The sequence below is a fragment of the Arenimonas soli genome, assembly GCF_014643775.1.
GTDB lineage: Bacteria > Pseudomonadota > Gammaproteobacteria > Xanthomonadales > Xanthomonadaceae > Arenimonas > Arenimonas soli.
Genome location: NZ_BMKC01000002.1, coordinates 168368 through 226038, shown reverse-complemented (window position 1 = coordinate 226038; position 57671 = coordinate 168368). Strand labels below are relative to the sequence as shown.

At 68.8% G+C, this 57671-nt stretch carries 50 protein-coding genes (2 of these 50 running past the window's edge); 35 read left to right on the top strand and 15 right to left on the bottom strand.

Annotation, left to right across the window (positions count from 1 at the left end; translation table 11 throughout):
• From oleC to IEX13_RS09110, 10 genes are all read left to right on the top strand, one after another.
• A protein-coding gene (gene oleC / locus IEX13_RS09155; protein ID WP_188663428.1) for an olefin beta-lactone synthetase crosses the window boundary here: on the top strand, positions 1-568 show its 3' portion. 1103 nt of this gene lie to the left of the window's left edge; 568 of the gene's 1671 nt are visible here — the last part of the coding sequence; the start codon falls outside the window, past its left edge; it ends in the stop codon at positions 566-568.
• The gene (gene oleD / locus IEX13_RS09150) at positions 565-1563 is read left to right on the top strand and encodes a 2-alkyl-3-oxoalkanoate reductase (protein ID WP_188663989.1); all 999 of its coding nucleotides are present in this window, start codon (positions 565-567) and stop codon (positions 1561-1563) included. The genes oleC and oleD overlap by 4 nt, the downstream gene beginning before the upstream one ends.
• Positions 1564-1659: 96 nt before the next feature.
• Positions 1660-1815: a DUF1328 domain-containing protein gene (locus tag IEX13_RS09145; RefSeq protein WP_188663426.1), complete on the top strand. Its 156-nt coding sequence runs from the start codon at positions 1660-1662 to the stop codon at positions 1813-1815.
• A gap of 60 nt (positions 1816-1875) precedes the next feature.
• Positions 1876-2514 carry a ubiquinone biosynthesis accessory factor UbiJ gene (locus tag IEX13_RS09140; RefSeq protein WP_188663424.1) on the top strand — a complete coding sequence of 213 codons (639 nt, stop codon included), beginning with the start codon at positions 1876-1878 and terminating at the stop codon, positions 2512-2514.
• Positions 2511-4181: a ubiquinone biosynthesis regulatory protein kinase UbiB gene (gene ubiB / locus IEX13_RS09135; RefSeq protein ID WP_188663422.1), complete on the top strand. Its 1671-nt coding sequence runs from the start codon at positions 2511-2513 to the stop codon at positions 4179-4181. The genes IEX13_RS09140 and ubiB overlap by 4 nt, the downstream gene beginning before the upstream one ends.
• A 57-nt stretch (positions 4182-4238) precedes the next feature.
• Entirely contained in the window at positions 4239-4943 is a 705-nt protein-coding gene (locus IEX13_RS09130) for a pseudouridine synthase (RefSeq protein WP_188663420.1), read from the top strand.
• Between the two features lie 76 nt (positions 4944-5019).
• Positions 5020-5742 (top strand): tetratricopeptide repeat protein, encoded by a 723-nt coding sequence (locus IEX13_RS09125; RefSeq protein ID WP_188663418.1) that lies wholly within the window; start codon positions 5020-5022, stop codon positions 5740-5742.
• An 85-nt stretch (positions 5743-5827) separates the two neighbouring features.
• Positions 5828-6550, top strand: coding sequence for an SEL1-like repeat protein (locus IEX13_RS09120; protein ID WP_188663417.1), 723 nt, complete (start codon positions 5828-5830; stop codon positions 6548-6550).
• Between the two features lie 53 nt (positions 6551-6603).
• Entirely contained in the window at positions 6604-7299 is a 696-nt protein-coding gene (locus tag IEX13_RS09115; protein WP_188663416.1) for a sel1 repeat family protein, read from the top strand.
• Positions 7300-7366: 67 nt separating this feature from the next.
• Positions 7367-7999, top strand: coding sequence for a thymidine kinase (locus tag IEX13_RS09110; RefSeq protein ID WP_188663415.1), 633 nt, complete (start codon positions 7367-7369; stop codon positions 7997-7999).
• Here the strand turns inward: IEX13_RS09110 and IEX13_RS09105 are convergent, their stop codons facing one another.
• The 3 genes from IEX13_RS09105 to mutM are packed head-to-tail and all read right to left on the bottom strand — an operon-like array spanning position 8000 to position 12242.
• On the bottom strand, positions 8000-10795 hold the full coding sequence (locus IEX13_RS09105; protein ID WP_188663414.1) for a protein kinase domain-containing protein: 2796 nt from the start codon (positions 10793-10795) through the stop codon (positions 8000-8002).
• A gap of 16 nt (positions 10796-10811) precedes the next feature.
• Positions 10812-11375 carry an ECF-type sigma factor gene (locus IEX13_RS09100; RefSeq protein WP_188663413.1) on the bottom strand — a complete coding sequence of 188 codons (564 nt, stop codon included), beginning with the start codon at positions 11373-11375 and terminating at the stop codon, positions 10812-10814.
• A 54-nt stretch (positions 11376-11429) separates the two neighbouring features.
• A complete protein-coding gene (gene mutM, locus IEX13_RS09095) occupies positions 11430-12242 on the bottom strand; it encodes a bifunctional DNA-formamidopyrimidine glycosylase/DNA-(apurinic or apyrimidinic site) lyase (protein ID WP_188663412.1) in 813 nt (270 codons plus the stop codon).
• Positions 12243-12316: 74 nt separating this feature from the next.
• On the opposite strand from mutM, the gene IEX13_RS09090 reads away from it, so the two are divergent.
• The 5 genes from IEX13_RS09090 (at position 12317) to IEX13_RS09070 (ending at position 20190) form a co-directional block, all read left to right on the top strand.
• Positions 12317-15730: a mechanosensitive ion channel domain-containing protein gene (locus IEX13_RS09090; protein WP_188663411.1), complete on the top strand. Its 3414-nt coding sequence runs from the start codon at positions 12317-12319 to the stop codon at positions 15728-15730.
• Positions 15731-15874: 144 nt separating this feature from the next.
• Positions 15875-17059, top strand: a complete 1185-nt coding sequence (locus IEX13_RS09085; protein ID WP_188663409.1) for a DesA family fatty acid desaturase — start codon at positions 15875-15877, stop codon at positions 17057-17059.
• A gap of 109 nt (positions 17060-17168) precedes the next feature.
• Complete coding sequence (locus IEX13_RS09080; RefSeq protein ID WP_188663407.1) at positions 17169-17456, top strand: MoaD/ThiS family protein; 288 nt, start codon at positions 17169-17171, stop codon at positions 17454-17456.
• A 1-nt stretch (position 17457) separates the two neighbouring features.
• On the top strand, positions 17458-18558 hold the full coding sequence (locus IEX13_RS09075) for a WD40/YVTN/BNR-like repeat-containing protein (RefSeq protein WP_188663405.1): 1101 nt from the start codon (positions 17458-17460) through the stop codon (positions 18556-18558).
• Between the two features lie 87 nt (positions 18559-18645).
• Positions 18646-20190 carry an SDR family NAD(P)-dependent oxidoreductase gene (locus tag IEX13_RS09070; RefSeq protein WP_188663403.1) on the top strand — a complete coding sequence of 515 codons (1545 nt, stop codon included), beginning with the start codon at positions 18646-18648 and terminating at the stop codon, positions 20188-20190.
• 508 nt (positions 20191-20698) lie between these two features.
• On the opposite strand, the gene IEX13_RS09065 is transcribed toward IEX13_RS09070, so the two are convergent.
• The 4 genes from IEX13_RS09065 to IEX13_RS09050 all read right to left on the bottom strand — a co-directional run bounded on the left by IEX13_RS09065 (position 20699) and on the right by IEX13_RS09050 (position 24496).
• A complete protein-coding gene (locus tag IEX13_RS09065) occupies positions 20699-20998 on the bottom strand; it encodes a hypothetical protein (RefSeq protein ID WP_188663401.1) in 300 nt (99 codons plus the stop codon).
• A gap of 109 nt (positions 20999-21107) precedes the next feature.
• Positions 21108-22877, bottom strand: a complete 1770-nt coding sequence (locus IEX13_RS09060) for a sodium:solute symporter family protein (protein WP_188663399.1) — start codon at positions 22875-22877, stop codon at positions 21108-21110.
• A 3-nt stretch (positions 22878-22880) separates the two neighbouring features.
• Entirely contained in the window at positions 22881-23150 is a 270-nt protein-coding gene (locus IEX13_RS09055; RefSeq protein WP_188663397.1) for a DUF4212 domain-containing protein, read from the bottom strand.
• 23 nt (positions 23151-23173) lie between these two features.
• Positions 23174-24496, bottom strand: a complete 1323-nt coding sequence (locus IEX13_RS09050; RefSeq protein WP_188663395.1) for a DcaP family trimeric outer membrane transporter — start codon at positions 24494-24496, stop codon at positions 23174-23176.
• Between the two features lie 207 nt (positions 24497-24703).
• On the opposite strand from IEX13_RS09050, the gene acs reads away from it, so the two are divergent.
• The 4 genes from acs (at position 24704) to IEX13_RS09030 (ending at position 28996) form a co-directional block, all read left to right on the top strand.
• Positions 24704-26665 (top strand): acetate--CoA ligase, encoded by a 1962-nt coding sequence (gene acs / locus IEX13_RS09045; protein WP_188663393.1) that lies wholly within the window; start codon positions 24704-24706, stop codon positions 26663-26665.
• Positions 26666-26667: 2 nt separating this feature from the next.
• Positions 26668-27336: a response regulator transcription factor gene (locus IEX13_RS09040; protein WP_188663391.1), complete on the top strand. Its 669-nt coding sequence runs from the start codon at positions 26668-26670 to the stop codon at positions 27334-27336.
• Between the two features lie 104 nt (positions 27337-27440).
• Complete coding sequence (locus IEX13_RS09035; RefSeq protein ID WP_188663389.1) at positions 27441-28322, top strand: CPBP family intramembrane glutamic endopeptidase; 882 nt, start codon at positions 27441-27443, stop codon at positions 28320-28322.
• 143 nt (positions 28323-28465) lie between these two features.
• Positions 28466-28996, top strand: a complete 531-nt coding sequence (locus IEX13_RS09030; RefSeq protein WP_188663387.1) for a riboflavin biosynthesis protein RibA — start codon at positions 28466-28468, stop codon at positions 28994-28996.
• A gap of 16 nt (positions 28997-29012) precedes the next feature.
• Here IEX13_RS09030 and IEX13_RS09025 read toward each other — a convergent pair whose 3' ends face one another.
• Positions 29013-33335, bottom strand: coding sequence for an FG-GAP-like repeat-containing protein (locus IEX13_RS09025; RefSeq protein ID WP_188663385.1), 4323 nt, complete (start codon positions 33333-33335; stop codon positions 29013-29015).
• A gap of 172 nt (positions 33336-33507) precedes the next feature.
• Between IEX13_RS09025 and IEX13_RS09020 the strand changes: the two genes are divergently transcribed.
• The 3 genes from IEX13_RS09020 to IEX13_RS09010 all read left to right on the top strand — a co-directional run bounded on the left by IEX13_RS09020 (position 33508) and on the right by IEX13_RS09010 (position 35965).
• A complete protein-coding gene (locus tag IEX13_RS09020; protein WP_188663383.1) occupies positions 33508-34134 on the top strand; it encodes a trimeric intracellular cation channel family protein in 627 nt (208 codons plus the stop codon).
• 140 nt (positions 34135-34274) lie between these two features.
• Positions 34275-35471, top strand: coding sequence for a S1 family peptidase (locus IEX13_RS09015; RefSeq protein ID WP_188663381.1), 1197 nt, complete (start codon positions 34275-34277; stop codon positions 35469-35471).
• Between the two features lie 110 nt (positions 35472-35581).
• Positions 35582-35965 carry a DUF302 domain-containing protein gene (locus tag IEX13_RS09010; protein ID WP_188663379.1) on the top strand — a complete coding sequence of 128 codons (384 nt, stop codon included), beginning with the start codon at positions 35582-35584 and terminating at the stop codon, positions 35963-35965.
• Between the two features lie 31 nt (positions 35966-35996).
• Here IEX13_RS09010 and IEX13_RS09005 read toward each other — a convergent pair whose 3' ends face one another.
• Complete coding sequence (locus tag IEX13_RS09005; RefSeq protein WP_188663377.1) at positions 35997-36656, bottom strand: glutathione S-transferase family protein; 660 nt, start codon at positions 36654-36656, stop codon at positions 35997-35999.
• A gap of 159 nt (positions 36657-36815) precedes the next feature.
• On the opposite strand from IEX13_RS09005, the gene IEX13_RS09000 reads away from it, so the two are divergent.
• Both IEX13_RS09000 and IEX13_RS08995 read left to right on the top strand, forming a co-directional pair.
• A complete protein-coding gene (locus IEX13_RS09000) occupies positions 36816-38420 on the top strand; it encodes a DUF4034 domain-containing protein (RefSeq protein ID WP_188663374.1) in 1605 nt (534 codons plus the stop codon).
• Positions 38417-39163, top strand: a complete 747-nt coding sequence (locus tag IEX13_RS08995) for a hypothetical protein (protein WP_188663373.1) — start codon at positions 38417-38419, stop codon at positions 39161-39163. The genes IEX13_RS09000 and IEX13_RS08995 overlap by 4 nt, the downstream gene beginning before the upstream one ends.
• Positions 39164-39282: 119 nt before the next feature.
• Here the strand turns inward: IEX13_RS08995 and IEX13_RS08990 are convergent, their stop codons facing one another.
• Positions 39283-42738, bottom strand: a complete 3456-nt coding sequence (locus IEX13_RS08990) for a hybrid sensor histidine kinase/response regulator (RefSeq protein WP_188663371.1) — start codon at positions 42736-42738, stop codon at positions 39283-39285.
• Between the two features lie 116 nt (positions 42739-42854).
• Here IEX13_RS08990 and IEX13_RS08985 point away from each other — a divergent pair, with 116 nt between their 5' ends.
• The 3 genes from IEX13_RS08985 (at position 42855) to IEX13_RS08975 (ending at position 47195) form a co-directional block, all read left to right on the top strand.
• Positions 42855-44693 (top strand): HEAT repeat domain-containing protein, encoded by a 1839-nt coding sequence (locus IEX13_RS08985; protein ID WP_188663368.1) that lies wholly within the window; start codon positions 42855-42857, stop codon positions 44691-44693.
• 66 nt (positions 44694-44759) lie between these two features.
• The gene (locus tag IEX13_RS08980) at positions 44760-46586 is read left to right on the top strand and encodes a DUF294 nucleotidyltransferase-like domain-containing protein (protein WP_188663367.1); all 1827 of its coding nucleotides are present in this window, start codon (positions 44760-44762) and stop codon (positions 46584-46586) included.
• Between the two features lie 3 nt (positions 46587-46589).
• Positions 46590-47195, top strand: coding sequence for an exonuclease domain-containing protein (locus IEX13_RS08975; RefSeq protein ID WP_188663365.1), 606 nt, complete (start codon positions 46590-46592; stop codon positions 47193-47195).
• 3 nt (positions 47196-47198) lie between these two features.
• Here the strand turns inward: IEX13_RS08975 and IEX13_RS08970 are convergent, their stop codons facing one another.
• The gene (locus IEX13_RS08970; RefSeq protein ID WP_188663363.1) at positions 47199-47657 is read right to left on the bottom strand and encodes a hemerythrin domain-containing protein; all 459 of its coding nucleotides are present in this window, start codon (positions 47655-47657) and stop codon (positions 47199-47201) included.
• Between the two features lie 110 nt (positions 47658-47767).
• Here IEX13_RS08970 and IEX13_RS08965 point away from each other — a divergent pair, with 110 nt between their 5' ends.
• The 6 genes from IEX13_RS08965 (at position 47768) to IEX13_RS08940 (ending at position 54032) form a co-directional block, all read left to right on the top strand.
• A complete protein-coding gene (locus IEX13_RS08965) occupies positions 47768-48250 on the top strand; it encodes an SRPBCC family protein (protein WP_188663361.1) in 483 nt (160 codons plus the stop codon).
• Positions 48250-49098: a sterol desaturase family protein gene (locus tag IEX13_RS08960; RefSeq protein WP_188663359.1), complete on the top strand. Its 849-nt coding sequence runs from the start codon at positions 48250-48252 to the stop codon at positions 49096-49098. Before IEX13_RS08965 ends, IEX13_RS08960 begins: the two co-directional genes overlap by 1 nt.
• Before the next feature lie 80 nt (positions 49099-49178).
• Entirely contained in the window at positions 49179-50009 is an 831-nt protein-coding gene (locus tag IEX13_RS08955) for a CHAD domain-containing protein (protein ID WP_188663357.1), read from the top strand.
• A 3-nt stretch (positions 50010-50012) separates the two neighbouring features.
• A complete protein-coding gene (locus IEX13_RS08950; protein WP_188663355.1) occupies positions 50013-50549 on the top strand; it encodes a hypothetical protein in 537 nt (178 codons plus the stop codon).
• A gap of 103 nt (positions 50550-50652) precedes the next feature.
• Positions 50653-51915, top strand: coding sequence for a phospholipase D-like domain-containing protein (locus tag IEX13_RS08945; protein ID WP_188663987.1), 1263 nt, complete (start codon positions 50653-50655; stop codon positions 51913-51915).
• Entirely contained in the window at positions 51912-54032 is a 2121-nt protein-coding gene (locus tag IEX13_RS08940) for a TonB-dependent receptor family protein (protein WP_229668507.1), read from the top strand. The genes IEX13_RS08945 and IEX13_RS08940 overlap by 4 nt, the downstream gene beginning before the upstream one ends.
• A gap of 52 nt (positions 54033-54084) precedes the next feature.
• Here the strand turns inward: IEX13_RS08940 and rpmG are convergent, their stop codons facing one another.
• Both rpmG and rpmB read right to left on the bottom strand, forming a co-directional pair.
• Entirely contained in the window at positions 54085-54249 is a 165-nt protein-coding gene (gene rpmG / locus IEX13_RS08935; protein ID WP_034224346.1) for a 50S ribosomal protein L33, read from the bottom strand.
• A gap of 13 nt (positions 54250-54262) precedes the next feature.
• Positions 54263-54499 (bottom strand): 50S ribosomal protein L28, encoded by a 237-nt coding sequence (gene rpmB / locus IEX13_RS08930; RefSeq protein ID WP_188663351.1) that lies wholly within the window; start codon positions 54497-54499, stop codon positions 54263-54265.
• A 284-nt stretch (positions 54500-54783) separates the two neighbouring features.
• On the opposite strand from rpmB, the gene IEX13_RS08925 reads away from it, so the two are divergent.
• On the top strand, positions 54784-55032 hold the full coding sequence (locus tag IEX13_RS08925) for a histone H1 (RefSeq protein WP_188663349.1): 249 nt from the start codon (positions 54784-54786) through the stop codon (positions 55030-55032).
• Here IEX13_RS08925 and IEX13_RS08920 read toward each other — a convergent pair.
• Both IEX13_RS08920 and IEX13_RS08915 read right to left on the bottom strand, forming a co-directional pair.
• Entirely contained in the window at positions 55029-56192 is a 1164-nt protein-coding gene (locus IEX13_RS08920; RefSeq protein ID WP_188663347.1) for a helix-turn-helix domain-containing protein, read from the bottom strand. The two genes, IEX13_RS08925 and IEX13_RS08920, sit on opposite strands and share 4 nt — an antisense overlap.
• On the bottom strand, positions 56189-56854 hold the full coding sequence (locus IEX13_RS08915; protein WP_188663345.1) for a hypothetical protein: 666 nt from the start codon (positions 56852-56854) through the stop codon (positions 56189-56191). The genes IEX13_RS08920 and IEX13_RS08915 overlap by 4 nt, the downstream gene beginning before the upstream one ends.
• 137 nt (positions 56855-56991) lie before the next feature.
• Between IEX13_RS08915 and IEX13_RS08910 the strand changes: the two genes are divergently transcribed.
• Positions 56992-57671 carry the 5' portion of a DDE-type integrase/transposase/recombinase gene (locus tag IEX13_RS08910; protein ID WP_188663344.1) on the top strand. Its footprint extends 193 nt past the window's final position, so 680 of the gene's 873 nt are visible here — the first part of the coding sequence; it begins with the start codon at positions 56992-56994; its stop codon lies off the right edge, out of view.

Sequence of the window (57671 nt, the reverse complement as noted above, 5' to 3'; positions counted from 1 at the left end):
CGCCATCCCCGACTGGTCGCAGGTGCAGGAGCTGGGCGCCGAGGCGATCGGCGAGATCACCGTCGCCGGCCCGACCGCCACCGACGAGTACTTCCGGCGCCCCGAAGCCACCGCCCTGGCCAAGATCCGCGAAACCCTGCCCGATGGCAGCCAGCGCATCGTGCATCGCATGGGCGACCTGGGCCGCTTCGATGCCCAGGGCCGGCTGTGGTTCTGCGGCCGCAAGTCGCACCGGGTGCGCACGGCCGAAGGCAGCCTCTATACCGAACAGGTCGAGCCGGTCTTCAACGTACACCCCGAAGTCGCGCGCACCGCGCTGGTCGGGGTCGGCGAACCGGGCCGGCAGCAGGCCGTCCTGTGCGTGGAAATGGCCCCGCACCTGCCGCAGTACGAACACGAGCGAGTGCTCGACGAACTGCGCCACATGGCCAACGGCTTCGTGCACACCGCGCGCATCGCGCACTACCTGATCCACGACGGGTTCCCGGTGGACATCCGCCACAACGCCAAGATCGGCCGTGAAACCCTGGCGGCGTGGGCGGCGAAGGAAATGAAATGGCGGCATTGAAAGTACTGGTCACCGGCGGCGCTGGTTTCCTGGGCCAGGCCCTGTGCCGCGCGCTGCAGGCGCAAGGCCACGTGGTCACCAGCTTCCAGCGCAGCCACTCGCCCGAACTCCAGGCCATGGGCGTGCGCCAGGTGCGCGGCGACCTGGCCGACGCCGCGGCCGTGCACGCGGCGTTGGCCGGCCACGACGCGGTCTTCCACAACGCCGCCAAGGCCGGCGCCTGGGGCAGCCACGACAGCTATTTCGCCGCCAACGTCACCGGCACCCGCAACGTGCTGGCGGCCATGCGCGCCCACGGCATCGGCCGGCTGGTCTACACCTCCACGCCCAGCGTCACCCACAGCGGCCGCAGCCCGGTTGAAGGCGGGAACGAGGCCGACACGCCCTATGGCGAAGGCTTCAAGGCACCCTACCCGGCCACCAAGCTGGTCGCCGAGAAGGACGTGCTGGCCGCCAATGACGCCACGCTGGCAACCGTCGCCCTGCGCCCCCGCCTTATCTGGGGCCCCGGCGACACCCAGCTGCTGCCGCGCCTGGTCGAACGGGCGAAGGCCGGGCGCCTGCGCTTCATCGACGGTGGCCACAACCGCATGGACACCACCTACATCGACAACGCCGCCCAGGCCCACCTGGATGCCTTCAACGCGCTGGCGCCGGGCGCCGCCTGCGCCGGCAAGGCCTACTTCATTTCCAACGGCGAGCCGCGTGAAGTGCGCCGCATCGTCAACGACCTGCTGGCCGCCGCCGGCCAGCCCCCGGTGGACAAGGCCCTTCCCTACGGCGTGGCCTACGCCGCCGGGGCCGTGCTTGAACTGGCCTGGCATGCCCTGCGCCTGAAGGGCGAACCGCCGATGACCCGGTTCCTGGCCGAACAGCTGTCCACGCCGCACTGGTACGACATCTCCGCCGCCGCCCGGGACTTCGGCTACGTGCCCCGGGTGTCCTTGGACGAGGGGCTGGAGCGCCTGGCTGGTTGGTGGGCACGGCGGGGTTAACCCGGCGCTCAGTTTGTTGGCGCGCAGTCAGGATGAACGGGCTAGCTTCATTCCTGCCCGAACCATGCGGGTCCACAAGAACAAAGGAGAGCAACCATGCTCCATTACGCGCTGATCTTTCTCGTCATTGCCATCATCGCCGCGGTCCTGGGCTTCGGTGGCATCGCAGGCACCTCGGCCTGGATCGCCCAGATCCTGTTCGTCGTGTTCCTCATCCTCGCCATTGTGTCCTTCCTCAGGAAGAAGACGTGACGAAGTGCTGAGCCAGCGGGCTGGCGCCTCGTCCGGGCGCCAGCCCGCTAGAATGGCGGCATGACGGAACCCGCCGCTTCCCCCCTCGACGCCCTCAAGCCCCTGGCCGGCCGCGCGCTGGAACAGGCCTTGAACCGGCTGGTCGAACTGGACCCCGATACCGCCGAAGCCCTGCGTGGCCTCGGCGGTCGTCGTATCGGACTGGCGCTTGAAGCGCCGCCCATCGCCCTGGAGCTTGCCGTCGCCGACGGCCGGCTGGTGGTGGGCCCGCCCAGGGACGAACCCGACCTGGGCGTGCGCGCCACGATCTCCGGCGTGCTGTCGCAATTGCCTTTCCTGCGTCCGCCCGGCGCACCGCCGGTGGGCAAGGTGCGCATCAACGGCGACGCCGAACTCGCCCGCCAGCTGCAGCGGCTGGCCCAGCGCTTCGATCCCGACTGGGACAAACCCTTCGCCCAGGCCCTGGGCCCGGTGTTCGGTCCGCAGGCCGCGCGTTTGCTGCGCGATGCCCTAGCCGGCGGCGCGAAGTTCGCGCAGGGCTTTTCCCGCGACGCCGTGGATTACCTCACCGAAGAACGTCGCGACCTGGTCGGCAAGGCCGAGCTGGCCGCCTTCCACGACGACGTGGACGAACTGCGCGACCAGGTCGAACGCCTGGCCGCCCGCCTGGCGCGACTGGCCCCGGAGAACGCCGCATGAGCCCGCTGCGCAGCGCCCGCGGCAGCCTGCGCGCCCTGGGCATCGTGCGCGTGCTGCTGCGCCACCGCCTCGACTCCCTGCTTGAAGACACCGCGGTCGGCGGCTGGCTCTGGCTGCTCAAGCCGATCACGCGCCGCGCCAGCGCCACCGACCTGCCGCGTGGGCAGCGCCTGCGCCTGGCCCTGCAGGAACTGGGCCCCATCTTCGTCAAGTTCGGCCAGGTGCTGTCCACGCGCCGCGACCTGCTGCCGCCGGACATGGCCGAAGAACTTTCGCTGCTGCAGGACCGCGTCGCGCCCTTCCCGGGCGAACTGGCGCGCCAGCGCATCGAAGCCGGCCTGGGCAAGCCCATCGACGTGCTGTACGCCGAGTTCGAAAACACCCCGCTCGCTTCCGCCTCCATCGCCCAGGTGCACGCCGCGCGCCTGCACGATGGCCGCGAGGTGGTGGTGAAGGTGCTGCGCCCCGGCATCCGCCAGCGCATCCGCGACGACATCGCCCTGCTGCGGACCCTGGCCGCGCTGGCCGATCGCCACCATCCTTCGGCGGACAAGATCCGGCCGCAGGAAGTGGTGAGCGAGATCGAATCAACGCTCTACGCCGAACTCGACCTGCAGCGCGAAGGCGCCAACGGCAGCCTTATGCGCCGCACCTGGGCCGACAGCGACGAACTGTACGTGCCCGAGGTGTTCTGGAGCCACAGCAGCGAAAGCGTGCTGACCATGGAACGCGTGCGCGGCATTCCCTCCGACGACGTCGAGGCGCTCGACGCCGCCGGCATCGACCGCAAGGCGCTGGCGGCGCGCGGCGTGCGCGTGTTCTACACGCAGGTCTTCCGCGACAACTTCTTCCACGCCGACGCCCACGCCGGCAACATCTGGGTGGACCTGGACCCGGCACGCAAGGACAACCCGCGTTTCATCGCGATTGATTTCGGGATCGTCGGGCAGCTGACGCGCCGCGACCAGTACTACCTGGCCGAAAACTTCATGGCGATCTTCCAGCGCGACTACCGCCGCATCGCCGAACTGCACGTCGAGGCCGGCTGGATGCCGGCGACGGTGCGCATTGACGAACTCGAAGCGGCCACGCGCGCGGTCTGCGAACCGTATTTCACCCGGCCCCTGAGCGAGATCTCGCTGGGCGAGGTGCTGGTGAAGCTGTTCAAGACCGCCCAGCGCTACGAACTCACCCTGCAGCCTCAGCTGATCCTGCTGCAGAAGACCCTGCTCAACATCGAAGGCGTGGGCCGGCTGCTCGATCCCAAGCTCGACATCTGGGCCGAAGCGCGGCCGGTGCTGGAGAAGATCCTGCGCGAACGTTACAGCCCGGCGACCCTGGGCAACGAATTCCGCAAGCGCCTGCCCGAGCTGATCACCCACGCGCCGGACATGCCGCGACTGGTGCACGAGTTCCTTTCCCAAAGCGTGCGCGGCGAACATTCCCTGCGCATGCGCAGCGAAGACCTGGCGGAACTGGCGCGCATCTCGCGCGCCGGCCAGCGCCAGACCGTCTACGCCATCCTGGGCACCGGCCTGATGATCGTCGCGGCGGTGCTGTACGCGCTGGAAGCCGGCGGCCCCCAGTTCTGGGGCATCCCGGCCGCCGCCGGCATCGCCGGCCTGGGCGCCTTCGGCGCCTTCCTGGCCGCCTGGCCACGCCGATGACCCGGCAAACAATGGGGTCAGAGAACATCAACGTTTCAGACCGCGTTTCAAACGTTAATGTTCTCTGACCCCATTTCCGTGGTTTATGCGGATGAGTGGCTGGCGGTGGTGAACAAGCCCGCCGGGCTGATGGTGCACGACAGCAAGCTCGCGCGCGGCGAAACCGATTTTGCCGCCGATCGGCTGCGCGAACAGTTCGGCCGGCCGGTTTTCCTGGTGCACCGGCTCGACCGCGCCACCAGCGGCTGCCTGCTGCTTGCCTTCGACCGCGACAGCGCTTCGGCACTGGGCCGCAGCCTGATGGCCGAACAGTTCCGCAAGGACTACCTGGCCGTCTGCCGCGGCTGGCCGGCGCCGCCCGAGGGCGTCATCGAACACGCGCTCGACGGTGGCCCGGGCAAACCGGTGAAAAAGCCCGCCGTCACCGACTACCGCACCCTGGCCAGCACGGAAGTGGACTGGCCCAGCCAGCAGCATCCGAGTTCACGCTATGCGCTGCTGTGCTGCAGCCCGCGGACCGGTCGCTTCCGGCAGATCCGGCGCCATCTCAAGCACGTCCACCACCACCTGGTGGGCGACACCAGCCACGGCGACGGTCGCCACAACCTCGCCTTCCGCATGCGCGGCGTGCACAGGATGCTGCTGCATGCCTGGCGGCTGGAGTTCCCGCACCCGGCCGACGGCACGCGACGGGAAGTGACCGCGCCGCTGGACGCGGAGTTCGGCAAGGCCCTGGCCCTGCTGGGCCTGCCCGCGCCATGACGGCTGGCCCATGCCCGCTTCACAAAGCGCTGGCATCGTATATCCGCCAGCCGTCCTTCCCCTGACGAGAATCCCGATGCGCCCGATCCTGTCCTGCTGCGCCCTCCTGCTTTCCCTTGCCGCCGCGCCGGCCGCGCTGGCGCAGTCGGCCGACGACGCCGGCGAGCGGCGCATCATGTCGTCCTCGGCCTTCCTGTCCGGCCACCCGGACCTGCGTTACCGCCTTTCTGGCCTGGACCACTTCCGCAAGGGCGACCACGAGGAAGCGATGGTGCACTTCCGCCGGGCCGCGCGGTATTCCGACAAGCCCTCGCAAGGCATGATCGGCGAGATGTACTGGGAAGGCACCGGCGTCGCCCAGGACAAGGCCCTGGGCTACGTGTGGATGGACCTGGCTGCCGAACGCGCCTACCCGCTGATGCTGGCCAAGCGCGAACGCTACTGGAACCAGCTCGACGCCGACGGCCGCGCGCGCGCGCTGGAAATCGGCCCCCAGCTCTACGCCGAGTTCGGCGACGACGTCGCCAAGAAGCGGCTTGAACGCGAGCTGCGGTTCGCCAAGCGCAACACCACCGGCAGCCGCGTCGGCTCGGTCGGCGCGCTCACCATCGTCATCCCCACGCCGGGCGGCACCGAGGTGGTGGACGGCACGGCCTTCTACGACGAGAAGTTCTGGGACATCGACCAGTACGTGCAGTGGCAGGACACCGACTGGAAGCTGCACGCCGAAGGCACTGTGGACGTAGGCGAGATCATGAGCCTGGACAAGCCGTTGCCGGAAGACGCGCAGGACGACTGATCCGCCGGGAGGCGGGCCGGGGCTTGACTTCATTTTACATGCGTAATAGCTTGGCTATTACAAACGTAAATATGAGGTCCCGCCCATGCACCGGATTGCTTGCTCGCTGCTGATCGCCTCGTCCCTGGCCCTGTCGGCCAGCCCCGCCACGGCCCAGGACCTGCGGGCCGAAGAAGCCCGGATCGTCATGACCTCGGCTTTCCTGGCCGACCACCCCGACCTCAAATGGCGCAAGCGTGGGCTGGAGGCCTACCGGGCCGGGCGCCTGCGCGAGGCGCACGACGCTTTCGTCACCGCCGCCCGCTATGCCGATAAACCCGCCCAGGCGATGCTGGCCGAGATGTACTGGCGCGGGGAGGGCATCGAGCGCGACCGGCCCCGGGCCTATGCCTGGGCCGACCTTGCCGCGGAACGGGCCTGGCCGGACCTGCTGGGAAAGCGGGAACACTACTGGCACCAGCTCAGCCGTCGCGAACGCCAACGTGCGATCGAGGTCGGCCTGCCGCTGCTGCGCGAGTTTGGCGACGACGCCGCCAAACCCCGCATCGAGTCCATCCTCGCCCAGGCGCGCCGGCGCATCACCGGCAGCCGCGTCGGCCACGTCGGCTACCTCAACGTGCGCATGCCCGCCCATGCCGCCGACCCCATGAAGTCCGGCTACGACGTGGACGGCGCCCTCGTCTACGCGGCGAAGTACTACAAGCCCGAGGCTTACTACGCCTGGCAGGAAAAGACCTGGCGTGAAAACGGCGTCGGCCAGGTTGATATCGGCCGCATCGAACAAGAGCCCGACGCGGGTGCCGAGTGAGGGCCGGGCACAGTTTCGGCCCGTCCTGCTGGCTCGGAACCGGGAGACCAGGCATGGCCTTGTTCGCGGCCCTTGCCCTTGCCTCCGGGCTGGCGCTGGCGACGGCCCCGGCACTGGCCAGGCCCAGCCCCGACGACCAACGCCTCGTCGCCCAGTCCGACCTGTTCCTGCAGGCCCACCCGGACCTGCACATGCGTCTTCGCGGCCTGGACAAGCTGGACAAGGGCGAGCTCGACGGGGCGATCGAAGACTTCCGCGAGGCCGCCCGCCACTCCGACAAGCCGGCCCAGGCGATCCTGGCCGAATTGCACTGGACTGGCCGCGGCGTGCCCCGTGACCGCGGCCTGGCCTACGTCTGGATGGACCTGGCGGCCGAGCGTGGCTATCCGCTGATGGTGGCCAAGCGCGAGCAATACTGGCGCGAGCTGGAGCCGGACGAGCGCGAGACGGCGCTGGCCCACGGCGAGGATTTCTACGACCAGTTCGGCGACGCCGTCGCGCGCCCGCGGCTGGAAGTGCTGATGAAGCGGGCGAAGATCAACTTCCGTCGCAGCCGCGCCCACAGCGCCGGCGTGGATGGTGTCAACGTGCTGGTGGGCGACAAGTTCCACCGGATCCGGGGACGCCTGTTCCACGACGAGAAATTCTGGACGCCGGAAGGCTATTTCGCCTGGCAGGACGACCTTGGCCACGGCCGCGGCGAAGGACGCGTGGACGTGGGCGAGGTCGAACAGCTGCCGGGCAATTGATGCCGGCGCCGGACACCGGCGGCGGGGGCGGCGATAATGCCGCCTCGCCCCACCGCCGGACCCGACCTTGGCCAAGCTCTACTTCTACTACTCGGCGATGAACGCCGGTAAGACCACGACGCTGCTGCAAAGCGCGCACAACTACCACGAGCGCGGCATGCGCACGCTGCTGCTCACCCCGAAGCTGGACAACCGCGCCGGCGAAGGCCTGGTGGCCTCGCGCATCGGGCTCCAGGCCCGCGGCACGGTCTTCGGGCGCGAGGACGACCTGCTGGCGATCGCGCGTGCCGACATCGCCGCGCGCGGCGAACTGCACTGCGTGCTGGTGGACGAAGCGCAGTTCCTGTCCAAGCGCCAGGTCTGGCAGCTCACCGAGATCGTCGACCGGCTCGACGTGCCCGTGCTGGCCTACGGCCTTCGCACCGATTTCCGCGGGGAACTGTTCGAAGGCAGCCAGTACCTGCTGGCCTGGGCCGACAACCTGGTCGAGATCAAGACCATCTGCCACACCGGGCGCAAGGCCATCATGGTGGTGCGCGTGGACGAACAGGGCCGCGCGATCACCGACGGTCCGCAGGTCGAGATCGGCGGCAACGAACGCTACGTGTCGGTCAGCCGCGGCGAGTTCAAGAAGGTGATGGCCGGCGAAGGCCACATCGACCTGCAGCAGCCGCGCCTGCCCCTGGGCACGCCCGACTGATCAGCTGCCGCAGCTGGGTGCCAGGGCGGCCAGGTCGCGCCTGAGCCGCTGCCGTTCGGGCATCTGTGCCGCCTGGGCCTGGAGGGTTTGCCCGGCCAGGCGGCGGCCCTGTTCCAGGCGACCCGCGCGGCAGTGCAGTTCGGCCTGAAGCATTTCCACCGGCCAGGCCGACAGCCCGGCGACGACCGGGTGGGCGCGCGCCAGGGTGCGCAGGCTGGCGAGCTGTGATTCGGCGTCGGCGATGCGGTCCTGCTGCAGCGCCAGTCGGGCCTGGGCCAGGCTGACCCAGGCCCGGGCTTGGAGGTCGGACTCGCCCAGGCGGTCGCCGGCTTCGTCGAGCAAACGGCGCGCTTCCGGCGCATTGCCGTCCGCCTGCGCCAGTCCGGCCAGCAGCAGGCGGGCCTGGCTGGCCAGGCCGCGGTCGCGACTGCGCGAAAGCTGCAGGCATTCTTCGGCCAGGCTGCGGGCGTTGTCGCGCAGGGCGCGCGCCTGGCGCACGCGGGCCAGGTCACACAGCACCGACACATGGTGCACCAGCAGGTTGCCGCGCCGGCGCAGCTGCAGGCTGCGCTGAAGGGCTTCGTCGGCTTCGTCCTGGCGATCCTGTTCCCAGGCCACCCGGCCCAATTGGTGCCAGGACCGGGCGACTTCCGGATGGTCGGGGCCAAAGCGCGACAGCAGGCGGTCGTGGGCCGAGCGCAGCAGCTGGTGGGCTTCGGCCAGCTTGCCCACGTCCAGCAGCAGCTCGCCCAGCGGTCGCTGCACGCCGGTGGTCAGCGGGTGGTTCAGGCCGAAGCGGTCGAGCGTGATCTGCAGGGCCTGCCGGTAGGACGACTCGCCTTCGACCGGGTCACCCAGCGCATATTGGTAGCGCCCCAGGTCACGCCAGACCTCGACGCCCAGCGTATTGCGGTCGCCGCCGGCTTCGCGCAGCAGCCCCAGCGACTCCCGCAGGCCGCGCACGGCCTCGTCGTAGCGGCCTTCGTCGGCCAGCAGGCCGGCGAGGTCGGCGCGGCTTTCGGCCTGCAGCGCCTTGTTTTCGCCGCCCTGGATGCGAAGCACCAGCGCCCGTCCGAACAGGTCGCGCGCGACTTCGCGGCCGCCCAGTTCGCGATGGCAGCGGCCCAGCTGCGACAGGAATTCGGCCGAGGCGCGCGGCCCGGCCGTCGCCTGCTGCTGGGCCACCGGCAGCCAGGGCACCAGCGCCCGCACGCAGGTTTCCGGCTGGCCCAGGCTGCGCAGGCTGCGGCCACGCAGCGCGGCCGATTCCACGCCCAGCCGGGCGGGCGCCGAACCTTCCAGCGTGCCCAGGATGTCGGCCTGGCGGTCGAGCAGTTCCAGCGCCTGGCGGTCGTCGCCCAGGCCCTGGCGCAGGCGTGCCACCAGGCCCAGCAGCTCGGCGCGCGCCTGGGGCTGGGTGCGCAGTTCGGTGTCGGCGCGACGCACGCCGGCATCGAGCAGGGTGCGGGCATCAAGCCCGCCGTCGCCGGCCTGTTCGGTGTCTTCGAACAGCGCGATCACGAAGTCCTGCATGGCCTGTGCGCGTCCGGCCTCCTGCAGCGCGACGCGTGTTTGCCAGGCCATGAAGGCCACGGCGCCCAGCATCAGCGCCGTGAACAGGCTGCCGACCACCAGGGCCAGCGAATTGCGCCGGGCGAACTTGAGGCTTCGGTAGCCCAGGCTTTGCGGCCGGGCCTGCACGGGTTCGCCGTCCAGGTGCCGGCGCAGGTCCTGGGCCAGGGCCTCGACCGAGACGTAGCGATCCTCGGGGGCCTTGGCCAGGGCCTTGCACAGGATGTTGTCGAGGTCGCCGGCCAGTTCGCGCGACAGTCGGCGCGGGTTTGGTTCGTCGCGCTCGCGCGCCAGCCGGTAGGCGGCGTGGGAGGCACGGACCGGCTCGGCGCCCAGGATGGCTTCTTCCCAGGCGGCATCGGTGCTGCGCGTCGGGTCGTAGGGCTTGCGGCCGACCAGCAGCTCGTAAAGCACCACGCCCAGCGCGTAAACGTCGGTCATCGTGGTGATGACGCCGTTGCGCAGCTGTTCGGGCGCGGCGTAGTACAGGGTGAAGGCGCGGGTGCCGGTGCCGGTGATCTCGGGGCTGCCGTCCTGCGGTTCGTCGAGCAGCTTGGCGATGCCGAAATCGAGCAGGCAAACCTCGCCGGCGGGCGTGACCATGATGTTGGACGGCTTGAGGTCGCGGTGCACCACCAGGTTGGCGTGGGCGTGGCTGACCGCGGCGCAGACCTGCAGGAAAAGCCGCAGCCGCTGCTGCATCGGCAGCGCCAGCTGCTCGGCGTACTGAGTGATCGGCTGGCCCTGCACGTAGTCCAGCGCCAGGTAGGGCTGGCCGTCGCTGCTGACGCCGGCGTCGAGCAGGCGGGCGATGTGCGCGTGGCCAAGCCGCGCCAGGATCTGGCGTTCGCGGGTGAAGCGCTGGCGCAGGCCGGCGTCGCCCAGGCCCGGGCGCAGCAGCTTCACCGCCACCCGCCGCTGGTAAAGGCCATCGGCGCGCGTCGCCAGCCAGACCTGGCCCATGCCCCCTTCGCCGAGCGGGCGCTCGAGCTGGTAGGGGCCGATCTGCTGGCCGGCCTGGGGCGAAAACAGCGAGGCGTCCACCACCGATTCGGCGAGGAAGTCCGGCCGGTCTTCCTCCAGGGAGATCATCTTGCGCAGTTCTTCGGCCAGCGGCGGATCGACGATCTCGATCTCGGCCAGGCGGCGCGTGCGCGCGGGCGGTTCCAGCTCGATCAGTTCGTCGAGCAGCACCGACAGCGTGGACCAGCGTTCGGTGTCCACCGCGGCGGGGTCCCTGTCAGCCTTGCAGCGCCGCCAGCAGGAACATGCGGGCCTTCTGCCAGTCGCGGCGCACGCTGCGTTCGGAGCGCTTGAGCAGGCCGGCGATCTCGGTTTCCGACAGCCCGGCGAAATAGCGCATCTCGACCACCTGGGCCAGGCGCGGGTCGAGGTCGTTGAGCTTGTTCAGCGCCACGTCCAGACCCAGCATCTCCTCGTCCAGGCGCATGCCGCCGCCGGCGTCTTCGGGCAGGTCGGTGACCCGGTGCAGGTCGCCGCCGCGCTTGACCGCCATGCGCTGGCGCGCGTAATCGACCACGACCGAACGCATGGCGCTGGCGGCGTAGGCGAAAAAGTGGGCGCGGTCCTCGAACTCGGCCTCGGCGCGACCGGCCAGCTTGAGGTAGGCCTCGTGCACCAGGGCGGTGGTGTCGAGCGTGTGGCCATGCTGCTGGCCGCCCAGCTGGCGCCGGGCCATGCCGTGCAGTTCACGGTAGAGCGTGGCCAGCACCCGGTCGAGCGCGGACTTGTCGCCGGCGCGGGCGGCGCTCAACCACTGGGTGATTTCGGCAGTCTCGTTCATGTCTCCCCGGGGCCCGTCTGCGCGGGCTGGGAACACTATAAATGAACATCGCGTCTATCGCTGGCAGCCCGGGCACCAGGCCGTGGCGCGGTTGGCCAGCCGGCCGTCGCGCAGGGTCCGGCCGCAGCGCTTGCAGGCTTCGCCTTCGCGGCCGTACACGAACAGTTCCTGCTCGAAATACCCCGGCGCGCCGTCGGCATTGAGGAAATCGCGCAGGGTGGTGCCGCCCCGGGTGATGGCGTGGGCCAGGATGGCCTTCACGGCGTCGGCCAGGCGCCGGTAGCGTTCGCGGCTGATGGCCCCGGCGGCCCGGCCCGGGGCGACGCCGGCCCGGAACAGGCTTTCGGCGGCGTAGATGTTGCCCACGCCCACCACCACCGCCTGGTCCATCAGGAAGGACTTGACCGGGGCCTTGCGACCGCGGCTGAGGCGGAACAGGTAGTCCCCGTCGAAGGCCTCCGACAGGGGTTCGGGCCCCAGGTGCGCCAGCAGGTCGTGGGTTTCGCCCGCGGGTTGCCAGAGCAGGCAGCCAAACCGCCGCGGGTCGGTGAAACGCAGCACCCGGCCCGAGTCCAGGGCCAGGTCGACGTGGTCGTGGGCCGCCACCGGGGTGCGGGCCGGCAGGACCCGCAGCATGCCCGACATGCCCAGGTGCAGCAGGGCGCTGCCCGGCGCGGTGTCGAGCAGCAGGTACTTGGCGCGCCGGCGTACACCCAGCACGCGCTGGCCGGGCAGGTTGCGCGCCACTTCCGGCGGGATCGGCCAGCGCAGGTCGGGCCGGCGCAGCACTACGCCGGTGATGCGCCGGCCTTCCAGGTGCGGCGCCAGGCCGCGCCGGGTGGTCTCAACTTCGGGCAATTCGGGCATGGCCGAAGTTTGGCAGAGCCGGCCGACACACGCGTCAATTGCGGCACCGGGGCACCGGGGCATAGCCTTGGCCGATGCGCCTTCCCTTTCCGCTGCTGTGCACCTGCCTGGCCCTGGGCCTGGCGATCCTTCCGCTGGCCGCAGGGGCAAGCCCGTCGTCGGGCCCGGTGGAGACCCTGCGCTCGACCCTGGGCACCCTGGCCGATCCCCAGCGCCAGGCCGCCAGCGACAACCTCGATGCCGCGGCGCAGGCCAGCGAGGACACCGCCCGCCTTCGCCAGGAGCTGGCCACGCTGGAAGCGGACATCGCCGCCGCGCCCGAGCGCGCGCGCCGCTTCGAGCGCCAGCTCCAGGCCTCGCCCCGCCAGGCCCTGGCCGCCTGGCAGGACGCGCTGCCGGCCCGCGCCGACATCGAGGTGCTTGAAGGTCTGCTCGAGAACGAGCGCCGCGAGGCCGAAGCCCTGGGCGAACGCATCGCCCGCCTTACCGCTGAACTGGGTGCTGCGCTGGTGCCCGATGCCGGCACCCGCGCCAGCCTCGAGGAACTGCAAAGCCGCCGGGAAGAGCTGGCCGCGCCGGTGGCGGTCGCCGAAGGCGAGCCCGCCGCCCTGGCCGAATCGCGCCGGGTCCGGCAAACGGCCGAACGCGAACGGCTGGACGCCGAACTGGCGCTGCGCCAGGCGCGCGAGACCTCGGCCGCCGTGCGCCAGCGTGCGCAGGAACTTGAGCTGCGCGTGCTGCGTCAGCGCCTCGCCCAGCACGAGCCGCGCCTGCTGTGGCTGCAACAGCGCATCCGCGACCAGTCCCGCGCCAGCCTGCAGGCCGTGGTCGAAGACGTGGACGCCCGCGCCCGCGCCGTGCCGCCCGGCGATGCGGTGCTGGCCGAAGCCGCGGCCACCAACCTAGCACTGGCCGGCGACCTGATGGCCGCCAACGAACAGCTGGCCGAATACCGCCAGCGCCTGGCCACCGGTGAACAGGCCCTCGCCGGCGATCGCGCCGCACTGCGCGACAGCCGCACCCGGCTGGAGCTGGGCGGCAACAGCGAACAGGTCGGCACCTGGCTGTGGGCCATCATGCGCCAGCTCGAGTTCGCCGACGTGCTTGAGGACCGCCTTGCGGACGCCCGCCAGTCCCTGGCCGATACGCGCCTTCGCCTGATCGCGCTGGACGAACGCCAGCGCAACCTGGCCGACGTGGCCGCCCAGGCCAGGGAGCTGCGCGCCGCCGCCGCCGGTCGCGACGAGGACGCCGGACCCGCTGCCCCGGAGGACGGGGCCGATCCGCTCGAATCCTGGCTCGAAGCCCGCCAGGACCTGGCCGCCCGGCTCGAACCCATGCTGTGGCGCCAGGCCGCCACGCTTGAGCAAACCGAACGCGTGCTGCAGGCGCGCCTGAAGACCACCAACGAACTGCGCCAGCTGCTCGACCGCCACTTGCTGTGGATCCGCAGCCACGCCCCGATTGACCTGGCCTGGTTCGCTCGCTGGCCGGCGGCGGCCATGGACCTGGTGAAGCCGGAACGCTTCGCCACCACCGGCCGGCTGCTGGCCCGGTCCATCGCCGAACGCCCGTCGGTGTTCGCGGTGGCGGTGATGGTGGTCCTGCTGCTGGCCCTGCTGCGCCGCCGCGCACGCGGGCACATCGACGCCCTGGGGCAGGGCCTGCGCGACGTTCGCCAGGACCGCTACCGGCGCACCCTCCACAGCCTGGCCTGGACGCTGGTCGCGGCCCTGCCCGGCGCCGCGGTGCTGTGGCTGGGCGGCGAACTCCTGCAGGACGTCGGCGAGCGCGGCAAATACAGCGACTCCCTGGGCCAGGCGCTGCAGGCCCTGGCGTTGCCGGCGTTCACTTTGTCCTTCCTGGACTGGCTGGTGCGCGACCGCGGCCTGGCCCACGCCCACTTCCGCTGGACCCGCCAGCGCCGCGAGGCGCTGCAGGCCTGGCTGCCCGCGCTCAAGGCGGTGCTGTTGCCGCTGTACTTCGTGGTCGCGCTGGCCTTCATCCGCGACCAGGACCTGGCCATCGACGTGCCCGCCCGCCTGGCCCTGGTCATCGCCGGGGTGTTCTCGGCGGTTTGCCTGGCCTGGCTGCTGGGACCGGACCGCATCCGCCACGCCCGCGGCGAAAGCCCCGAGCCGTCCACTTTCCGCAGGATGCTGCGGGTGGTGCTGCCTGCCGGGCTGGCGGCCGGTGCCGTGCTGGCGCTGCAGGGTTACGTCTACTCCACCGCGATCGTGCTCGACGCCCAGTTCGCCAGCGTCGGCGTCTTCATCGCCGTGGCGGTGCTCCATGGCCTGCTGGCGCGCTGGTTCGCGCTTGGCGAGCGGCGACTGGCGCTGCGGCGGCAGGAACAAAAGCGCGAGGCCGAAGCGCAGGCGCAGGCCGAAAACGCGACGCCCGACGAAGGCGGCGGCGAAGCGATCCCGGTGGACCTGGACGAAGACCTGGCGCTGGACAAGGTCAACGCCCAGACCCGGCGCCTGCTGCGCGCGGTGAAGCTGGTGATGCTGGCCGCGGGCCTGGCCTGGGTGTGGGCGGACGTGCTGCCGGCTTTCGCCCGCCTGGACGAAGTGGTGCTGTGGTCGGTGGCGCAGGCCACCGCCGACGGCGGCGACACCGTCATCCCCATCACCCTGATGGCGGCGTTGCTGGGCGTGCTGGCGCTGGCGCTGACCGTGGTCGCCGCGCGCAACCTGCCGGGCCTGCTGGAAATCGGCCTGCTATCGAAGGTGAACATGGACGCGGCCTCGCGCTACGCCATCACCAGCGTCTCGCGCTACGCGATCGTGCTGGTCGGCATCATCGCCGGCCTGGGCCTGCTGGGCCTGCGCTGGGGCCAGCTGCAGTGGCTGGCGGCGGCACTGACGGTGGGCCTGGGCTTTGGCCTGCAGGAAATCTTCGCCAACTTCGTCTCCGGCCTGATCCTGCTGTTCGAGCGGCCGTTCCGGGTCGGCGACGTCATCACGGTCAACAACCTCGATGGCACCGTCACCCGCATCCGCACCCGCGCCACCACCATCCTTGATTTCGACAACAAGGAAATCGTGGTGCCCAACAAGACCTTCATCACCGGCCAGCTGGTGAACTGGACCCTGAGCGACGAAACCACCCGCATCGTGGTGAAGGTGGGCGTGGACTACGGCACCGACCCGGCCCTGGTGCACCGCCTGCTGATGCAGGCCGCCAGCGAGAACCCGCGCGTGCTCGAGACACCGCCGCCGCGCAGCTGGCTGCTGGAGTTCGGCGCCAATTCGCTGGATTTCGAGCTGCGGGTGTTCGTGGGCGGCATCGTCGACCGGCTGGCGGTGCGCAACGAGCTGAACGTACGCCTGGTCGAACTGTTCGCCGAAAACGACGTCGGCTTTGCCTTCCCGCAGCTCGATGTTCATGTTCGCGACCTGCCGCCGGCGCCGTCCGGCCCGGGCGCGGCGCCTGGGCCGGGCCCGGCGGCCGGACCCGCCGCGCGGCCCGACGCCGCCGGCTGAACGCGGGGCTGAACCCCCGGTTCAGGCCCGCGCCCTTGCAGGCTTTCCGGGGCGCCCCCATACCAAGGGGGAGGGTGACGGCGCCGCTTCCGGCGGGCATCATCATCGTGCTGCAAGCCCCGCGTCCGTTCCCTGGAGTTTCCGATGTCCCCCGAGTTCTTCGACTGGCTGGCCCGCGGTTTCACGCAGGCAAGCTATTGGCAGATGGCCGGCTATTTCCTGGTGGTGACCCAGCTCACCATCATGACGACCACCCTCTACCTGCACCGCAGCGCCGCCCACCGCGGCGTCGATTTCCATCCGGTGCTCACGCACTTCTTCCGCTTCTGGGCCTGGCTGACCACCGCCATGGTCACCAAGGAGTGGACGGCCGTGCACCGCAAGCACCACGCCAAGTGCGAAACCGCGGACGACCCGCACAGCCCCCGCTACAAGGGCATCAACCAGGTGCTCTGGCGCGGCGTCGAGCTCTACCAGGAAGCGCGCCTGGACAAGGACATGCTTGAAAAGTACGGCAAGGGTTCGCCGGACGACTGGATCGAACGCAAGCTCTACACGCGCATCCCGTCGCTGGGCCCGAGCCTGATGCTGTTCATCAACCTGGCCCTGTTCGGCATCCCGGGCATCGCGATCTGGGCGCTGCAGATGGCCTGGATCCCGTTCTGGGCCGCCGGCGTCATCAATGGCCTGGGCCACTGGTGGGGCTACCGCAACTTCGACACCGCCGACACCGCGACCAACCTGACGCCGTGGGCGTTCTGGGTGGGCGGCGAAGAGCTGCACAACAACCACCATGCCTTCCCCAGCTCCGCCAAGTTCGCGCTGCGCAAGTACGAGTTCGACATCGGCTGGGCGGTCATCCGCGGCCTGCAGGCCGTCGGCCTGGCCAAGGTACTGCGCGTCGCACCCGAGCTGGACGTGCGCCCGAACATCCAGGTGCCCGATGCCGACACGATGCGCGCGATGATGGCGCATCGCTGGCAGGTGGCCACCGACTACTACAAGCTGGTGCTCAAGCCGCACCTGCAGGCCGAGGCCGCCGACCTGCCGGGTCGCCTGCGCCGCGCCTTCCGCAGCGAGGGCAAGTGGCTCAGCGACGACAAGCGCGAGCGTTTCAACGCCTGGATCGCCGAACGTCCGAATACCGCGCGCCTGATGGAGTTCCGTGCCCGCCTGCTGGCCATCTACGAGATCAAGAGTGCCGAGGCCGGCACCAAGATGGAGGCCCTGCGCGCCTGGTGCGCCGAGGCCGAAGCTTCGGGCATCCGCCAGCTCGAGGAGTTCTCGCAGCGCCTGAAGGGTTATTCGATGGTGCCCGCGCGCGCCTGAGCCCTGCTGCATCCACTGGTCCCGCAAGGCCCGCTTCGGCGGGCCTTGCTTTTTTGCGGCCCAGGTATGCCTTATCGTGCACCCAGGCATCGGCGCAAGGATCCTGGTCATGGCCCGGGTGGTGCTCGCCCCCGCATTGTCTCGCCGCCTGCCCGGGCAAGGGGCTGACCGGGAGCTGGCCCTCGAACTGCCTGGCAGCACCGTCGCGCAGGTGCTCGAGGCCTTGTTCGCGCAGCTTCCGCTCCTGCGCGGCTACGTCGTGGACGAGCAGGGTGCACCCCGCCGCCACATCGCGCTGTTCATCAACGGTGATGCGCTGCAGCCGAAAAACGACCTCTCGCGCCCTGTCGGCGGGGATGCGGAAATCTACGTGATGCAGGCCCTGTCGGGAGGCTGACATGTCGGACACGCTGCTGGTTTCGACCCGCAAGGGTTTGTTCGTCCTCGAACGCGGTGACGACGGCTGGACCATCGCCCAGGTTGCCTTCCTCGGTGACAAGGTCGCGCTGGCGTTGGCCGATCCGCGCGATGGCGCCTGGTATGCCGCGCTCGACCTGGGCCACTTCGGCGCGAAACTGCAGCGTTCGACCGATCGTGGCCGCAGCTGGACGGAAGTGGCGGTGCCCGCCTACGGCCCGGACGACACGGTGGCCACCGGCGACGGCAAACCGCCGAAACCGGCGACGCTGGAACTGATCTGGTCGCTGGAGGCCGGCGGCGCCGCACAGCCCGGCCGGCTCTGGGCCGGCACGCTGCCGGGCGGCCTGTTTCGTTCCGACGACTGCGGTGAAAGCTGGCAACTGGTGCGTGCGCTCTGGGATCGCCCCGAACGCGCAGGCTGGTTCGGCGGCGGTTACGACGCGCCCGGCATCCATTCGATCTGCGTGGATCCGCGCGATGCGCGCTGCCTGCGGGTGGCGGTGTCCTGCGGCGGCGTCTGGCGCAGCGACGATGACGGTGAAAGCTGGCGCGTCAGCTGTGAGGGCATGTTCGCCGAGTACATGCCGCCGGAGCGCCGCTTCGACCCGGCCATCCAGGATCCCCACCGCATGGTGCAGTGCGCCGCGGCGCCCGACACCCTCTGGGTGCAGCACCACAACGGCGTATTCCGCAGCGACGACGGCGGCGAATCCTGGCACGAGGTTCCGGCGGTCAGGCCGTCGGTGTTCGGATTCGCGGTGGGCGTGCATCCACGCAAGCCCGGCACGGCCTGGTTCGTACCGGCGATCAAGGACGAACGCCGGGTCCCGGTGGATGGCCGCCTGGTGGTGGCCCGGACCCGGGACGGCGGCGACAGTTTCCAGGTGCTGGCCGCGGGGCTCCCGGAGGTTCCGGCCTATGACCTGGTCTACCGGCACGGGCTGGCGGTGGATGGCGGCGGCGACCGGCTGGCCATCGGCTCGACCACCGGCGGCCTGTGGACCAGCGACGACCAGGGCGAGCACTGGGCGGGGCTGCCGGCGCGCCTGCCGCCGGTGCATGCCCTCACCTTCGCCTGAAGCCGGGGCCGCGAGGCAGGCGGACGCCAGTCCTGCGACAATGCCGCCCCTCCGGCGGTTTGCCGTGCCCACCTTCTGCCTGTTGCCATGACTGATTCGCCCTCCTTTCCGCCCGCCAGCGGCGCCGACCTGCTGGCGCGGCTGCGCGCCGCCGCCGACCTGCTCGATGCCGTCACCGCCGACCGCGCCGCCTTCGAGGCCCTGCCGGTGGAAGAACAAAAGCGCCTGAAGGCGGCGGTGAACCGTTTCCACAACCCCGACCCCATCGACCACCGCAAGCGCCGCCGCGAAGCCAGGCGCGCGGTCGTCAAGGAACGCAACGCACACGACGACGCGGTGCTTGCCGCCACCGGTATCCGCGAACTGCGCAGCAAGCCGGTCTTCCAGACGCCGAACTACTTCCCACCCTCGAAGGCGCCGGTGGACCACATCACCGACGACCCGGCGCGCGAGACGATCGAGCCGCAGCACTGTTACGTGTGCAAGGAAAAGTACACGCGCATCCACCACTTCTACGACCAGATGTGCCCGGCCTGCGCGGACTTCAATTTCCTCAAGCGCACCGAAAGCGCGGACCTGACGGGCCGCGTGGCGCTGCTCACCGGCGGCCGCGTCAAGATCGGCTACCAGGCCGGCCTGAAGCTGCTGCGCGCCGGCGCCTCGCTGATCGTCACCACGCGCTTCCCGCGCGATTCCGCCGCGCGATACGCCCAGGAGCCGGACTTCGCCGAGTGGGGCCATCGCCTGGAAGTCTTCGGCCTGGACCTGCGCCACACGCCCAGCGTCGAAGCCTTCTGCCAGACCCTGCTGGCCACGCGCGAGCGCCTGGACTTCATCATCAACAACGCCTGCCAGACCGTGCGCCGCCCGCCGGCGTTCTACGCGCACATGATCGCCGGCGAAACCGCCGCCCACGGCGACATGCCACAACACGTGCGCAAGCTGCTGGGCAGCTACGAAGGCCTGCGCGGCTACGACCTGGTGGCCGACGCCAACACCCTGGCGCACGACGCCGCGGCGCCCGGCCTGACCCGCGCCGCCGAGCTGTCGCAGGTGCCGCTGCTGGCCGAGGAACTGCTGGGCCAGCAGCACCTTTTCCCGGAAGGCCGGCTCGACCAGGACCTGCAGCAGGTGGACCTGCGCGGCCGCAATTCCTGGCGTCTTCAGATGCACGAGGTGCCGTCGGTCGAGCTGCTGGAAGTCCAGCTGGTGAACGCCGTCGCGCCCTTCCTGATCAATGCGCGCCTCAAGCCCCTGATGTTGCGAACGCCCGAACGCGACAAGCACATCGTCAACGTGTCGGCGATGGAGGGGCAGTTCTACCGCAACTTCAAGACCACCCGGCACCCGCACACCAACATGGCCAAGGCCGCGCTGAACATGATGACGCGCACCTCGGCGGCCGATTACCACGGCGACGGCATCCACATGAACGCCGTGGACACCGGCTGGGTGACCGACGAAGATCCGCTGGAAATCGCCGAGCGCAAGACCCGCGAGGAGCGCTTCCACCCGCCGCTGGACATCGTCGACGGCGCCGCGCGCATCGTCGACCCGATCATCGATGGCTTCAACACCGGCCGGCACGTGTGGGGCCAGTTCCTCAAGGACTACCGCCCGACCGATTGGTAATGCCTCGCGCAGGCGCGCCTTCAGTCCCGAGCTCCGGGTCTTGGCCTTTAGCCAAGCAAAGCGTCGCCCCCGCTCGTTTCGCGAGTGGAGGCGCCGCGCCTTCGCCCCGACCGACACGCCGTGAACCCATCCATGGGGGCTCATCGTCGACATCCATGTCTCCGATGGTCGGCCGGGGCGAAGACGCGACACCTCCTCAACGCCACGTGGTGGCCGGTGGGCAAGCAGTCTTTCGGCAAATCGAAGCATCGGCGCATTCGTTCCAGGCAAGCGAGCGCGCGTTGCGCTCTGCGCTCTAGATCTCCTGTCGGCCCCGGTGTTCATTCAAGGAGGTAGCGTGCAGTCGCCCTGACCGACCATCGGAGACATGGATGTCGACGATGAGCCTACAGGGACGTACTTGCGGCGTGTCGGGCAGGGCGACTGCACGCTGCCTCCACTCGTGAAACAACCGGTGGCGACACTTGGCCGTAGGCCAAGGGCAGAAGATTCGCGCCTGAAGGCGCTCCTACAGGGGGGCGTTGGCGGGCAGCACCAGCCAGCCCTGGCTGTAGAACAGCATGTACAGGCCGATGCGCAGGGCCAGCAGGAGGATGAAGGCGTACCAGCCCAGGTGCGAATGCGGCACCACCCGGCCCAGGGTGGCGCGCAGCGGTGCCAGCACCGGCCACAGCGCCCAGGTGAAGAGCCGGTAGACCGGGTTCTTCATCGGGTCCCCGGGAATCAGCAGGCGCAGCACGCCGCGGCCGATCAGGGTCCACATCAGCACCGCGATCACGAAACTCAGCAGGGTGTAGGTCGTCAGCATCTTCCGATTCTAGTCAGTAATCGCCGGTCAAGAAAAAGGCGCCGGTGCGGGCTGCACCGGCGCCCGGGGTTGCCGCGGCCTTCGGGGAGGAAGGCCGCGGCGGCCGCCATTACCTGGCGAGCTTCGGGTAGCGCAGGTCCTCGACCATGTCCTTGGTCTCCTGCGACGGCTCGGCCGTCATCAGGCTGACCGCCCAGATGGTCAGGAAGCCCAGCGGGATGCCGAAGATGCCGGCCGACACGTCCTTGATGCCCAGCCACGGGGTCATGCCCAGGAACTTCACGTTCACCAGGTAGAACAGCGTGAGCCCGAAGCCGACCAGCATGCCCGCCACCGCACCGGCCTTGTTCGCCCGTTTCCAGAAGATGCCCAATACCAGGGCAGGGAAGAACGAGGCCGCGGCTATCGAGAAGGCCCAGGCCACGATCGACAGGATCGTCGCCGGTGCGTGCGAGGCCGCGTAGGCCGCGATCGCCGCCACACCCAGCAGCAGGATGCGGGCCACGGTCAGGCGCTTCTTCGCCGTCGCGTTCGGGTTGACCATCTTGTAGTACACGTCGTGGGACAGCGCGTTGGAGATCGTCAGCAGCAAGCCGTCGGCCGTCGACAGCGCCGCCGCCAGGCCACCGGCGGCCACCAGGCCGGCGACGACATAGGGCAGGCCGGCGATTTCCGGGGTGGCCAGCACGATCGCGTCGGCGTTGAGCATCAGCTCGGCCAGCTGCAGGATGCCGTCGCCGTTGCCGTTGGCCACGCAGCCCTTGATCGTCGCCGCCGCATTGGTGGCGTCACACACCGACACCAGGCCCACCTGCGTCCACGAAGCCACCCAGGCCGGGAGCGTGGCGATGGACTGCCCGATCACGTTGGAATAGACCTCGAGCTTGGCGAACGCCGCGTAGGCCGGCGCCGTGAAGTACAGCAGGAAGATGAAGAACAGCGACCAGCCCACCGACTTGCGGGCTTCCTTGACGCTGGGCGTGGTGAAGAAGCGCATCAGGATGTGCGGCAGCGCGGCCGTGCCCACCATCAGGCAGAAGGTGAGCGCCATGAAGTTGACGATGTCGTTCTTCACGAAGGGCGTGGAATGCCCGGCGGTCACGCCCAGCTGCTGTTCCAGCACGGCGATCTGCTGCAGCACCTCGCCGTAGGCCAGCTGCGGCACCGGGTTGCCGGTGACCTTGATCGACAGCCAGACCACGGGCACCAGGTAGGCGATGATCAGCACGATGTACTGCGCCACCTGGGTCCAGGTGACCGCACGCATGCCGCCCAGCAGCGAACACACCAGCACGCCGATCAGGCCCACCCAGACGCCGGTGGCCAGGTCGATGCCCAGGAAGCGGCTGGTGATGATGCCGGCGCCGTAGATCTGGGCGATCACGTAGGTGAAGCTGGCCGTGATGGCGCAGACGATGCCGATGGTGCGCGGCAGGTTGCCGCCGTAGCGGGTGCCCAGGAAGTCCGGGATCGTGTACTGCCCGAACTTGCGCAGGTAGGGCGCCAGGAACAGCGCCACCAGCACGTAGCCGCCGGTCCAGCCCATCACGAAGGCCAGGCCGTCGTAACCCTGTGCGTACAGGGTGCCGGCCATGCCGATGAAGCTGGCGGCCGACATCCAGTCGGCGCCGGTGGCCATGCCATTGTACAGGGCGGGCACGCGGCGTCCGGCGACGTAATACTCGTCGGTTTCCGCGGTGCGGCTCATGATGCCGATCATCGCGTACAGGCCGATGGTCGCCGCCATGAACACGTAGCCGATCCAGACGTTGGGCAAGCCCATCTGTTCGGCGATGGCCAGGACGATCACGAAGGCGAGGAAGCCGCCCGTGTACATCCCGTAGATCTTCGGGAGCCGGCTTACGAAGTCTCCGGACATGGGTCAGCCCTCCTCGGCCACGCCGAACTCGCGATCCAGCCGGTTCATGTACCAGGCATAGAAGACGATCAGCGCCACGTAAACGATCAATGCTCCCTGCGCGCCCATGTAGAAGGCGAACGGGAAGCCCAGGAAGGTGAACTGATTCAGCGGGACTGCGAAAAAGATCACCACGTAGGTAACGACGAACCAGATCGACAGCAGGATTGCCGTGACCCGGAGGGTTCGGCGCCAGTACTCCTGGCGCCGTTCTTCGGTAACGGGATTGCTCATGGTCTTTGCCTCCCGGCGCAGGGTCAGAAGCTGTACTTGACGTGCATGTGCAGGCGGCGAAGGTCGCCGTCGGCACCGCTTTCGAGTTCACGGTTGCCCCAGATCAGCTCGGCGCCGATGTCGATCTTGGGCAGCGGCGAGTAGATGAGGTTGGCGTGGAAGGACCGGGCCGATTCGGTGACGCCCAGCCCCGTCAGCAGCGGATCGTTGTCGAACTGCGCCATCGAATAGAACAGGTTGCCGCGAAGCTTCGGGCTGAAGGCGTGGCGCCAGGCGATGAAGCCGCCGTAGCCGTCCAGGGCCTCGAGTGACCCGTCGGCCGCCGTCATGGCATCCGGGCCCAGGCCGAACGCGAGGTAACGGCCCAGGCCGCTGCCGCCGCTGATCATGTAGCGGATGTCGTCGTTGGCCCCGACGTTCCACTTGCCCGAAACGCTGAGCGCGAAGGCGCTTTCGCTTTCGCTGGTGGTCGCGGTTTCATACTTGAGCTGCCGCGCCAGGCCGGCCACGGTGAAGTGGCCCCAGCTGGCCTTGTGCAGGTAGCGCAGGGTCACGTCGGGCAGGGAGTTGTCGTCGCTGGCGCCACGTGCGCCGGTCAGGTGCGCGGCGTAGGTGGTTTCCGGGTTTTCCAGCGAGAACGACCACGGGCCGCTGGTGTAGCGCAGCTGCGGCTGCCGCACGAAGATCGTGCCTTCGGTCGGGCCGACGAAGTCCACCGCGTCGGGCAGCGCGCCCGCGTCCTGGAAGTTCGACCAGGTCTGGCCGGCCAGCCACTTGTCCCAGCTGACGTAGGCGTGGCGGATGGTCACGCCGTAGGTGTTGGTGGCGACCTCGTTGCCCAGTGCGCCGCCGAACAGGTCCATTTCCAGGTAGGCCTTGAGCTTGTGGCCGTCCAGGTCGGTGTCGGCGCCGAACCAAAGGCGCGAGAACTGGATATGCGAATCCAGGTCCGCCCCGTCTTCGTCCACGCCACCCACCGGGATCGTGCTTGGCACGTAGAACAGGCGGCCGGTCGAACTGTCGGGGATCTCGCCATCGCTGGTGTCGGTGTACATCGAATCGAACTTGATGAAACCGCCGAAGCTGAAGCGGGTGCCCGGGTTGGCACCGGGCATGATCGTGCCGGCCTGGATCGGCTGGGCCGGCGGCGCCGGCTTGGCGGCTTCGGCGGCTTTTTGTGCATCGAGTTCGGCCTTCAGGCCCTGCACCATCGCTTCTAGCTGGGCGATGCGGGCTTCCAGGTCCTGCGCGCCGGCGTCCTGCGCCAGCGCCTGTCCCGGCACGGCGATCGCCATCAAGACGGCGAGCGCCAGCGCGGAACGCGCGTAACGTGTGTGTCGGTTCATCTTTCCCCTCCCGGAAATCCGAACGGTTGGCCCCAATGGCCGGCCGAGTCTGTGACGGCGCGAGGGAGGGGGCCATTCGCCATTGGTCTAAATCCGGGGTGCTTTAGACCAAGGTCTAATTGGGCGTCCGCGGGGCTGGCCCAGAATGGCCGGCAGGCGAGTAATCTTGTTCAAGAACCACCGTGGCCGCGCGCCGCAGGAGCCCCCATGTCCGAGCGAATCGTTCCCGTCCCCCCGGCCTTCGAGGCCGCCGCCGCGCTGCGCCGCGATGACTACGAACGGGCTTACGCCAATTCGGTGCGCGACCCCGAGGCCTACTGGCGCCGGCACGGCCAGCGCGTGCAGTGGACCAAGCCTTTCTCTCGGGCCAAGGACACCAGCTTCGACGTCAAGGACTTCCATGTCCGCTGGTTCGCCGACGGTGAACTCAACGTCGCCGCCAACTGCCTCGACCGCCACCTGGCCGACCGCGGCGACAAGGTCGCCATCATCTGGGAGCCCGACGACCCCAAGGCGGCGCCGCGTCGCATCACCTACCGCGAGCTGCACGCCCAGGTCTGTCGGCTGGCCAATGCGCTCGAAGCCCTGGGCGTGGCCAAGGGCGACCGCATCACCATCTACCTGCCGATGATCCCGGAAGCCGCGGTGGCCATGCTGGCCTGCGCGCGCATCGGTGCGATCCATTCGGTCGTGTTCGGCGGCTTTTCCCCCGATTCGATCGCCAACCGCATCGCCGACTGTTCCAGCAAGCTGGTGATCACCGCCGACGAAGGCCTGCGCGGCGGCAAGTCGATCCCGCTCAAGGCCAATGTCGACGAAGCGCTGGCCAGGCCCGGCACCAACAGCGTCGAAACCGTGCTGGTGGTCCGCCACACCGGCGGCGGCGTGCCCATGCAGATGCCGCGCGACCGCTGGTACGACGCGGTGGTCGACGCCCAGCCGGCCACGCACGAGGCCCGGCCGATGAACGCCGAGGACCCGCTTTTCATCCTTTACACCTCGGGCAGCACCGGCAAGCCCAAGGGCGTGCTGCACACCAGCGGCGGCTACCTGGTGTGGGCCAGCTACACCCACGAATGCGTGTTCGACCTCAAGGAAGACGACGTCTTCTGGTGCACCGCCGACGTTGGCTGGGTCACCGGCCACAGCTACGTGGTGTACGGGCCGCTGGCCAACGGCGCCACCTCGGTGATGTTCGAGGGCGTGCCGACCTATCCCGATCCGGGCCGGTTCTGGGAGGTGTGCGACCGCCACCAGGTGACGATCTTCTACACCGCGCCCACCGCCATCCGCGCGCTAATGCGCGAAGGCGACGCGCCGGTGAAGAAGCACTCACGCAAGTCCATCCGCCTGCTGGGCACGGTCGGCGAACCGATCAATCCCGAAGCCTGGGAGTGGTACAACCGCGTTGTTGGCGAAGAACGCTGCCCCATCGTCGACACCTGGTGGCAGACCGAAACCGGCGGCATCCTGATTTCGCCATTGCCCGGCGCGATTCCCGCCAAGCCCGGTTCGGCGACGCTGCCGTTTTTCGGCGTGCAGCCGGCCCTGGTGGATGCCGAAGGTCGTGAACTGCACGGCGCGGCGGAAGGCAACCTGGTGCTCAAGGATTCCTGGCCGGGCCAGATGCGCACGGTTTACGGTGACCACCAGCGTTTCATAGACACCTATTTCAAGACCTACCCCGGCATGTATTTCACCGGCGACGGCTGCCGGCGCGATGCCGACGGCTATTACTGGATCACCGGCCGGGTGGACGACGTCATCAACGTCTCCGGCCACCGCATGGGCACGGCCGAAGTGGAAAGCGCGCTGGTGGGCCACCCGGCCGTGGCGGAAGCGGCGGTCGTCGGCGCGCCGCACGACATCAAGGGGCAGGGCATCTACGCATACGTCACGCTGAAGGCGGGCGTCGAGGCCGATGATTCACTCCGCAAAGAGCTGATCGCCCACGTACGGCACGAGATAGGGCCGATCGCGGCGCCGGACTGGCTGCAGTGGGCGCCGGGACTGCCCAAGACCCGCAGCGGCAAGATCATGCGCCGCATCCTGCGCAAGATCGCCGAGGCCGGGCCCGAGGGTGTCGATCGCGGCACGCTGGGCGACACGTCCACGCTGGCCGACCCGGCGGTGGTGGATTCGCTGGTGAACGAGCGCCAGGTCCGCTGACGATGAATGGCGCCGCGCCCACCATCCTGGTCGCGGACGACCACCCGCTGTTCCGCGAAGCCCTCAAGGGCGCGGTGTCGCGCCTGCTGCCGGGCGCGCACCTGGTCGAATCCGACAGCGCCGACGCGCTGTTCGCCAGCGCCGAGGCGCATCCCGACGCCGACCTGGTGCTGCTGGACCTGAACATGCCGGGCGCCCACGGATTCAGCGCCCTGGTGCACCTGCGCGCGGTGCAGCCGCAGCTGCCGGTGATCGTGGTGTCCGCGCGCGAAGAGGCCGGCGTGGTCAGGCGTGCGCTCGACCACGGCGCGGCCGGCTTCATCCCCAAGTCGTCCGATCCGGGCACGATCCGCGACGCGATCGCCGCCGTGCTCGACGGCGGCCACTGGGCGCCACAGCAGGCTGAACACGCCGAAGGCCTGGCGCCGGAAGAAGCGCAGATCGCCGCCCGCCTGCAGGAACTCACGCCCCAGCAGTTCCGCGTGCTGGGCATGCTGGGCAGCGGCCTGCTCAACAAGCAGATCGCCCACGCACTGGGTGTTTCGGAGGCCACGGTGAAGGCCCACATGACCGCCATCCTGCGCAAGCTCGGGGCCAGCAACCGCACCCAGGCCGTGCTGATGGCCGGCCGGCTGGCCGTGGATCCCGAGCCGGCGGGCGCGGGCGACTGACGGCCCCTTGCTCGTGTGCTAGTGGCATAGGTTGGTCTAGCCCGGCGACCGGGAACCGCCCTACAGTCAGCTTCCCGGCACCGGCCGGACCACGGGCGCCCGCCATGTCGCAGATTCGTCGCTTCTTGCGTGTGGTCGGCCAGCTCCTTCTGGCCATGGTGGCCATCGTTGGCACTGCGCTCGCGTTCCGCTGGTTGCTGTATCCGGTCCTTCTTTGGGTCTTCGATCCCGGCCCGGGCCTGGCAACGCAGGTCAAGCGGTTCGGCATCCTGTTTTCGGCGACCTTTGGTTACTGGCTCTACGTGCGTTTCCTACGCAAGCGGGCCGTTGCCGAATTGCGGCCCGCGGTCGCCGGTGCGGCGCTCGGCGGCCTGGCTGGAGCCGCGCTGATCAGCCTGGTGCTGCTGCCGCTGTTCGTATTGGGCATCTACCAGGTCACCGTGCACCAGGGGGCGTCGTGGAGTCTGCTCGAGGTCGCCGGCTTCCTGCTGGTGGCGGCGATGCTGGAGGAACTGGTTTACCGCGGGGTGCTGTTCCAGACCCTGGAGACGGCCTGGGGCACGCTGCCGGCGCTGTGCCTGCAAGCGGTGGTGTTCGGCGTGGTCCATCTGGAGAACGTGTTCGCGGTGGACGGCACTGCCTGGGACATGGCCGCGACCGTGGTTTCCGTCACCCTGCTCGGTGCGATGTGGGCCCTGATCTTCGTGCTGTTCCGGAACCTCTGGATTTGCGGACTGAACCACTTCGCCTGGAACTTCACCATCCTTTGCAGCGGCGTGCCGCTCTCGGGCATCGACGACTGGCGCGATGCCGCGCCGGTCCGGACCGAATACCGCGGGCCCGATTGGCTGACTGGTGGCTTGTTCGGCCCGGAGAATTCGCTGTTGACCCTGGTGGTGGTGGCACTGGTGGTCGGCGTGCTTCTGCACTTCGCCAGGAGGCGGGGACGGCTGCTCGGCGCTGTGGCCAGGGTCCACGGGCGTTGACCGCCTGGCGGTTGATCCGCAGGCCGGCAGCAGCGACGACGTGGCCTAACGCAGGCTGACCGGCGGTGTCCGGGTCATGCGAGGCTCAGTCTGGGGGTGCCGGGCTCTGGCAAGCTCAAGGCCTGTACCCAGGAGCTGCCGCCATGTCCGACATTCCCGTCACCGGCGAAGTGTCCAACAGCAAGCTCGCCGCTGTTTTCGACAGTGAGTCCGTCGCCCGCGCCGCCGTCGCCGAGGTCGTCGCCGAAGCCGGCCTCGAGCCCGCCCAGGTGAAGCTGGTCACCGACGACGAACCCCATCCCAATATCAAGCTCGAGCCGGAAGGCCAGGGCATCTGGCGCACGATCATTCGCGCCCATGCCTGGCTGGGCGGCGCCGGCGTCGTCGTGGGCTTGCTGGTCTTTTCCGCGATGATGTGGATGGACGTGCCGGCCATCGCGGCCTCGCCCTGGACGTCCTTCGCCGTCTTCGTGGTGTTCGGCGGAATCGCCGGCCTGCTGGTCGGTGGCCTGGTGTCGCTGCGGCCCGACCACGACCGCTACGTGCTGGCCACGCAGGAAGCGATGGCCGAGCACAAGACCACCGTGCTGGTGCACGCGCTTTCGCCCGGGCAGGGCGATCGCGCCGCCCGGGTGTTGGCCGGGTTGGGAGCGAAGGTGACGCGCACCCTGTGAATCCCTGCGGGCTGCGTCAGGGCACGCAGCCCTGCGTGGTCCCGGGGCCACCGAGGGGGCGCGCCGCGTCCACGGCGCTCCACCAGCCAGGCAGGGCCGGGACATAAACGCCGTCGATGTCCACCCGCATCGTTTGATTGCCGAACAGGCGCGAGTAGGTACCCACCGTGCGGCGTGCCGGTGCCCCCGCCCTGTCGCAGAGCGGGCAGAAACCCTGCAGTTGCTCGAGGTCCAACGCCCGGTCGGCGCTGCCGGATCCCGGGCCCTCGGCGATCAGGAACCGCGGCCGGCCCTGCGCGTCATAAACGAAGGCGAGGTGCATTTCGTAGTCCGGCCAGAGCTGCACGCTGTAGCCGGTGCCGGCGCGCACAGGGTCGAACCAGTGCGAACTGGCGTCCAGCGGTGAACCGCCAATGCTGGGACAGCCACGTCCCAGCGAAGCCAGCGGTTCCGAACCGGTTTCGCCGTCGAGTGTCCAGGTGAACCGGAAGGCATCGGAGCCGGTCGGGGTTACGGTGGCTTCGCCCACCTGCACGATGTGCTGGGTGCTGCCGTTCCAGGCCGTGCGGTAGATCGGCGAGGTCCACAGGCCGTCCGCGCCCGGTGCCGGTGCCTGCAGGTACAGCCAGGTCGGCGTGCCGTCCTGGAAGTAGGTGTACCACAGGCCCACCCACTGGTCGGCGGCCGGGTAAAGCACCAGGCCGTGGCCGCCGCGCGCGGAGTTGAAATAGCTGCCCGGCCGCACCTCGGGCGCAACCGCGGTGATGGTGGCGGTGATTTCAACCGATGCCGGCGCGGTGCCCGTGTTGTCGACCACCGCGTACCAGCGTCCCGGCGCGGGCGCAAAGACCACTGTGTCCTCGTCGCCTCCCGCGCGGGTGGACGAGGCGGCAGCGGTCGCGACGGGGGGAGCGTCGTCGATGCGCGGCGACGAGCCGGGGCCGGCCGGCACCAGGTACAGATCCACCGGGTCCGTGCTGCGGGTCTGCACCGCCAGCGTCGACGCACCTGCCGGCACATCCACCAGCACCCGTTGGTGGGCGCTGCCGGCCGGCAGCGCGAGCGCTTGCGGCCGCGCGTTGGCCAGGGCGATCGGCGCGTCGGGTCCCGGCAGGTCCGCCCGGGTCAGGCGGACCGGCACCAGCGCGCCGGGATCGTCGCCGGTGGTGCGCACGCGCAGGTAGCCGACGCGGCGCCCGCCCGGCAGGAATCCGGGGTCGTTCCAGGCCAGGCGAAGGGCGAAATGTTCGCCGTTCCGCAGTTGCCCGGGACCGGTGGCCACCAGGCTGCCGTCACTGGGGGAGTCCACGCGGATCGCCGAGATTTCGGCGCGCGCCGGCAGCGAGCCGGTGCCGCGGTTGTGCAGCATCACCCAGTACGAGACCGCGGCGTCCCCGGGTTGCTGGATTTCCAGCTCGCAGCTTTCGCCCGATGGCACCATGGCGGCGGTGCAGGCCAGTTCCGCAGGATCGGCGATGCCATCCTTGTCGGCGTCCACGCCCAGGTACAGGTCGACGTCGCCCGTGCCCGACGTGCTGGCATCCACCAGCACCTGCCAGCGACGCGGCTGGCCGTCTTCGGGGACGGGCAGCACGTGCACGGAAACGTCGGTGCCCGCCGCATCGTCCCAGGGCGAATTCGGATCCGGGTCGCCGGCCAGCACGATGTCGCGCTGCAGGGGACGGACCAGCGAACTGGCGTCGAACCGCGCGCCGGGCATTGCCTGCAGCCCATCGAGTTCGATGTCCCGGTGGCCGGACGCGGCGGGCACTTCCAGGGTGACCGCCGATTCGGGGATCGGCCGCACGACCAGCTCGATTTCCGCTTCCGCGCAGCGCCGGCTGTGCTCGGGCCGCTCGCAAAGCCAATAGGGCTGGCGATGCACCCCGACGAAACCGGGTGCCGGGCGGAAGACCAGCTCTTCGTCCGCGACCAGGAGCGGATCGTTGTGGACGAAATGCAGGTCGCCGATATCGGGCTGGGGGTAGTTGGTCCCGGGCACCCGCGTACGGCTTTCGATGAAGTTGTCGTTGCTCAACACGCTGAACCGGGCGGCGCGGTTCTGGGACAGGATGATGCGATCGGCGCGGGCACCGAAGGACGGATACGTCCGGTCATCGTCCCAGATGATGGTGACCGCGTAGTTGCCGCCGTTGTATGCGACCGAGGCGGGGCCGGAAACCACGTAGAAGAGGATGGCGATGAATTCGTCCGGCTCCTCGATCGTGTCGCCGTTGACCGGGATGTGGATCGTCGCTTCGGTCGTTCCTGCCGGTAGGGTGAAGTTCGGGATCGGCGTGGCGTCGTAGTCGGCGGGAGGAATCGCGAGGAAGTCCATGTCGGGCCGGCTGTCGGTATCCACGCCGACAACCACGGAACCACCCAGCGGTTTGTCGAAGGCAAGCCGGACCGGCACCAGTTTCTGGCCCTCGTCGCCTTCCACGACTTCGCCGAACAGGCCATAGAGCAGTGGCAGCCCCGGCGCGAATTCCTCGGTCTGGATGCGCACCCAGGAAATCAGGCCGCTGCCGTCGGCGCCGGTGACGTTGTCCACCCGGAGGACGAACGAACGGTTCCGGTCCGGGATGGTGTTGCCGATGATGGTCACCGGGATCAGGGCTTCGGTCTGGCCTTCGGGGATGAAGACACCCTGCAGCGATACCTCTTCGTAGTGAACGCCGGGTTCGGCATCGCCGGCGTTCGTGGTCATCGACCGGACGTCGAACCGCACGCCACCCGGGCCGGCCGGCCAGTTCAGTCGTGCCGGCACCTGGTGCACCACCGGGCCATCGTCGCCTTCGGGCAGGTAGACGTATTCGTCGATGCGCAAAGTGCGCCAGGGGATCGCGGTGACCGGCACCGCGGCGGAAGGTGCGCCTTCGCCTGCTGCGTTGTAGGCCTGCACCTGCACCTGGTACGTGACCCCTTCGGGCAGGTTCCGCATCTGGATCGTGAACGGCCCGGTGCCTGTCGGCGCGGACACGGCAGGCACGAACGGCCCCGCCGGCGTGGTGATCAATCGGTAACCAAGGATCGGCGAGCCACCGTCGCCGGCCGGTCGCGCCACCGTCAGCGTGGCCGTGCCGGAGCCAGCTTCGCTTTCGACGCCGGTGATGGTCGGCGCCAAGGGAGGCGTGCCGGTGCCGCTGGGGACATGCGGCCGCGCCAGGTGCAGCCGGATGCCTCCCTGGGTGGCTTCCGCGACGTCTTCGAAGCCGTCGCCGTCGAAATCGCCGACCGCAAGCGAACGCCCGTCGGGCGGCAGCACGGAGTAGTACTGGCCGATGTTCGCCTGCTCAGGCATCTGCAGGCGCCCGGCCTGCTGCTGGAACGACAGCATCCAGCTCGGGAAATTCCCCGCGGGCACGCCGTCCGTGAACACCACCAGGTCGTCCTGGCCATCGCCATCGGCATCGATCTGCCGGAGTGCGCGCAGGGAGCCGACCATCGGCAGGGAATGCGGCGCGCCCAGGCTGCCACCCGGAAGCTGCGCGTATTGCTTCAGGCGCACGTCGTCCAGGCCCGGCAGGCCGCCGGTGACCAGGTCGGTGCGGCCGTCGCCGTTGAAGTCGCCCGCCGCCAGGCCACTGGCATTGTCGGCAAAGCGCACCGGCGCGGAGAAGGCGCTGCCGCCAAAACCGTATCGCAGCACGAGGTTGACGGCATTGCCCAGGTAGGCCCCGCCCTCGGCGGTGGCGATGTCCACGAAGGGATCGGCATTGAAGTGGCCGGCCACCACGCCCCTGAAGCTGTCGCGCCCGGCGTCGATAACGCCCCGCGGCACCAGTGCGCCGGTGCCATCGCCGAAGTACAGGTGCAGGGCGGAGCTGATCAGGTGGCCCGACCCGGGAAAGGACTCCAGGTGCTGTGCCTGGACCAGGTCCAGGTGGCCATCGCGGTCGATGTCGAACAGCAGCGGCGTCGCAACGCCCTGGTGCATGTTCGGCGGCGGGCTGCGGACGACCCAGGCGCCGCCCGGCTGCGAGAGCAGCATCCGCCAGCCACCGTCGCCGGCGAAGACCAGGTCGTCGCGGCCGTCTTCATTGAAGTCGCCGGCGGCGAAGGGCGGCGTCCGTCCGTCGGGCCAGGGTTCGAAGCCGGCAGGCGACAGCGGCGTCGTCGTGAATACGCCCGCGGACGTCTGCAGCTGCAGGGTCAGGCGGTGGTCGTTGTCGAGCACCGCGAGATCAATCCGGCCGTCGCCGTCGAAGTCGCCGGCGGCGATGGCATCGGTGCCCTCGTGGGCAAGCAGGTCGCCGGCGACGAACCTCACCTGGGCGGCAGTGATGGACGGCAGCGCCAGCGCTGCACACAGGACCAGGGTGATCGGACGGTTCATGGGCGGCATTGTGCCAGCGGGCAACGGCCGATATGTACAGCAAATCGCGGTCACCGTCACCGCCACTGGCGCGGATAGAATCGGGGCTCCTGGCCCAGGAGTGCGCCGTGTCCCGACCAAGACTTTTTCTCCCGCCGCTGGCCGGCGCCCGCGGCCGGGCGCGCCAGCACCCATGACCCCGCTGCTGCTGTCCACGCTGGACCTGGTCGGGACCTTCGCCTTCGCCATCAGCGGCGCCACGCTGGGCGTGCGCAAGCGCCTGGACCTGTTCGGCGTGCTGACGCTGGCCTTCGCCGCGGCCACCGCCGGGGGCATCACGCGTGACCTGATCATCGGGGCCCACCCGCCGGCGGCCTTCGGCGACTGGCGCTACCTGGCCACGGCGATGGCCGCGGGCCTGGTCACCTTCTTCGGCTACGAACAGGTCGAACGGGTGCGCAACCCGGTGCAGATGTTCGACGCCGTCGGCCTGGCGCTGTTCGCGGTCAGCGGCACCAGCAAGGCCCTGGCCTTCGGCATCGGGCCGGTGGGTGCGGTGCTGCTGGGCATGCTGTCGGGCATTGGCGGCGGCATGCTGCGCGACGTGCTGGTGACCGAAATCCCGGCCGTGCTGCAGCGTGAACTTTATGCGGTGGCCGCCCTGCTGGGGGCGACGCTGCTTGCCCTGGGTACGTGGCTGGGGCTGCCGCCGGCACCGACGGCGCTGGTCGCGGCGCTGGCGTGTTTCACGCTGCGCTACCTGGCCATCCGGCGGGGCTGGAACCTGCCCATCGCCACCTGGCGCGACCCCGAATCCTGACCCCCTCGCGCCGCCCTGGCAAGGGGGGAAACGGCGGGAAAGGTATGCCAGTATCGGCCGGCCGGGCCCGCCCCGCCTGCTGTCCAGACGCCCCCACGGCAGGCCCTGCGCTTCAACTTCCCTTTCAAAGGAGTTTGCAGATGCGCAAGATCGGTTCCTGGGCCAAGCGTGGCCTGTTCGCGGTTTCCCCCCTCGCCCTGCTGCTGTCCATGTCGGTTTCGGCCGCCGGGCCGGCCGAGCGCGAGGTGGCCCCCAAGGTCAGGGAAGCCCTGCAGCGTGACCTCGGCCTGTCGCCGCCCCAGCTGGCGCAATACCTGAAGGTCGAACGCCTGGCGGCCGGGCAGCAGGAAATGCTGGCTGCCTCCGGTGATGACCGCTTCGCGGGCAGCTGGCTCGAGCGCAAGGCCAACGGCGACTACCAGCTGGTGGTCGCCTCGACGTCCCTCGCGCCCAAGCGCGGCATGGCCGACGTCGAATTCCGCAATGTCCGCCACAGCCTGGGTCGCCTGGCCGACGCCAAGGCCGAGCTCGACACCCTGGCCGAACGTGGCGCCAAGGTGCCCAAGGGCGTTTACGGCTGGTTCGTGGACGTGCGCAACAACACCGTCACGGTGAACGTGGCGCCGGGCGCGAAGGTCTCGGCCATCGACTTCGTCGCCTCCAGCGGCGCCGATGCCGGCACCATCCGCTTCCAGTCCATGGCGTCCGCGCCGCGGCCCCTGGCCACCCTCAAGGGCGGCAGCGAGTACCTGTCCAACGACGGTTCGAACTACTACTACTGTTCCGTCGGCTTCGCGGTAACCCGCCAGGGCGAGCAGGGCTTCGCCACGGCGGGCCACTGCGGCAACGCCGGCGACCGTGCGTTCGTGGCGGTGAACCGCCGTACCGTCAGCCAGATCGGTGCCTTCGCCGCGTCCAACTTCCCCAATACCGACCGGGCCTGGGTGCGCGTGGACAACAACCACAGCCTGCTGCCGGTGGTGGATGGCGAAAACCAGGGCGACATCCCCGTGTATGGCAGCACCGAAGCGCCGGTCGGCGCCGCCGTCTGCCGGTCGGGCCGCACCACGGGCCTGCACTGCGGCACCATCGAAGCCAAGAACGTGACCGTGCAGTACCCGGGTGAGTCGGTGAACGGCCTGACCCAGGTGAAGGTCTGCGCCGAGGGCGGCGATTCCGGCGGTTCCTTCATCACCACCCCGGGCCAGGCCCAGGGCGTGCTGTCGGGTGGCAACTACAGCTGCAAGGGCAAGCAGGCCCGGCTGGCCACCAGCTACTTCCAGCCGATCAACCCGCTGCTGCAGGCCTATGGCCTGACGCTCAAGACCAGCCAGTAAGTTCCGGCGGCATGCAATGAATGAACGCCCCGGCTTGCCGGGGCGTTTTGCCTTCGCCGGGGCGCGCATACTGCAGGCCGGCAAACCTGCCGGATGCACAGGGACAGGCCATGTTGTACCGCAAGCAAACCAACAAGTCCGTGGACCAGGTTTTCGCCGACATCGAAAAGGCCTGCAAGGAGAACGGCTTCGGGGTGCTTCACCACTATGACTTCAAGGAAACCCTGGAAGGCAAGGGGTTTGCGCTGGCGAACGAATGCCGCGTGATGGAGATCTGCAACCCCGGCCAGGCCAGCGAGGTGCTGTCGGTGGACATGGCGCTGAACATGGCGCTGCCGTGCCGGATTTCCATCTACCAGGACGGCGGCAAGACCATCGTCGGCATGATCCCGCCGACCGAGGTGCTGAAGTTGGTGTCCGATGACCCCCGCATCGCGCCGGCCGCCCGCCAGGTGGAAGAGGCGATGGAGAAGATCATCGAATCGGCGGTCTAGGGCGCATCGAACTTCTGATCCGCCCTTTGCCTCAGTCGCGGTCCGGCGCGCCCAGCGGGAATAGCTCGCGGTAGGGCCGGGCTTCGTCCACCGCCCGGGCGAACGACGGGCGTGCCAACAGGCGGCTGCGATAGGCGCGCAGCCCCTGGTGGTCATCGGGGATGCGGTGGACCCAGTCGGCGTAGAACAACGACGGCGCGGCCGCGCAATCGGCCATCGTGAACTGGTCGCCTGTCGCCCAGGTCTTGCCCGCCAGTCGCGCTTCCAGCCAGGCGTAGGACCGTTCCAGTTTCGCGACCGACTTGACCAGGCCGTCCCGGCGCTTGCTGGCGTCGCCGGTGATGGCGCCGTCGACCGCGTGCTGGGCCGCGTCCATCACGTGCAGGTCGAAGAAGCGGTCCATGAATCGTACTTCCAGCGCCTCGGCGGGGTCCGTGGGGAGCAGCCTGGCCGGCCCCGGATGCACCTGCTGCAGGTGCTCGATGATGATGCTGGTCTCGACCACGTCCTTGTCGCCGTCCACCAGCACCGGGAACTTGCGCAGCGGCCAGCGCGCCAGCCAGTCGGCCGTGTTCTCCGGGTGGTCCGGGCTGATGCAGTGGAACCCGAAGGGCGTCGCGTTCTCGTAGAGCGCAATGAGCACCTTTTGGGTGTAGGAAGAGAAGGGGTGGCCGTAGAGGGTGAGGGGCATGGCTAACCAAGGGCCGGGGCGGGATCACCATGGTCCATGCGCGGGCCTCGCGCTGCAATTGGCCCGCCGGCACGGATAAAACTTCGCGCTTGTTCCCTGCACACACTTGCCCGACACTCCCGGACGAGCCTGCGGTCCGCGGGCGCCCGGAGTCCTCGCATGCGTTCCATTCGCCTCGCCGCTGGCCTTCTGGTTGCCACGTCCTGCGTCCAGGCAAACCCCACGCCACCGCCGATTCCGCCCGCGCCTTCGCCCTACCGGAACGCGCCGGCGGAAGTGCGCCCCTATCTTGAGCAGGCGCGCAAGGCGGATCTCCTGCCCGATCCGATGGCGCGTTGCCTGGCATGGCCGGAGATTCCGGGCGCGCAGTGGCCCGACGGCCTGGTCGAAGCACATTGCGACAACGAATACGCCCCGCGCCTGACGCTCGACGAACTGGACAAGCACCTGCGGGAAGGCAGCATCGCTACGCTGGAGGCCCGGCTTGGCGCAGACCTGGAGCGGCACTACGCCGACGAGGGCTTCAGCGAAATCATCCACGCCCACTTCTTCGACATCGGTGGTGGTGTGGAAGCGGGGCGGCTGACGCAGGCATGGATCGAAGCCGCACCCGAAAGCCCGTTCGCCCACGTGGCCCGGGGTCACTGGAACCGCGGCATGGCCAGGATGGCTCGCGGCGGCAAGTGGGCAAGCAAAACGCCGCGCGAGAACTTCGAGCGCATGCACGCCTACGGTGACGCTGCGATTGCCAGCTACGAACGGGCCCTGGAACTCGAACCGCGACTCACCGAAGCCCACGCGGGCATCATCGGCGTGGCCAACCTGGGTGGCCGCGAAGACGCCATGAGAAACGCCGTGCGCCAGGCCCGCGAACTGGCGCCAGCCTGCCGCGCCTGGGGCCATCCGCTGATGGTTGCCCTGGAGCCCCGCTGGGGAGGCAGCTACCCGCAAATGGCGCAGTTCGCCGCGACGCTCAAGCCCTTCATCGCCGACAGGCCGATGGCCGCCCTCGTTGCGGCGATGCCGCAGGTCGCCCTGGCCAACCAGCTGTACCGCGCCGAGAAATGGAGCGAAGCAGAAGCCGTCGCCCGGGAGGCCACCCGGCACACCACGCACATCGCGCCCTACTACGATGCCGGCGTGGCCATCCTGCGCCAGGACTCCGGGAACCGCTGGGAGGCGTTGATGTACCTGCTGGGCGAGTCGCGGTTTCCGCCTGGCAACGCCTATGCCGCACGCCAGCGCGGCCACCTGATCTGGGACCTCACGGGCGATGTCGAGTGGGCGGGCATCTCGATCGAACGCGCGGTGGAGCTGGAGCCCGAGAACGGCCTCGGGCAATGGCTGCTGGGAGGCATCCGCGCAACCCAGGGTCGCGTGGACGAAGCCGAGGCGGCCTACCTGGAGGCGATGCGGGACCCCGAGCAGCGGCGCTCGGCCCTGACCAACCTTTCTTCGTTGCTCATCATGGAAGACGAAATCCCGCGCGCGGCCCGCTACGTCCGGACGCTGACGACCGAATACCCCGACCATGGCTGGGGCTGGTTCTACAACGCGCTGGTAGTCATCGACCGCAAGGGCGGGACGTTCAGCCCCGACGACGAGGAAGTGATGGCGGCTTTCGACAAGTTCGAACAGACCGCAGACCCCGGTGACCCCGACCAGTTGAGGCAGGTGCAGGCACTGCGAGATTCGCACCGGCGCATGCGCGAGATGATGGACGAAGCCGACGCCGAGATGGAAGTGCGGGCGGGCAAACGATGATCGCGACAGTGGCTTTCGCGCTGGGCTTGTCTGGCGCCGCTGCGGCTGGTGCCAATCTGCCACCGGCCGACGCGGGAGTCGCCATGGTGGAAGTGCTGCCGGCGGGTGCGAAGCCCGGAGGTCGCGGCTATCCGGAGCTGGCCGAAGCGTGGTGGCGCTGGGCGTTCCGGAAGCCCGATGGCATGCGCCCCTCGCAGGACCCGAACGGCGCGCACTGTCACGACGGCCAGCCCGGTGACGTATGGTTCCTCGCCGGCACCTCGGGCACCGGGCCGGTGGAGCGAACCTGCCGCGTTCCCGAGGGCCGCCCACTGTTCCTGCCGGTGATTGCCGCCCTGGAGTATTCCGTGCCGGGGCGCCGCAGGGACTGTGCCGCGTTGCGCACCGCGGCCGAAGCCGTCGCCGATCGCATGGTGGTGCACCGCGTGGAGCTGGACGGGCAACCGCTGGAACCGGTCCGCAGCGCACCACGCGATTGCTTCGACGCCTTCGCCGACGCGCAATACGACGGCCTGCGGCCAGGCATCTACGCACCGGCGTTTACCGACGGGATGTGGCTGCTCCTGCCGCCGCTGACGCCAGGCCGGCATCGGCTGGTCGTGGACGCGAGGCAGGCAACCGACGTCGCCGTGCGCAGCCGCTTCGACCAGCAGTTCACCTACCTGCTTGAGGTGGGCGAGGCGCCGCCGCAGGAGAGTAGCGAGCCGTCGCCGGACCAGGGCCCGGACGTCTTCACGCTTTGAGCCGGCAAACTGCAGCCGGGCGCGGCCCGGGCTTGCATCGCGGCGCAACAGTGGCGCTGGCACCGCGGGTGTGATTCGGGGTCCTTGACTCCCCCGTCGAAAGCCGCCACCCCCAGGCCTCAAACCAGCCCGCCCACCCGCCGTTGCTGCGCCGCCAGGAACGCCCGCAGGCTTGCGGGCTTCACCGGTTTTGTAAGCACCGGGATACCCAGGTCGCGTGCGGCGCGCTTGACGGTGTCGCTGCCATCGGCCGTCACCAGCACGGCGGGCGTGTGCGGGCCGCAGACGTCGCGCAGCGCGACCAGCGCGCCCAGGCCGTCGAGTTCGTCGTGCAGGTGGTAGTCGGCCACCAGCACGTCAGGCCGGGATTCGCGGGCCAGGGCCAAGGCCGAAGCAACGGTTTCCGCCACGCGCACGTCAACGCCCCAGCGGCCCAGCAGCGCCTCCATGCCGTCGAGGATCTCGCGGTCGTTGTCCAGGCACAGCACCTTCAGGCCGCTCAGGTCACCCGCCGGCGCGGCGGCCCGCGGCGGCTTGGCCGGCGCGGTGGTTTCCGCCAGCGGTACGCGGATGCCGAAGACGCTGCCGCGGCCGGGCCAGGACCGCACGGAAATCGGATGGTCGAGCATGCGCGACACGCGCTGGCAGATGCTCAGGCCCAGGCCCAGGCCGCGTTCGCCCCAGGGCGAGGGCTGGTCGAAGCGGCGGAACTCTTCGAAGATCTGCGCCAGGTGGTGCGGGGGGATGCCCGGGCCGCTGTCCCAGACCTCGATTTCGACCGCGCCCTGGCGCCGGCGTGCGCCGATGATCACCCGGCCGTCCTTGGTGTAACGCAACGCGTTGGCCACGAAGTTCTGCAGCGCGCGCCGCAGCAGGCGGCGGTCGCTGCGCACCGACAGCGGGCCAGCGTGCACGCGGAAGCCCAGGCCGCGCGACGTCGCCAGCGGCGCGTACTGGCCCGCGACGCTGGCGATCAACTCGTCGAGCCGGAACACCGACAGCTCCGGCTTCAGCGAACCCGCATCCAGACGGGAAATGTCCAGCAGCCCGTCCAGCAGCTCCTCGGCGTCGCGCAGCGACACGTCCACGCGTTCGGCCAGGCGCCGCTGCTCCCCGGCCTCGTCGGTGTCGCGCAGTGCGGAGGTGAACAGGCGCGCGGCGTTGATCGGCTGCAGCACGTCGTGGCTGATCGCGGCCAGGAAGCGGGTCTTGGATAGGTTCGCGGCCTCGGCTTCGCGGGTGCGCTGCTCGACGCGCTGTTCCAGGGTTTCGTTGGATTCGCGCAGGGCCTGTTCGGCGCGCTTGTAGTCGGTGATGTCGCTGTAGGTGGTCACGTAGCCGCCGCCGGGCAGCGGCTGGCCGCGCATCTCGATCACCTGCCCGTTGGCGCGCACGCGTTCGAACACGTAGGGCGTGCCTTCGCGCAGGTGGCCGACGCGCTTGTCCACCTGGGCTTCGATGTCGCCCGGGCCCATTTCGCCACGCTCGGCGTTGTAGCGGATCAGGTCCACCACCGGCCGGCCGACGTAAAGCATGCCGTCGGGGTAGCCGAACAGCTCCTGGTAGCGCCCGTTCCAGGCCACCAGGCGCAGGTCGCGGTCGACCACGCTGACCGCCTGCGACAGGTTTTCCAACGTCGCCGACAGGATCTCGCGGTTGAAGCGCAGTTCGTGGCTGGCTTCGTCGAGCAGGCTCATCACCTCGCCCAGCTCCATGCCCGAGCCGCGCAGCGCGGTGGTCAGGGTCAGTCGCGCCGAGGCCGCGCCGATGGCGCCGGCCAGCAGGCGTTCGGTGAACTGGATCAGCGGCCGGTCGGCGGGCGCCGAGGCGCTGATGTCGCGGCCCTGGGCGGCGGCATGTTCGGCGAAGGCGCGGCGCGCGGCGCGTTCGCCGACGATGCGCGTGGCCAGGGCCAGCAGGTCGCCGGCGCTGAGCGTCGCCGACCAGCTGCCGGGCGAAGCCAGCGGCCGCGCCGCATACGGGTCCAGGAAGGGCGTGGCCCGGATGCGTTCCTCCAGGCTGGGCCGGTAACGCGCCGACACCACCAGCAGCGCCAGCACGTTCACCAGCAGCGACCAGAAGGTGCCGTGGGTGATCGGGTCCCAGCCCCGCAGTCCGAACAGGCTTTCGGGCTGCAGCCAGGCAATGCCCAGTGGTCCCAGGTGCAGCCAGGCCGTGTCGAACCAGCCGGCGCGGGTCAGCGTGGGCAGCAGCAGGGTGTAGCCCCACAGCAGGAAGCCCGCGACCAGGCCGGCCACCACGCCGCGCCGGCTGGCGCCGCGCCAGTACAGGCCGCCGATCAGCGCCGGCGCGAACTGGCCGACGGCGGCGAAGGCGAGCAGGCCGAAGGCCGCCAGCGAACCCGATTCACCGGCTCCACGGTAATAAGCGTAGGCCAGCAGTGCGATGGCGACGATGGAGATGCGGCGCACCCACAGCACGCGCCGGCCCAGGTGCTGGCGCTGGCTGGGGTCGGTGAGGCTGCCGCGCCAGAGCAGCGGCATCACCAGGTCGTTGCTGACCATCGTCGCCAGCGCCACCGAAGAGACGATCACCATGCCGGTGGCGGCGGAAAAACCGCCCACGTACGCGGCCAGGGCCAGTGCCGTGTTGTCGAAGGCCATCGGCAGCGCCAGCACGTAGGTGTCGGGCGCCACGCCGGCGCCGGCGAACAGCGCCTGGCCCGCCGAGGTGATCGGCAGCACGAACACGCAGATCACCAGCAGGTAGGCGCTGAACAGCCAGCGCGCCCGGCGCACGTCGGCGACTTCGCCGCATTCCACCACCGCCACGTGGAACTGGCGCGGCAGGCAGACGATGGCCACGAAGGCCAGCAACGTCTGCGCAATGAAGCCCTGCGGGATGCCCGGCGCGACGAAATCGCGGGTGGCCGACTGGAAGCGCGACAGCAGGTCCTCGCTACCCGGCAGGTGCCCCAGTGCGAACACGCCGACGGCGGCAAACGCCACCAGCTTCACCAGCGATTCCAGCGCCACGGCCAGGATCATGCCGTGGTGGTGTTCGGTGGCGTCGATTTCGCGGGTGCCGAACAGGATGGCGAACAGCGCCAGCAGCAGCGCCGAATACAGCGCCGGGTCGGTCAGCACGCCGCCGGCGCCGTCCGAAGGCGCGCCCGACAGCACGTCGATGCTCATCGCCACCGCCTTGAACTGCAGGGCGATGTAGGGGATGGCGGCGATCACCGCGATCAGCGTGACCGTGGCGGCGATGTTCTGGGCGCGGCCGTAGCGCGCGGCCAGGAAGTCGGCGATGGACACCGTGCTTTGCTCGCGCGCCACCAGCACCAGGCGTTCGAGGATGCGCCAGCCGAACAGGAACAGCAGGATCGGCCCCAGGTAGATCGGCAGGAAGCCCAGGCCGGTGGTGGCGGCCGTGCCGACCGCACCGTAGAACGTCCACGACGAGCAATACACCGCCAGCGCCAGGGAATAGATGATCGGCCGCAGCCAGTTTCGGCGCGGGTACAGGGGTTTGCGGTCGCCCAGCCAGGCCACGCCGAACAGCAGCCCGACGTAACCCACCGACACCAGCAGCAGGATCCAGCCTGCGATCACGGCCCCTCCTTACCGTGAACCCGCGACCGGGCGAGTGTAGCGCCCGGGGGCTACTTCCGGCTTAGACCAAAGTAGTACGCTGCCACCGGCACATCGCTAGTCGCGGGAACCTGGAAATGAATGTCCTTTTTATGCAGATGGGCGTCCTGGGAACCCTTCTCGGGCTTTGCCTGCCTAGCGCCATCCTCGCTGCACCGGGCGTATCGCCTTGCGACGACCTGGCGGGTTGTGAAGCACAGCTGCGGGAAGCTGCAGCGACCTACAAGGAAGGCAAGGTCGGCGGCGTGCCCGACGGGCACTTCGCGATTGCGGAAACCTTTGCCGCCCTGGAGGGCGGCGTGCCGCGCCTGGTGGCGCTGCTGTCCCATCCGGACAAGCGCGTGGCGGAGCTGGCGGCGATCGGCCTGCGCCGTGCCGATTTCATCGACGAACGCCACCTGCCGGCATTGGTGGACGGGCTCGACCGCGACCTGGGCTGGCTGGCCCCCGCCTTGGCCGCGGTGCCCGGGGAGCGGGCTGCAGACGAGGCCGTCGCCAGGTACCTGGTCTCCGACAGCGCACCCGAGAACCAGGAGGGCTATGCCATCGAGAGACTGGGCGCGAGGGCCGTGCCGGCGCTGCTGCGCGCCGCCCGCTGTTCCCAGGGCTGCGACCGGGACACGAGGTACCGGCTTATCGGCATCTTCGGGAACGCCGGAGACGTGCTGTCCGACGCGGCGCCGACGCTGTTGGAAATGGCCGGCGACCCCTCAATGCCCGGCGATGCCGCCTCCCTGCAACTGGCGTTGATCGCGGAAATCGGCAGCGCGGCCCCCAGCATCGAAGAAGGACTGCTCGCCATTCGCGAGTCGAAACCTGAATTGAGGTGGGAAGCCGACACCGCCCTGGTGGGCATCGGGTCGCGGGCTTCGGGTCGGATTCTCGCGGAGCGGCTGCAGGATGGCCCGGACGAGCGCGTGCTCCGGGACATTGCGCAAGTAGGAGAAGCGGCCCGCGATGCCGCCCCGGCCTTGGTGGGACTGATCCCGCATGAAGACTCCCGAGCCAGAATCCTGGCGGTCAGTGCGCTGGGCGAGGTCGGCGGCGACGTCGCGATTGCGGCCTTGATCGCGGCGCTCAGGGACGAGCGTGACTTGCGACTGCCCTGGGTGGCCGCCAGGGCACTGGGGCGACTGCGTGCCCAAGCCGGTCGCGAGGCCCTGATTGAGCTGTCGACCACGCATTCGTTTCCGGTGATCCGAAACGTGGCCGCGCAGTCGCTCAAACAGCTGGAAAGCCCCGGCGAGACGCCCGAAGAGGACGAGGCCTTCGAGTCCATGGGCCTGTTTGCATTCGAGTATCCCGGGCTGGACCTGGGGGTCTGCGACCGTCCGGACGCCAGGAAGGTCAAACCGGCGCGTGGGAGCAAACTGACCTACGAATGGCATGAGAAGCAACTTGAATCACTGGCTTACGACGCAGTCGTACTGAGCTACGGTGCGGGCGACGAGGACGAACAGCGTGCCAAGGATCCCGAGGCAATTATCGAAGTGCATCCGGGCAATATGGTCGAGCACCGGACGCCGGTACGTGAAGTCCCGCACGTGGCGCTTCGGGTCGAAGACGGCTGGATCGTCGGGTCGAACCGGGGCGAGTGGGGCGGCGAAATCGCCTTCGTGCCCGACATAGGGAAGCCACGAATCTTCCTGAGCCAGAACGTCGTCGATCTTCATCGGCTGGGAGACCAGGTCGTCGCCGTGACCGGGATTGCCCATCTCTTCCTGAACGAAGGCGAGGTCTTCCGCATACAGCGGGATGCCAGCGGCGACTGGGAGGCGAAGGCCTGGCGCACCCTCCCCGGCGCTCCCAGGGATTCGTGGATCACCCGGGACGGGGCGCTCTGGATCGACGTCGTCGACGGCAGCCTGCTGCTGACGCCGGCGGGGCGGATGATCGCGCCGCCTTGCCGGGACTGATGTTCCGCGCGCTATGCCACCAAAGGCGTACTGACGCCATCAGCGCTTCATGTCACGCTGACGGCCATGGCCACGCCCGTGCCCGGACTGGACCTTGATTCCCCGCCCTTCGACCTGCTCGACGCGGGCCAGAAGCGCCGGCTGTCGGCCGCGGTGGACCTGGCCTACCACGCCGCCGGCAGCCGCATCATCGAGGCCGGTGAGCCGTCCGCGCACGTGCAGGTGATCCTCAAGGGCGAGGTGCAGGCCTTCGACGGCCGCGGCGCCGACCGCACGCGTTTCGCCGACTACGGGCCCGGCGACCTCTTCGGCGCCTTCGCGGTCATAGCCGGGCGCGCGCGGCATCGCTACGAGGCGGTGCAGGACACGGTCTGCTTCCTGGTGCCCGCCGACACCTTCCAGGCGCTGCTGGCCGACAACCCGCGCTTCGCCGCTTATTTCCACGAGGCCCTGTCGGTGAAGCGAAAGCTGCTGGCCGACCAGCAGCAGCCCAGCGAACTGGGCCGGCTGATGCTGACCCGCATCGCCGATGCGCAGCTGGCGCCGGTGCACGCGGTGCCGCCGGGCACCGGCATCGCCGCCGCGGCCGCCGCGCTGCGCGAACACCGCGTGGATTGCCTGCTGGTAGACCCCGCGGCGGGCGACGCCGGGCCGGGCATCGTCACCCGTACCGACCTGCTCGACGCGCTGGCCGTGCAGGGCCTGGACCGCGACACCGCGGTCGGCCCGCTCGCGAGCCGGCCGCTGCTGTTCGTGCGCGCCGACGAGGTGCTGTTCCAGGCCCTGGTGACCATGACCGAACACCACGTCGAACGCGTGATCGTGCGCGACGCCGACGGCAAGGCCATTGGCAGCCTCGGCCTGGCCGAAGTGCTGGCGCACTACGCCAGCAGTTCGCACCTGATCAGCCTGCGCCTGGCCCGCGCCGCCAGCGTGGAAGAAATCGCCGACGCCGCCCGCGGCATGACCGACCTGGTGCGCCAGCTGCACGCCCAGGGCGCGAAGATGAGCTACCTGATGGAAATGGTGAGCGCGCTCAACAGCCGCATCCTGGCGCGGGTGTTCGCGCTGTGCGTGCCGCCGGAGTTCCACGAAAACCTGTGCCTGCTGGTGCTGGGCAGCGAAGGCCGCCGCGAACAGATCCTCAAGACCGACCAGGACAACGCCCTGGTGCTGGCCGACGGCTTCGACTGCCCGGGGTTGCCCGACGCGATGCAGGCCTTCTCGGCCGCGCTCGAACACATCGGCTACCCGCCCTGCCCGGGCAAGGTGATGGTGAACAACCCGCATTGGCGGCTGGGCCAAAGCGCGTGGCGCGAACGCATCGGCGAATGGGCGCGCGTCGCCGACGGCCAGAGCGCGCTGGACCTGGCGATCACGCTCGACGCCCGGCCCGTCGCCGGCAATCCCGCACTTTACGAGTCCCTGCGCCCCGCGATGCAGGCCTTGGGACAGGACGCCATCGGCCTGAAGTACCTGGCCGAGGCGACGCTGAGCAAGGGCAACCCGCTGACATGGCTGGGCCAGGTGCGCGAAACCGACGGTCGCGCCGACCTCAAGCGCGGCGGCGTGTTCCCGCTGGTGCACGGCCTGCGCGTGCTGGCCCTGCGCCACGGCATCGGCCACCGCAACAGCTTCGACCGCTGCGCGTCGCTGGTGAAGGCCGGCGCGCTGTCGCCGGAGCTGGGCCGCGACGTGCCGCAGGCGCTGGCCGTACTGATGCGCCTGCGCCTGGGCCAGCAGCTGGCCGACATCGATGCCGGGCACCCGCCTTCGAACGGCGTCGACGTCGCCGCGCTGCGCCGGCTTGACCGCGAACTGCTGCGCGACGCCCTGCGCGTGGTCAATGCCTTCAAGGAACACGTGGCCGACGTGTTCCACCTGGGCGGCTAGGCCGTGAACCCGTTGCGCCGCTGGTGGCTGGGCCGTCGCCACGTTGGCGGTGACTGGGCGCCTGTGTTCGCTGCGCCGCCGAAAGACGAGTGGGTCTCGCTCGACCTCGAAACCACCGGCCTGGACCCGCGCAGCGACGCCATCCTCAGCCTGGCCGCGGTGCCGGTACGCGAAGGCCGGGTGCGGCTGGCCGAACGTTTCGAAACCCTGGTGCATCCCGGGCGGGCTTTCGACATCGAATCGATCCGCCACCACCGGCTGACGCCGGCCGACGTCGCCGGTGCGCCGCAGCTGCGCGACGTGTTGCCGGGATTCCTGCGTTGGCTCGGCCCGCGAACGCTGCTGGGCCACCACCTTGCCTTCGACCTGGCCATGCTCGATGGCCCGATGCGCGTGGTGATGGGTTTCCCGCTGCCCAACCGCCGCGCCGAGCTGGGCCAGGCCTGGCTGGACCACCGGCGCCTGGCCGACCCGCATGCACACGTGGACCTGTCGCTCGACGCCATCGCCGGCGCCCTGGGCATCCCGGTGATCGCGCGCCACACCGCGCTGGGCGACGCCAGCACCGTGGCCCTTTGCTGGCTGGCGCTGCAGCAGCGCGCGGACTGAGGCTCAGTCTTCGGCCAGCACCTTGCGCATGCGCCTGATGTCCCGGCGGTACTGGCCGGCGAGCCTGGTCTTCTGCGCTTCGCTGAGCAGCTTGCCCGAGACCTGGAAGAACTTCTTTTCCTCCTCGCGCAGGTGGTGGTGCACCTGGTGCGACAGGGCGCGGGCGGTGTTCATCCAGCCGCGGTCGGCCGGGCTGCCTTCCTGCAGTTTTTCCACCAGTTCGTCGATCTCGTGGTGCTCGTGCAGGGCGTGGCGGGAGGCGTCGAGGCCGCCGTCGTGCATCAGCAGCGGGGCATAGAGGTAACGTTCCTCGGACGCGGCGTGCGCGGCCAGCTCGATGCGCAGCTGGGTGAAGATTTCCTGGCGGTCGCCGCCGCGGGCGCTGGTGCGCAGCAGGCGGCGGCACAGCGAACGCTGGATTTCATGGCTTTCGCGCAGGGCTTCGTAGATGGTTTCGCTCATCGGATCGCTCCCGTGGGCCTGTCCGGAGTCTAGCCCCCGGCCCGGCGGGCGGGCGGTCCGGCGGCTGAATGGCCGTGGACACCCTCGCCGCCACGGGTCAAAATCAACGCATGCGCCTCACCGTCTCCGCCGAACGCAGCCTGCCCTGCACCCCCGAAGTCGCCTTCGAGCTGGCGACCAACCCCGACCGCTTCCCGGTCTTCTTCACCGGTTTTGGCCCGGTGCGTGGCATCAGCGGCATCCGCCTGCACTCCGAACTGGCGGTCGGCAGCCAGCGCCGCGTGCACCTGGTGGACGGCACCGTGCTGACCGAACGCGTGGTCGAACACGACCCGCCGGTGCGCCACGGCTACACGCTCAGCGGCTTCCGGCCGCCGATGGCCTGGCTGGTGTCGCAGGGCGAGGCCATGTGGAGCCTCGCCGGCCACGAGTTCGGCTGCCGGGTGCGCTGGGACTACGAATTCACCCTGGCCAAGCGCTGGCTGGCGCCGGTGGCCGTGGTGGTGCTGCACCTGTTCATGCGCCGCGCCATGCACCGCTGCCTGAAAAACATGGCCCGTTCGCTCGAAGCCCCGCTGGAAGCCGCGCCCTGATGGGCGAATGGCTGCTGCTGGCGCTGGCGCCGGTTTTCCTGGGGTTCGTCATCTGGGAAGCCTGGTACTGGCGGCGCCGGCAGCCGGCCATGTACAGCTGGCGCGACACGCTTTCCAACGCCGGCCTGGCGCTGATGCACCAGGCCGCCGATGCGCTGGCCTGGCTGGCGCTGATCGGGGTGTTCTGGTGGGTGCACCGGTTCCGCCTGTTCGAGGTCCCGGCCACATGGTGGACGATCGCGCTGCTCTTCGTGGCGCAGGATTTTTGCTACTACTGGTTCCACCGCGCCGCGCACCGCATCCGCTGGTGCTGGGCCTCGCACGTCACCCACCATTCGTCCGAGCGCCTGAACCTTTCCACCGCCTTCCGCCAGTCCATCACCTATCCGGTGTCGGGCATGTGGCTGTTCTGGCTGCCGCTGGCGCTGCTGGGGTTTTCACCCACGCACATCGTGCTGGTGGTGGCGATCAACCTGGCCTTCCAGTTTTTCGTGCACACCCAGGCAGTGGGCCGGCTGGGCTGGCTTGAATACATCTTCAACACGCCGTCGCACCACCGCGTGCACCACGCCAGCAATGCCCGCTACATCGACCGCAATTACGCCGGCGTGCTGATCATCTGGGACAAGCTCTTCGGCACCTTTAAACCCGAGGACGATGCCGAACCCTGCCGCTATGGGCTCGTGAAACCCGTGCGCAGCCACAACCCCCTGGTGCTGACCTTCCACGAGTGGGGCGACATGTTGCGCGACGCCTGGCGCGCGCGCGGCGTCGGGGCGCGTCTTGGCCAGCTGTTCGGGCCACCGGAGCGCGCGCAGTCACAGGCCGGGCACCCGCGCGGACCCTGAGCGCTCCGATTGATGCACATCAAGGGCATCGCCCCGCGGCAGGTCTAGGCTGGCGTCATTCCTTGCAGGAGTGACGGCCCATGCCCAAGGCCGCGAAAGCGCGCGCTGTGCCCCAGGGCCAGGGTCTGGGCGCCGATCTGCGTGCCTATGCGCTCGACCAGCTTGCCGGCGCCGCGGCACAGCTGGGGCGCGAAGGCGAAGCCCGTCACGACGGCGTGCACCAGGCGCGCAAGTCCCTGCGCCGCGCCCGCGCGGCGCTGGCCCTTGCCCCGCGCGCGCTGGGCGACAGGGGCCGTCGGCTTGACGCCGCGCTCGCCGCTGCCTGCCGGGGCATGGGCGCGCTGAGGGACGCCCAGGCCCTGCTCGAAGCCCTGCAGCGCCTGGCGCCCAGGCTTCCCACCGAATCGCGCGACACCCTGCCCGAAGCGATGTTGCTGGCGACCGCGCGGCGGGACGCGATGCTGGCCGCAGCCCTGGAACGTGATCCGGAGTTTGCGCGTCGCCGTGCACGCCTGAACGGCCTTGCCGCCAGGCTGGCGAAGCTGGACTGGGACTCCGTGCGTGAAAAAGATGTCGCCAAGGCGGTTGCGCGCAGCGAACGCCGGGTGGCCAAGGCGCGCCGGCGCGTGAAACGCCATCCCGAAGACGACGAACGCTGGCACGTGCTGCGTCGCCGCCTGCGCCGCCTTCGCCAGCACGACAGCCTGCTGCAGGCCGTCGCGCCGGCGTTCCGGCCGGCGGGTGGCGTGTCGGCCGACCAGGCCACGGCCCTGGGCGAAGCCCAGGACGACGCCCTGCTGCTGCGCCACTGCGCCCGCCGTTCGCCCTTCCCGCCTGCGATACGCCGGGCGATCCGCACGATTGCCCGCGAGCGCCTGGCGGCGGTGCGGACGGGACAGCCCCGGGATTGAGCCATGGCCGATATCCACCTTCGCCTGCAGTCGCTGGAGCAGCTCTACGACACCTTCGACCCGGCGCCCTTCCCCGACAAGGCCCTCGACCGGCGCGTGGAGGCGTACCTGGTCGAAAGTGCAGGCGAACACGGCCACGCGGAACCGGTCACGCTGGTGCTGCACGGAACGCCGCTTATCGAAAAAAGCCTGGGCGACATCGGCGACGCCATCCACGCGCATTTCGCCCTGGCTTCTGCCCAGGCTGAACGCCGGCATCGGCGGCGCAGCCGCGTCGGTCGCATCGCGATGTTGGCGGGCCTGGCCACCCTGGGCGGGGTCCTGGTGCTCAGGCACTGGCTGGCGATGGCTCCGCCGCCCTTGGGCGAGGTGCTGTCCGAAGGATTGCTGATCCTGGCCTGGGTGGCGCTGTGGCGACCTATCGAAACGATAGGCTTCGACTCCTGGGAGAGCCGCATCGAGCGCGGCATCCTGCGCAAACTGGCGCAGGCGCCGCTGCGCTGGCACGCCGACGCGTGCAAACCCATGCCCGCTAGCTGAACACCAGCGCCGCCGCCGGTCGCGCCGGGGCGGTGCCGGCTGGCACACTTGGACCCCTTTCGGCGCCGGTGACCTTGCCATGACAGACAGGAACCGCCTGAAGCTGCAGTGGGTGCTGTACACGGTGGTGCTGACCATCGTGGGCATCGCCATCGCCGCGAACTTCGACGTCCCGGAACGGCAGCTCGAGCGCAAGGTCGAACACCTGCATGGCGTCGGCAGCTCCCAGTTCCGCCGGGAAGTGGGCTCGATGCTGGGGCCGGCCGTGGTCAGCGGCAACCACGTCCAGGCCTTCAGCAATGGCGACGAGATTTTTCCGCCGATGCTCGAGGCCATCCGATCGGCCGAAAAGACCATCAACTTCGAGACTTATGTGTACTGGTCGGGCGAGGTGGGCCAGGAGTTCGCCGAGGCCTTCGCCGAGCGCGCCCGTGCCGGCGTGAAGGTCAACGTGATCGTGGATTGGGTCGGCGGCCTGAAGATGGACGCCGACCTGGTGTCGCTGATGGAAGACGCCGGCGTCCGGGTGGAACTGTACCGCCCGCTGAAGTGGTACAACATCAGCCGCCTGAACAACCGCACCCACCGCAAGCTGCTGGTCGTCGACGGCAAGCTGGGCTTCACCGGCGGCGTCGGCATCGCCGACGTCTGGTCCGGTGACGCCGAGGACCCCGAACACTGGCGGGACATGCATTTCAGCGTGCGTGGCCCGGTGGTGTCGCAGCTGCAGGCGGCGTTCAACGACAACTGGATCAAGTCCACCGGTGAAATCCTGCACGGCGAAACCTACTTCCCGCCGCAGTCCGGGGCCGGTGAAATGGATGCGCAGATGTTCATCAGCTCGCCCGTGGGCGGCGGCGCCACGATGCACCTGATGTACCTGATGGCCATTGCCGCGGCCGAGCAGAGCCTGGACATCCAGGCCTCGTATTTCGTGCCCGACGAACTGGCCCTGGAAGCCATGCTGGCGGCCATCGAGCGCGGCGTGAAGGTGCGCGTGCTGGTGCCTGGCGAGCACATGGATTCCAACACCGTGGCCATCGCTTCCAAGAAGTTGTGGGGCCCGCTGCTGGAGGCGGGCGCCGAGGTCTACGAATACAAGCCGACGATGATGCACGTGAAGATGATGATCGTGGACAACTACATGGTGTCGGTGGGGTCGACCAATTTCGACGAGCGCAGCTTCCACCTCAACGACGAAGCCAGCCTCAATATTTACGACCGTGATTTCGCCCTGGCCATGACCGAGGTCTTCGAGCGCGACATGCGCGACTGCGAAATCTACGACCACCGGAAATGGAGCGAACGCCCCTGGACCGAGAAGTTCATGGAAGCGGCGATCATCCCGCTGCGCTCCCAGCTGTGAAGCCCGACCTGCGCTGGCTGCTGCCGACCACGCTGGCGGCGCTGGCCGCCGGGGCCGGCGCACTTGCGCAGGAAACGCCGGCCGGCGCGCCGGCGGTGCAGCTTGAACCCCTGGTGGTGACCGCCACGCGCCAGCCGCTGCCGCGGCTGCAGGTGCCGGCGGCGATCAGCGTGCTCGACGCCGACGATCTGCGCGGTGGCCGCGCGGCACTTACCCTGGCCGAGTCGCTGCCGCGCATCCCGGGCGTGGTGGTGCGCGAGCGCCAGAACCAGGCCCAGGACGTGCAGCTGTCGATCCGTGGCTTCGGTGCGCGCGCGAGTTTCGGCGTGCGCGGCGTGCGCCTCTACGCCGACGGCATCCCGGCGACGATGCCCGACGGCCAGGGCCAGGTGTCCCATTTCCTGCTGCCCGCCGCCGAACGCATCGAAGTGCTGCGGGGCCCGTTTTCGGTGCTGTACGGCAACTCCAGCGGCGGCGTGGTATCGGTTTTCAGTCAAGCGCCGCCAGCGGTGGCCGAAGCCGGCGCCGAAGGCCTGGTCGGCTCCGACGGCCTTTGGCGCGCTTCGGCGTCCTGGCGCGGGCCGGTGGCCGAACGCGCCGGGCTGCGCCTGGACGTGCAGCGGGCGGCCGCCGACGGCTTTCGCCGGCATTCGGCCTGGCGCCGCGACGGCGCACAGCTGCAGCTGCGCGGGGAGACCCCAGGCGGCGGGCAGTGGACGCTGCTGGGTAACCATCTCGACCTGGCCGCCGACGACCCGCAGGGCCTGAGCGCGGCCCAGCTCGCCGGCGACCGCCGCGCTTCAAGCCAGGGCGCGCTGCTGTTCGACACCCGCAAGACCGTGTCGCAGCAGCAACTGGGCGCCCGTTTCGTGCAGCCGGTGGGCGCGGGCCACGAATTGGCCGTGGTGGCCTATACCGGCCGCCGCCAGACCTTCCAGGTGCTGTCGATCCCGGTCTTCGCGCAGGCCAGCCCGTCCTCGGGCGGCGGCGTGATCGACCTGGACCGCGACTACCGGGGTTTCGATGCCCGCTGGCGCTGGCAGGCCACGGACGCGCTGTCGCTGGTGCTGGGCGCCAGCCAGGAACGTGCGGATGAAACCCGCCTGGGTTTCGAAAACTTCATCGGCAGCCGGCTTGGCGTGGTCGGCGCCTTGCGCCGCGACGAAGACAACGCCGTGCGCAGCGACGATGTTTACCTGCAGGTGGACTGGCAGCCGGCCGGGCGCTGGCGCTTCAACGGCGGCCTGCGAAGCAGCCGGGTGCGCTTTGACTCGCTCGACCGCTACGTGCGCGCCGGCAATCCCGACGACAGCGGCACGCGCCGCTATTCGCGGCTGTCGCCGGTGCTGGGCGTGCTCTACCGGGCCAGCGAACGGACCAGTGTCTACGCCAACGCCGGTCGCGGCTTCGAGACCCCGACCTTCGCCGAACTGGCGTACCGCAGCGACGGCGCCAGCGGCCTGAACGACCTGGCGCCGGCGCTCAGCCGGCACCTGGAGCTGGGCCTGCGCTGGCAGCAGGACCGCTGGCAGGGCGACCTGGCGCTGTTCCAGGCCACCACCACCGACGAACTGGTGGTGGCGGGCAGCCAGGGCGGGCGCACGGTGTTCGACAACGCCGGCCTGACCCGTCGCCGCGGCGCCGAACTGTCGCTGGCGATGGCGCTGGCGCCGGACTGGTCGCTGGCCGCCAGCGCCACCTGGCTCGACGCGCGCTACCGGCGCGACGTGCCGGCCTGCGATACGCCACCCTGCGCCGGTGGCCTGCGCATCGAGGCCGGCCGGCGCCTGCCCGGCATCGCCACGCGCACGGCCTGGGCCGAACTGCGCTGGCAGGCAGGCGAGCGCACCGACCTGTGGCTCGAGGCCCGCGCCAGCAGCCGCTTCTACGCCAACGACGCCAACGCCGCCGCCGCGCCCGGCCACGCCGTGCTGGGCCTGGGCGCCGAGCAGCGTTTCGGCGACGGCCGCTGGACGGCCTGGGTGCGCGTCGACAACCTGATGGATCGCCAGGTCATCGGCTCGGTGATCGTCAACGAAGGCAACGGCCGCTACTACGAGCCGGCGCCGGGGCGGACCTTCATGCTCGGCCTGCGCCTGGAGTCACCGCTGCAATAAAAAAACCCGCCACGAGGGCGGGTTTTTCCGGAAGCGATCGAAGCCGCGAGGCTTACTTGATCTTGCCTTCCTTGTACATCACGTGCTTGCGGACGACGGGATCGTACTTCTTGATCTCCATCTTGTTCGGGGTGGTCTTCTTGTTCTTGTCGGTCGTGTAGAAATGACCGGTGCCGGCAGAAGACGTCAGGCGGATCTTGTCGCGCTTGGATGCCATTTTTCAGTCCTCCTCAGATCTTTTCGCCGCGGGCGCGCATCTGGGCCAGGACGGCGTCGATGCCGTTCTTGTCGATGGTGCGCAGGGCGTTCATGGAAACACGCAGTTTGATCCAACGGTTTTCCGAGGCGACCCAGAAGCGGCGCTCGTGCAGGTTGGGAAGGAAACGGCGGCGGGTACGGTTGTTGGCGTGCGAGACGTTGTTGCCGCTCTGCACACCCTTGCCGGTAACTTGGCAAACTCGGCTCATGGTGCAACTCCTGGGTTCGGACTGGCCGCCCATAGCCCGGGCGGCGGCGGCCCCGCGCGGCGGGCCGGAGGGCCTGCAGGCGCGTGCGATGCGGGATACAGCGAACGCTCCGCCAGGGGCCGGGATCGCACTACCGGGGCCAGGGCTTGGGGGCAGATGCGGAGCGAGCCGCGCATTATGCCCGCAGCAAGGCCCGGGGGCAATACTTATCCACAGGGGGGTAGTGTCTCAGTTTGAAATTGGCGTTGCTTGAGCGGTCAGGTAGCGTCGATATACTGCGGTATATGAACAAGCCAAAGCGACCCCGCGACCCGAACCAGCTTGCCAAGCTGATCGTAGACATCGCCACGGGCGAGACCCAGGACGAAAAGCCGGACACCGGGAAAGACCCGGCGGCGGTGGCCCTTGGGCGCAAGGGAGGACTGAAAGGTGGGGCGGCACGCGCTAAGAAGTTAACTGCCGAAGAACGATCAAAGATCGCTAAGAATGCAGCTAAAGCCCGATGGTCTAAGAACGATAAAAGTTCATCCTAGGTGCGCTTGAACTGAATGACGTTGTCCCCCTGGGGCTTGAGTTTGGGGCCATCACCTTCGTCATGGAAGAACCCCGGCTCAACGCCAATTAGTTCTGCTATATCAGACGGGCGTAGCGACAGGTCATCGATGATCTGTTCTCGCGTCTTAAGCCGATTCTTAATTAGAGACTCTGCGGCCTTTGCGAACATTTTTGGTTGCTCGCAAGGGATGTCGTCCAAGGGCTCCGATTGGCGCCAGCCCCGGCGACTCAGGTTTATCCAAAGCCGCTTTGCGCTCTCTTCGTCAAGCATGTCCAGTTGGGAAGCTCTAGAAATCATGGCGGCAATTGAAATTTTCCATGTGGGCTTCAACGACCGAAAGCTGTCTAGGCTAAGACCCCATATTTCACGCTGAAAACTCTTGGCTGGGAACAAAAAGGCACCAGCAAAGTGATGTGCCTGATTCTCAATAACCTTGAAATCAGCAGCCCGGCTCAATTCCTTCTGCTTGACCTTGCGGTGCAGAACCAAATGACCAAGCTCGTGCGCGCAATCAAATCTAGAGCGCACAAGACATTCCTTGTCACTGCTCAAAAAAACGTAGGGTCGTTCGCCGTCGTACTCAGAAAATGCGTCCAGCGTTTCTGCACCAAGCGTACTTCTGGAAACGAAGATGCCGTTAGCCTCCATCGTTCGAATCACGTCGGCAATTGGCTCCAGACCAAGGCGCCAATGGGATCGCAGTTGCTCCGCAGCACTTTCAATGTGTGCCCGCGTAAGCTGCCGAAAATCATCGGGGAGGCCTAGGTCAGGCACATCGGGTGCATGGAAATCAAAAAACTGCTCAAAGTAGACGACGATTTCCTTGAACCATTCAAGCCGGCGCCCTGCCCTGGTGCGTGCTTGTTTAGTCGCGCTGCTCATTGATCGGTAGAACAGCCTATGCTGCTCAACCGGAGCAATAGTCTCAGCGCGAAGAAAATAGGTTCGCGGCAGGTTCAATCGCTTCGACAGCATGTCGAACGTCTCGGGCCGCGGCGTGTGCTGACCCTTCTCGTATTGAGAAATTGCTGCTGTGCTGACGCCGACAAGGTCGGCAAGGGCTACCAAAGAGAGGCCCCGGGCCTCCCTAGCCTGCCGAAGCCTGCCAGCTACAAATCCGGTGATGCCTACGGTCACGCCTTCTCCTCCGCATCACCGTCGGCCTCGAACTGCGGCTTGAGCTTCGGTTCCACCTGCTGGATCTGTGCTCGATCGTCATCAGCCTTCTGATAGCGCTGCTGCTGGTAGTCCCTGATGTCCGCCAGGTCTATGGGTTGCTGCGCCCACTTTTCCATATCCATAGCGGGGAAGCCGAAGCAGCAGTACCCCAAGGTGCCGGGGTTCTTGGTGCTCGGACCATGAGTCACTATGCAATAGAGCGAGGCCTCCTGGGGCGCGCTCTGAACGGGGAAAAGTTGCCCCTGGTCAATATGCTCGTTGATGTCCGAATACTGCCCTCGGAAGCTGCAGGCACGTGGGACCACATAGCGGCCGCTCGTTTTGGAGCAAGTGAGAAGCAGTCTACCCACGCGGACCAAGTTGTACTTGGCAGCACCTGAAGCCACTTGCTCGCTGACTGCCTTTAGTCCGCTATCAAGGGCCACCTCCAACATCTTTCGCTCGAAAAGGGCGCGCCGATAGTGTGGTTCAAGGTAGGCCCGTTCAGCTTCTCCAAGCATGGTGTTGTTCTTGATCGTGTCGTGGGCCTCCTTGTAGACCCACTCCGCGGCAGACAGCAGTCGGGTGACAAAAGCAGGCGGAACATCCGTAACCAGGATTTCGCGGAGCGAGTCGTTCACTTGAAGATCCTTGTGATTTCAGCGTGATGGTGATTTCATCGTAATCCATTAAGTGTTGCGCTTCAACCTGCACCTGTACACGAACCGTAGTGCACATTTCACTTGACTTGTTTAAGCGGTCATGCATAATGTTCAGTATGAACCGGATGCCTCTAGCCAAACGCGCCCAGATCCTCGGATTCCTCGTTGAGGGCATGAGCCTGCGGGCTGCCTCTAGGCTGGCTGACTGCTCCATCAATACCGTCACTAAGCTCCTGGTGGACGTGGGCATGGCTTGTGCCGAATACCAGGACAGGGAGCTGCGGAACCTCTCCTGCCAGCGCGTTCAATGCGATGAGGTCTGGAGCTTCGTGGGATGCAAGCAGCGCAATCTCCCGGCCGAGCGCAAGGCCGAGTCGGGCGTTGGCGACGTTTGGACTTGGACCGCTATTGACGCGGATTCAAAGCTTGTCCTGTCCTGGCTTGTAGGCGACCGAGACAAAGAGGCTGCCACGATGTTCGTCAGCGACCTCGCATCGCGACTGTCGAACCGCATTCAGCTCACCACAGACGGCTACCGAATCTATCTTGAGGCCGTCAACTCCGGCTTCGATGTTCCCGTGGACTACGGAATGCTGGTCAAGCACTACAGCGAAGGGCAACAAGGGCCCGAGCGCAAGTACAGCCCAAGCAAGTTCGTATCTGCTGAGCGCCGCAAGGTCATGGGGAAGCCCGACAAGGCCCACATCTCAACCAGCTATGTAGAGCGGCAGAACCTGACGATGCGAATGTCCGTTCGCCGGTTTACTCGACTAACCAATGGCTTCTCAAAGAAGGC

Coding starts and splice junctions, on each gene's coding strand:
- IEX13_RS09120 (WP_188663417.1), top strand. CDS start 5,828: ATGCACCGGATTGCTTGCTCGCTGCTGATCGCCTCGTCCCTGGCCCTG.
- IEX13_RS09030 (WP_188663387.1), top strand. CDS start 28,466: ATGTCCGACATTCCCGTCACCGGCGAAGTGTCCAACAGCAAGCTCGCC.
- IEX13_RS08925 (WP_188663349.1), top strand. CDS start 54,784: ATGAACAAGCCAAAGCGACCCCGCGACCCGAACCAGCTTGCCAAGCTG.
- IEX13_RS09040 (WP_188663391.1), top strand. CDS start 26,668: ATGAATGGCGCCGCGCCCACCATCCTGGTCGCGGACGACCACCCGCTG.
- IEX13_RS09145 (WP_188663426.1), top strand. CDS start 1,660: ATGCTCCATTACGCGCTGATCTTTCTCGTCATTGCCATCATCGCCGCG.
- IEX13_RS09000 (WP_188663374.1), top strand. CDS start 36,816: ATGCGTTCCATTCGCCTCGCCGCTGGCCTTCTGGTTGCCACGTCCTGC.
- acs (WP_188663393.1), top strand. CDS start 24,704: ATGTCCGAGCGAATCGTTCCCGTCCCCCCGGCCTTCGAGGCCGCCGCC.
- IEX13_RS09015 (WP_188663381.1), top strand. CDS start 34,275: ATGCGCAAGATCGGTTCCTGGGCCAAGCGTGGCCTGTTCGCGGTTTCC.
- IEX13_RS09080 (WP_188663407.1), top strand. CDS start 17,169: ATGGCCCGGGTGGTGCTCGCCCCCGCATTGTCTCGCCGCCTGCCCGGG.
- IEX13_RS09085 (WP_188663409.1), top strand. CDS start 15,875: ATGTCCCCCGAGTTCTTCGACTGGCTGGCCCGCGGTTTCACGCAGGCA.
- IEX13_RS08985 (WP_188663368.1), top strand. CDS start 42,855: ATGAATGTCCTTTTTATGCAGATGGGCGTCCTGGGAACCCTTCTCGGG.
- IEX13_RS09035 (WP_188663389.1), top strand. CDS start 27,441: ATGTCGCAGATTCGTCGCTTCTTGCGTGTGGTCGGCCAGCTCCTTCTG.
- IEX13_RS09005 (WP_188663377.1), bottom strand. CDS start 36,656: ATGCCCCTCACCCTCTACGGCCACCCCTTCTCTTCCTACACCCAAAAG.
- IEX13_RS08995 (WP_188663373.1), top strand. CDS start 38,417: ATGATCGCGACAGTGGCTTTCGCGCTGGGCTTGTCTGGCGCCGCTGCG.
- IEX13_RS09070 (WP_188663403.1), top strand. CDS start 18,646: ATGACTGATTCGCCCTCCTTTCCGCCCGCCAGCGGCGCCGACCTGCTG.
- IEX13_RS08950 (WP_188663355.1), top strand. CDS start 50,013: ATGGCCGATATCCACCTTCGCCTGCAGTCGCTGGAGCAGCTCTACGAC.
- IEX13_RS09010 (WP_188663379.1), top strand. CDS start 35,582: ATGTTGTACCGCAAGCAAACCAACAAGTCCGTGGACCAGGTTTTCGCC.
- IEX13_RS09100 (WP_188663413.1), bottom strand. CDS start 11,375: ATGAACGAGACTGCCGAAATCACCCAGTGGTTGAGCGCCGCCCGCGCC.
- IEX13_RS09060 (WP_188663399.1), bottom strand. CDS start 22,877: ATGTCCGGAGACTTCGTAAGCCGGCTCCCGAAGATCTACGGGATGTAC.
- IEX13_RS09055 (WP_188663397.1), bottom strand. CDS start 23,150: ATGAGCAATCCCGTTACCGAAGAACGGCGCCAGGAGTACTGGCGCCGA.
- IEX13_RS08965 (WP_188663361.1), top strand. CDS start 47,768: ATGCGCCTCACCGTCTCCGCCGAACGCAGCCTGCCCTGCACCCCCGAA.
- IEX13_RS08960 (WP_188663359.1), top strand. CDS start 48,250: ATGGGCGAATGGCTGCTGCTGGCGCTGGCGCCGGTTTTCCTGGGGTTC.
- IEX13_RS09130 (WP_188663420.1), top strand. CDS start 4,239: ATGTTCTCTGACCCCATTTCCGTGGTTTATGCGGATGAGTGGCTGGCG.
- IEX13_RS09050 (WP_188663395.1), bottom strand. CDS start 24,496: ATGAACCGACACACACGTTACGCGCGTTCCGCGCTGGCGCTCGCCGTC.
- IEX13_RS08955 (WP_188663357.1), top strand. CDS start 49,179: ATGCCCAAGGCCGCGAAAGCGCGCGCTGTGCCCCAGGGCCAGGGTCTG.
- IEX13_RS09090 (WP_188663411.1), top strand. CDS start 12,317: ATGCGCCTTCCCTTTCCGCTGCTGTGCACCTGCCTGGCCCTGGGCCTG.
- IEX13_RS09140 (WP_188663424.1), top strand. CDS start 1,876: ATGACGGAACCCGCCGCTTCCCCCCTCGACGCCCTCAAGCCCCTGGCC.
- IEX13_RS09115 (WP_188663416.1), top strand. CDS start 6,604: ATGGCCTTGTTCGCGGCCCTTGCCCTTGCCTCCGGGCTGGCGCTGGCG.
- IEX13_RS08980 (WP_188663367.1), top strand. CDS start 44,760: ATGGCCACGCCCGTGCCCGGACTGGACCTTGATTCCCCGCCCTTCGAC.
- rpmG (WP_034224346.1), bottom strand. CDS start 54,249: ATGGCATCCAAGCGCGACAAGATCCGCCTGACGTCTTCTGCCGGCACC.
- mutM (WP_188663412.1), bottom strand. CDS start 12,242: ATGCCCGAATTGCCCGAAGTTGAGACCACCCGGCGCGGCCTGGCGCCG.
- IEX13_RS09125 (WP_188663418.1), top strand. CDS start 5,020: ATGCGCCCGATCCTGTCCTGCTGCGCCCTCCTGCTTTCCCTTGCCGCC.
- IEX13_RS09075 (WP_188663405.1), top strand. CDS start 17,458: ATGTCGGACACGCTGCTGGTTTCGACCCGCAAGGGTTTGTTCGTCCTC.
- IEX13_RS08970 (WP_188663363.1), bottom strand. CDS start 47,657: ATGAGCGAAACCATCTACGAAGCCCTGCGCGAAAGCCATGAAATCCAG.
- ubiB (WP_188663422.1), top strand. CDS start 2,511: ATGAGCCCGCTGCGCAGCGCCCGCGGCAGCCTGCGCGCCCTGGGCATC.
- IEX13_RS09065 (WP_188663401.1), bottom strand. CDS start 20,998: ATGCTGACGACCTACACCCTGCTGAGTTTCGTGATCGCGGTGCTGATG.
- rpmB (WP_188663351.1), bottom strand. CDS start 54,499: ATGAGCCGAGTTTGCCAAGTTACCGGCAAGGGTGTGCAGAGCGGCAAC.
- IEX13_RS09025 (WP_188663385.1), bottom strand. CDS start 33,335: ATGAACCGTCCGATCACCCTGGTCCTGTGTGCAGCGCTGGCGCTGCCG.
- IEX13_RS09020 (WP_188663383.1), top strand. CDS start 33,508: ATGACCCCGCTGCTGCTGTCCACGCTGGACCTGGTCGGGACCTTCGCC.